This is a genomic window from Streptomyces sp. NPDC008137 (genome assembly GCF_042957035.1).
Taxonomy (GTDB): domain Bacteria; phylum Actinomycetota; class Actinomycetes; order Streptomycetales; family Streptomycetaceae; genus Streptomyces.
Window position 1 is genome coordinate 113,059 of record NZ_JBIBHN010000018.1, and the last position, 54,242, is coordinate 167,300.

At 71.1% G+C, this 54,242-nt stretch carries 54 protein-coding genes, 4 pseudogenes and 1 riboswitch (2 of these 59 only partly in view); of the genes and pseudogenes, 26 read left to right on the forward strand and 32 right to left on the reverse strand.

Annotation, left to right across the window (positions count from 1 at the left end; translation table 11 throughout):
• On the reverse strand, positions 1 to 332 hold the 5' portion of the coding sequence (locus ACFZBT_RS25885) for a DUF4442 domain-containing protein (protein WP_391107723.1). It extends 121 nt beyond the left edge of the window; 332 of the gene's 453 nt are visible here — the first part of the coding sequence; its start codon is at positions 330 to 332; its stop codon lies off the left edge, out of view.
• A 163-nt stretch (positions 333 to 495) separates the two neighbouring features.
• Between ACFZBT_RS25885 and ACFZBT_RS25890 the strand changes: the two genes are divergently transcribed.
• Entirely contained in the window at positions 496 to 1,503 is a 1,008-nt protein-coding gene (locus ACFZBT_RS25890; protein ID WP_391107726.1) for a hypothetical protein, read from the forward strand.
• Positions 1,504 to 1,527: 24 nt separating this feature from the next.
• Entirely contained in the window at positions 1,528 to 2,850 is a 1,323-nt protein-coding gene (locus ACFZBT_RS25895) for an MFS transporter (RefSeq protein ID WP_391107729.1), read from the forward strand.
• On the opposite strand, the gene ACFZBT_RS25900 is transcribed toward ACFZBT_RS25895, so the two are convergent.
• Positions 2,812 to 3,657, reverse strand: coding sequence for a fused MFS/spermidine synthase (locus ACFZBT_RS25900; protein WP_391107732.1), 846 nt, complete (start codon positions 3,655 to 3,657; stop codon positions 2,812 to 2,814). The genes ACFZBT_RS25895 and ACFZBT_RS25900 overlap by 39 nt on opposite strands.
• An 85-nt stretch (positions 3,658 to 3,742) precedes the next feature.
• A complete protein-coding gene (gene tuf / locus ACFZBT_RS25905) occupies positions 3,743 to 4,912 on the reverse strand; it encodes an elongation factor Tu (protein WP_391107735.1) in 1,170 nt (389 codons plus the stop codon).
• Positions 4,913 to 5,245: 333 nt separating this feature from the next.
• On the opposite strand from tuf, the gene ACFZBT_RS25910 reads away from it, so the two are divergent.
• A complete protein-coding gene (locus ACFZBT_RS25910; protein ID WP_391107738.1) occupies positions 5,246 to 6,037 on the forward strand; it encodes a VTT domain-containing protein in 792 nt (263 codons plus the stop codon).
• Positions 6,038 to 6,076: 39 nt separating this feature from the next.
• On the opposite strand, the gene ACFZBT_RS25915 is transcribed toward ACFZBT_RS25910, so the two are convergent.
• A complete protein-coding gene (locus tag ACFZBT_RS25915; RefSeq protein WP_391107741.1) occupies positions 6,077 to 7,246 on the reverse strand; it encodes an acetyl-CoA C-acyltransferase in 1,170 nt (389 codons plus the stop codon).
• Between the two features lie 113 nt (positions 7,247 to 7,359).
• Between ACFZBT_RS25915 and ACFZBT_RS25920 the strand changes: the two genes are divergently transcribed.
• The 5 genes from ACFZBT_RS25920 (at position 7,360) to lnt (ending at position 11,330) form a co-directional block, all read left to right on the forward strand.
• Positions 7,360 to 7,830, forward strand: a complete 471-nt coding sequence (locus ACFZBT_RS25920) for a winged helix-turn-helix transcriptional regulator (protein ID WP_391107744.1) — start codon at positions 7,360 to 7,362, stop codon at positions 7,828 to 7,830.
• A 159-nt stretch (positions 7,831 to 7,989) separates the two neighbouring features.
• Positions 7,990 to 8,865: an undecaprenyl-diphosphate phosphatase gene (locus ACFZBT_RS25925; RefSeq protein WP_391107747.1), complete on the forward strand. Its 876-nt coding sequence runs from the start codon at positions 7,990 to 7,992 to the stop codon at positions 8,863 to 8,865.
• Positions 8,866 to 8,962: 97 nt separating this feature from the next.
• Complete coding sequence (locus tag ACFZBT_RS25930; RefSeq protein WP_184599516.1) at positions 8,963 to 9,142, forward strand: hypothetical protein; 180 nt, start codon at positions 8,963 to 8,965, stop codon at positions 9,140 to 9,142.
• A gap of 73 nt (positions 9,143 to 9,215) precedes the next feature.
• On the forward strand, positions 9,216 to 9,686 hold the full coding sequence (locus tag ACFZBT_RS25935; protein WP_391107751.1) for a nuclear transport factor 2 family protein: 471 nt from the start codon (positions 9,216 to 9,218) through the stop codon (positions 9,684 to 9,686).
• Between the two features lie 69 nt (positions 9,687 to 9,755).
• Positions 9,756 to 11,330, forward strand: coding sequence for an apolipoprotein N-acyltransferase (gene lnt / locus ACFZBT_RS25940; protein ID WP_391107754.1), 1,575 nt, complete (start codon positions 9,756 to 9,758; stop codon positions 11,328 to 11,330).
• Here the strand turns inward: lnt and ACFZBT_RS25945 are convergent.
• The gene (locus tag ACFZBT_RS25945; RefSeq protein WP_391107757.1) at positions 11,254 to 12,159 is read right to left on the reverse strand and encodes a Gfo/Idh/MocA family oxidoreductase; all 906 of its coding nucleotides are present in this window, start codon (positions 12,157 to 12,159) and stop codon (positions 11,254 to 11,256) included. The genes lnt and ACFZBT_RS25945 overlap by 77 nt on opposite strands.
• Entirely contained in the window at positions 12,156 to 13,355 is a 1,200-nt protein-coding gene (locus ACFZBT_RS25950; protein ID WP_391107760.1) for an FAD-dependent oxidoreductase, read from the reverse strand. The genes ACFZBT_RS25945 and ACFZBT_RS25950 overlap by 4 nt, the downstream gene beginning before the upstream one ends.
• 84 nt (positions 13,356 to 13,439) lie before the next feature.
• Here ACFZBT_RS25950 and ACFZBT_RS25955 point away from each other — a divergent pair, with 84 nt between their 5' ends.
• The 3 genes from ACFZBT_RS25955 to ACFZBT_RS25965 all read left to right on the forward strand — a co-directional run bounded on the left by ACFZBT_RS25955 (position 13,440) and on the right by ACFZBT_RS25965 (position 15,204).
• Entirely contained in the window at positions 13,440 to 14,030 is a 591-nt protein-coding gene (locus ACFZBT_RS25955; protein ID WP_391107763.1) for a TetR family transcriptional regulator C-terminal domain-containing protein, read from the forward strand.
• A gap of 42 nt (positions 14,031 to 14,072) precedes the next feature.
• Positions 14,073 to 14,585, forward strand: coding sequence for a DUF664 domain-containing protein (locus tag ACFZBT_RS25960; RefSeq protein ID WP_391107765.1), 513 nt, complete (start codon positions 14,073 to 14,075; stop codon positions 14,583 to 14,585).
• A 112-nt stretch (positions 14,586 to 14,697) separates the two neighbouring features.
• The gene (locus ACFZBT_RS25965) at positions 14,698 to 15,204 is read left to right on the forward strand and encodes a hypothetical protein (protein WP_391107768.1); all 507 of its coding nucleotides are present in this window, start codon (positions 14,698 to 14,700) and stop codon (positions 15,202 to 15,204) included.
• A 9-nt stretch (positions 15,205 to 15,213) separates the two neighbouring features.
• Here the strand turns inward: ACFZBT_RS25965 and ACFZBT_RS25970 are convergent, their stop codons facing one another.
• The 5 genes from ACFZBT_RS25970 to fabG form a co-directional block, all read right to left on the reverse strand.
• Positions 15,214 to 15,714, reverse strand: coding sequence for a hypothetical protein (locus tag ACFZBT_RS25970; RefSeq protein WP_391107771.1), 501 nt, complete (start codon positions 15,712 to 15,714; stop codon positions 15,214 to 15,216).
• Positions 15,715 to 15,842: 128 nt separating this feature from the next.
• The gene (locus tag ACFZBT_RS25975; protein WP_391107773.1) at positions 15,843 to 16,526 is read right to left on the reverse strand and encodes a uracil-DNA glycosylase; all 684 of its coding nucleotides are present in this window, start codon (positions 16,524 to 16,526) and stop codon (positions 15,843 to 15,845) included.
• Positions 16,527 to 16,619: 93 nt separating this feature from the next.
• A complete protein-coding gene (locus ACFZBT_RS25980) occupies positions 16,620 to 18,206 on the reverse strand; it encodes an ABC transporter substrate-binding protein (RefSeq protein ID WP_391107776.1) in 1,587 nt (528 codons plus the stop codon).
• Positions 18,207 to 18,404: 198 nt separating this feature from the next.
• Positions 18,405 to 19,163: an SDR family oxidoreductase gene (locus ACFZBT_RS25985; RefSeq protein WP_193482095.1), complete on the reverse strand. Its 759-nt coding sequence runs from the start codon at positions 19,161 to 19,163 to the stop codon at positions 18,405 to 18,407.
• Between the two features lie 12 nt (positions 19,164 to 19,175).
• Positions 19,176 to 19,937, reverse strand: a complete 762-nt coding sequence (gene fabG / locus ACFZBT_RS25990; protein ID WP_189724524.1) for a 3-oxoacyl-ACP reductase FabG — start codon at positions 19,935 to 19,937, stop codon at positions 19,176 to 19,178.
• Between the two features lie 229 nt (positions 19,938 to 20,166).
• On the opposite strand from fabG, the gene ACFZBT_RS25995 reads away from it, so the two are divergent.
• Positions 20,167 to 20,604, forward strand: a complete 438-nt coding sequence (locus tag ACFZBT_RS25995) for an excalibur calcium-binding protein (protein WP_391107781.1) — start codon at positions 20,167 to 20,169, stop codon at positions 20,602 to 20,604.
• 8 nt (positions 20,605 to 20,612) lie between these two features.
• On the opposite strand, the gene ACFZBT_RS26000 is transcribed toward ACFZBT_RS25995, so the two are convergent.
• Together ACFZBT_RS26000 and ACFZBT_RS26005 are read right to left on the reverse strand one after the other, a co-directional pair.
• Positions 20,613 to 21,026 (reverse strand): DUF3037 domain-containing protein, encoded by a 414-nt coding sequence (locus tag ACFZBT_RS26000; protein ID WP_391107784.1) that lies wholly within the window; start codon positions 21,024 to 21,026, stop codon positions 20,613 to 20,615.
• A complete protein-coding gene (locus ACFZBT_RS26005) occupies positions 21,023 to 21,778 on the reverse strand; it encodes a HipA family kinase (RefSeq protein ID WP_391107787.1) in 756 nt (251 codons plus the stop codon). Before ACFZBT_RS26005 ends, ACFZBT_RS26000 begins: the two co-directional genes overlap by 4 nt.
• A 196-nt stretch (positions 21,779 to 21,974) precedes the next feature.
• Between ACFZBT_RS26005 and ACFZBT_RS26010 the strand changes: the two genes are divergently transcribed.
• Positions 21,975 to 22,412, forward strand: a complete 438-nt coding sequence (locus tag ACFZBT_RS26010; protein ID WP_391107790.1) for a Rieske 2Fe-2S domain-containing protein — start codon at positions 21,975 to 21,977, stop codon at positions 22,410 to 22,412.
• Here the strand turns inward: ACFZBT_RS26010 and ACFZBT_RS26015 are convergent.
• Positions 22,399 to 23,049 carry an isochorismatase family protein gene (locus ACFZBT_RS26015; RefSeq protein ID WP_391107793.1) on the reverse strand — a complete coding sequence of 217 codons (651 nt, stop codon included), beginning with the start codon at positions 23,047 to 23,049 and terminating at the stop codon, positions 22,399 to 22,401. The genes ACFZBT_RS26010 and ACFZBT_RS26015 overlap by 14 nt on opposite strands.
• Before the next feature lie 137 nt (positions 23,050 to 23,186).
• On the opposite strand from ACFZBT_RS26015, the gene ACFZBT_RS26020 reads away from it, so the two are divergent.
• On the forward strand, positions 23,187 to 23,657 hold the full coding sequence (locus ACFZBT_RS26020) for a pyridoxamine 5'-phosphate oxidase family protein (protein WP_391107795.1): 471 nt from the start codon (positions 23,187 to 23,189) through the stop codon (positions 23,655 to 23,657).
• A 26-nt stretch (positions 23,658 to 23,683) separates the two neighbouring features.
• On the opposite strand, the gene ACFZBT_RS26025 is transcribed toward ACFZBT_RS26020, so the two are convergent.
• Positions 23,684 to 24,586, reverse strand: coding sequence for a LysR substrate-binding domain-containing protein (locus tag ACFZBT_RS26025; protein WP_391107798.1), 903 nt, complete (start codon positions 24,584 to 24,586; stop codon positions 23,684 to 23,686).
• A gap of 74 nt (positions 24,587 to 24,660) precedes the next feature.
• On the opposite strand from ACFZBT_RS26025, the gene ACFZBT_RS26030 reads away from it, so the two are divergent.
• Positions 24,661 to 25,620, forward strand: a complete 960-nt coding sequence (locus ACFZBT_RS26030; protein WP_391107801.1) for an EamA family transporter — start codon at positions 24,661 to 24,663, stop codon at positions 25,618 to 25,620.
• Here the strand turns inward: ACFZBT_RS26030 and ACFZBT_RS26035 are convergent.
• Positions 25,611 to 26,972, reverse strand: a complete 1,362-nt coding sequence (locus ACFZBT_RS26035) for an aminotransferase class I/II-fold pyridoxal phosphate-dependent enzyme (RefSeq protein WP_391107804.1) — start codon at positions 26,970 to 26,972, stop codon at positions 25,611 to 25,613. The two genes, ACFZBT_RS26030 and ACFZBT_RS26035, sit on opposite strands and share 10 nt — an antisense overlap.
• 36 nt (positions 26,973 to 27,008) lie before the next feature.
• On the opposite strand from ACFZBT_RS26035, the gene ACFZBT_RS26040 reads away from it, so the two are divergent.
• Positions 27,009 to 27,689, forward strand: coding sequence for a pyridoxamine 5'-phosphate oxidase family protein (locus tag ACFZBT_RS26040; RefSeq protein WP_391107807.1), 681 nt, complete (start codon positions 27,009 to 27,011; stop codon positions 27,687 to 27,689).
• Positions 27,690 to 27,843: 154 nt separating this feature from the next.
• Here the strand turns inward: ACFZBT_RS26040 and ACFZBT_RS26045 are convergent, their stop codons facing one another.
• Positions 27,844 to 28,863, reverse strand: coding sequence for an EamA family transporter (locus ACFZBT_RS26045; protein ID WP_391107809.1), 1,020 nt, complete (start codon positions 28,861 to 28,863; stop codon positions 27,844 to 27,846).
• 69 nt (positions 28,864 to 28,932) lie between these two features.
• The gene (locus tag ACFZBT_RS26050) at positions 28,933 to 29,481 is read right to left on the reverse strand and encodes a Clp protease N-terminal domain-containing protein (protein ID WP_391107812.1); all 549 of its coding nucleotides are present in this window, start codon (positions 29,479 to 29,481) and stop codon (positions 28,933 to 28,935) included.
• A gap of 218 nt (positions 29,482 to 29,699) precedes the next feature.
• On the opposite strand from ACFZBT_RS26050, the gene ACFZBT_RS26055 reads away from it, so the two are divergent.
• Complete coding sequence (locus ACFZBT_RS26055) at positions 29,700 to 30,128, forward strand: SRPBCC family protein (protein ID WP_391107815.1); 429 nt, start codon at positions 29,700 to 29,702, stop codon at positions 30,126 to 30,128.
• 67 nt (positions 30,129 to 30,195) lie between these two features.
• On the opposite strand, the gene ACFZBT_RS26060 is transcribed toward ACFZBT_RS26055, so the two are convergent.
• The 3 genes from ACFZBT_RS26060 to ACFZBT_RS26070 form a co-directional block, all read right to left on the reverse strand.
• On the reverse strand, positions 30,196 to 30,831 hold the full coding sequence (locus tag ACFZBT_RS26060; RefSeq protein ID WP_391107818.1) for a helix-turn-helix transcriptional regulator: 636 nt from the start codon (positions 30,829 to 30,831) through the stop codon (positions 30,196 to 30,198).
• A 110-nt stretch (positions 30,832 to 30,941) separates the two neighbouring features.
• Positions 30,942 to 31,946 carry a HEAT repeat domain-containing protein gene (locus tag ACFZBT_RS26065; RefSeq protein WP_391107820.1) on the reverse strand — a complete coding sequence of 335 codons (1,005 nt, stop codon included), beginning with the start codon at positions 31,944 to 31,946 and terminating at the stop codon, positions 30,942 to 30,944.
• Positions 31,947 to 31,952: 6 nt separating this feature from the next.
• Positions 31,953 to 32,621 carry a HEAT repeat domain-containing protein gene (locus tag ACFZBT_RS26070; protein ID WP_391107822.1) on the reverse strand — a complete coding sequence of 223 codons (669 nt, stop codon included), beginning with the start codon at positions 32,619 to 32,621 and terminating at the stop codon, positions 31,953 to 31,955.
• 116 nt (positions 32,622 to 32,737) lie between these two features.
• On the opposite strand from ACFZBT_RS26070, the gene ACFZBT_RS26075 reads away from it, so the two are divergent.
• Positions 32,738 to 33,556: a PhzF family phenazine biosynthesis isomerase gene (locus ACFZBT_RS26075; protein WP_391107824.1), complete on the forward strand. Its 819-nt coding sequence runs from the start codon at positions 32,738 to 32,740 to the stop codon at positions 33,554 to 33,556.
• An 83-nt stretch (positions 33,557 to 33,639) separates the two neighbouring features.
• Here the strand turns inward: ACFZBT_RS26075 and ACFZBT_RS26080 are convergent, their stop codons facing one another.
• Together ACFZBT_RS26080 and ACFZBT_RS26085 are read right to left on the reverse strand one after the other, a co-directional pair.
• Positions 33,640 to 34,443: a type II CAAX prenyl endopeptidase Rce1 family protein gene (locus ACFZBT_RS26080; protein WP_391107827.1), complete on the reverse strand. Its 804-nt coding sequence runs from the start codon at positions 34,441 to 34,443 to the stop codon at positions 33,640 to 33,642.
• Positions 34,444 to 34,566: 123 nt separating this feature from the next.
• A complete protein-coding gene (locus ACFZBT_RS26085) occupies positions 34,567 to 36,084 on the reverse strand; it encodes a glutamate-cysteine ligase family protein (RefSeq protein WP_391107830.1) in 1,518 nt (505 codons plus the stop codon).
• A 564-nt stretch (positions 36,085 to 36,648) separates the two neighbouring features.
• Between ACFZBT_RS26085 and ACFZBT_RS26090 the strand changes: the two genes are divergently transcribed.
• The 3 genes from ACFZBT_RS26090 (at position 36,649) to ACFZBT_RS26100 (ending at position 39,132) form a co-directional block, all read left to right on the forward strand.
• The gene (locus ACFZBT_RS26090) at positions 36,649 to 37,233 is read left to right on the forward strand and encodes a hypothetical protein (RefSeq protein ID WP_391107832.1); all 585 of its coding nucleotides are present in this window, start codon (positions 36,649 to 36,651) and stop codon (positions 37,231 to 37,233) included.
• 447 nt (positions 37,234 to 37,680) lie between these two features.
• Complete coding sequence (locus tag ACFZBT_RS26095; RefSeq protein WP_391107835.1) at positions 37,681 to 37,887, forward strand: DUF5999 family protein; 207 nt, start codon at positions 37,681 to 37,683, stop codon at positions 37,885 to 37,887.
• Between the two features lie 210 nt (positions 37,888 to 38,097).
• A complete protein-coding gene (locus tag ACFZBT_RS26100; protein WP_391107838.1) occupies positions 38,098 to 39,132 on the forward strand; it encodes a substrate-binding domain-containing protein in 1,035 nt (344 codons plus the stop codon).
• A gap of 14 nt (positions 39,133 to 39,146) precedes the next feature.
• Here the strand turns inward: ACFZBT_RS26100 and ACFZBT_RS26105 are convergent, their stop codons facing one another.
• The 4 genes from ACFZBT_RS26105 to ACFZBT_RS26120 form a co-directional block, all read right to left on the reverse strand.
• Positions 39,147 to 40,211, reverse strand: coding sequence for an endo-1,4-beta-xylanase (locus ACFZBT_RS26105; RefSeq protein WP_391107841.1), 1,065 nt, complete (start codon positions 40,209 to 40,211; stop codon positions 39,147 to 39,149).
• Between the two features lie 73 nt (positions 40,212 to 40,284).
• Complete coding sequence (locus ACFZBT_RS26110; protein ID WP_391107844.1) at positions 40,285 to 41,118, reverse strand: ABC transporter permease subunit; 834 nt, start codon at positions 41,116 to 41,118, stop codon at positions 40,285 to 40,287.
• Positions 41,115 to 42,113: an ABC transporter permease subunit gene (locus tag ACFZBT_RS26115; RefSeq protein WP_391107847.1), complete on the reverse strand. Its 999-nt coding sequence runs from the start codon at positions 42,111 to 42,113 to the stop codon at positions 41,115 to 41,117. The genes ACFZBT_RS26110 and ACFZBT_RS26115 overlap by 4 nt, the downstream gene beginning before the upstream one ends.
• 6 nt (positions 42,114 to 42,119) lie before the next feature.
• Positions 42,120 to 43,412, reverse strand: a complete 1,293-nt coding sequence (locus ACFZBT_RS26120; RefSeq protein WP_391107891.1) for an extracellular solute-binding protein — start codon at positions 43,410 to 43,412, stop codon at positions 42,120 to 42,122.
• Positions 43,413 to 43,857: 445 nt separating this feature from the next.
• Between ACFZBT_RS26120 and ACFZBT_RS26125 the strand changes: the two genes are divergently transcribed.
• From ACFZBT_RS26125 to ACFZBT_RS26140, 4 genes and pseudogenes are all read left to right on the forward strand, one after another.
• Entirely contained in the window at positions 43,858 to 45,837 is a 1,980-nt protein-coding gene (locus tag ACFZBT_RS26125) for an amino acid transporter (protein WP_391107849.1), read from the forward strand.
• Positions 45,838 to 46,141: 304 nt separating this feature from the next.
• A pseudogene (locus ACFZBT_RS26130) lies at positions 46,142 to 46,424 on the forward strand (MerR family DNA-binding transcriptional regulator).
• A 51-nt stretch (positions 46,425 to 46,475) separates the two neighbouring features.
• A pseudogene (locus ACFZBT_RS26135) lies at positions 46,476 to 46,644 on the forward strand (ATP-binding cassette domain-containing protein); the annotation flags it as partial.
• A 79-nt stretch (positions 46,645 to 46,723) separates the two neighbouring features.
• A pseudogene (locus tag ACFZBT_RS26140) lies at positions 46,724 to 46,897 on the forward strand (TOBE domain-containing protein); the annotation flags it as partial.
• A 12-nt stretch (positions 46,898 to 46,909) separates the two neighbouring features.
• On the opposite strand, the gene gcvP reads toward ACFZBT_RS26140, so the two are convergent.
• Positions 46,910 to 49,795, reverse strand: coding sequence for an aminomethyl-transferring glycine dehydrogenase (gene gcvP / locus ACFZBT_RS26145; RefSeq protein ID WP_391107852.1), 2,886 nt, complete (start codon positions 49,793 to 49,795; stop codon positions 46,910 to 46,912).
• Between the two features lie 176 nt (positions 49,796 to 49,971).
• Positions 49,972 to 50,067, reverse strand: a riboswitch (glycine riboswitch).
• A gap of 113 nt (positions 50,068 to 50,180) precedes the next feature.
• On the opposite strand from gcvP, the gene ACFZBT_RS26150 reads away from it, so the two are divergent.
• Positions 50,181 to 50,555, forward strand: a complete 375-nt coding sequence (locus ACFZBT_RS26150; RefSeq protein WP_189724556.1) for a PRC-barrel domain-containing protein — start codon at positions 50,181 to 50,183, stop codon at positions 50,553 to 50,555.
• Here ACFZBT_RS26150 and ACFZBT_RS26155 read toward each other — a convergent pair.
• The 4 genes and pseudogenes from ACFZBT_RS26155 to ACFZBT_RS26170 form a co-directional block, all read right to left on the reverse strand.
• Positions 50,507 to 51,975: pseudogene (locus ACFZBT_RS26155) on the reverse strand (DNA polymerase IV). The gene ACFZBT_RS26150 and the pseudogene ACFZBT_RS26155 sit on opposite strands and share 49 nt — an antisense overlap.
• A gap of 55 nt (positions 51,976 to 52,030) precedes the next feature.
• A complete protein-coding gene (locus ACFZBT_RS26160) occupies positions 52,031 to 52,714 on the reverse strand; it encodes a MerR family transcriptional regulator (RefSeq protein WP_391107855.1) in 684 nt (227 codons plus the stop codon).
• Between the two features lie 316 nt (positions 52,715 to 53,030).
• On the reverse strand, positions 53,031 to 53,504 hold the full coding sequence (locus ACFZBT_RS26165; protein WP_003988851.1) for a bifunctional nuclease family protein: 474 nt from the start codon (positions 53,502 to 53,504) through the stop codon (positions 53,031 to 53,033).
• Between the two features lie 85 nt (positions 53,505 to 53,589).
• Positions 53,590 to 54,242, reverse strand: the 3' portion of a protein-coding gene (locus tag ACFZBT_RS26170; RefSeq protein WP_391107858.1) for a MerR family transcriptional regulator. The gene runs 88 nt beyond the window's last position; 653 of the gene's 741 nt are visible here — the last part of the coding sequence; its start codon lies beyond the right edge, outside the window; the stop codon is at positions 53,590 to 53,592.

Consider the following 54,242-nt stretch of genomic DNA (forward strand, 5'->3'; position numbering starts at 1 on the left):
ACCTCGGAGGCCGGGCGGCCGAGGGTCGCGGTCGCCGTGACCGCGCCCATCGCCAGCTTCTTGTAGGCGATGTCGGCGCTGACGGCGAGCGGCACAGCACGCGAGAGCTGGTCCCCGAACGCGGCCAGCACGATCGCCCCGCTCGCGGACTCGCCGAGCGTGAACATCGCGCCCGCGTGCGGCCCGCCCACGTGGTTGTGGTAGTCGCCCTGGTCCGGCAGGGAGACCACCGCCCGCTCCGGCGTGGTCTCGAGGAACTCGAGGTTCAGGGTCCGGGCCATGGGCACCGTGGCGGCGAGCATCTCGCCGATGGACATCTGGTCTGCGCTCATGCCCGCATGTTACTCACGAGTAGAGACGGCTGAAAAGGGCGTGTGACGACCGCCGCACCAGTCCGCTGCACCCCGGTTCGCGGCGCATCGTCCCCGCGTTGCTACGGCTCCGTCCACAGGCGGTGACCGAATCGTGTCCGGAGCGCGGCTAGGGTGACTGCCCATGTGGCCAGGACAGCAGCCGCCCGGGGGCGAGCAGAACCCGCAAGCGAACAACCCGTACCAGCAGCCGGGGTACCAGCAGCCGAATCCGTACCAGCAGCCGGGCTATCAGCAACAGCCGGCCTACGGGCAGCAGCCGCAGTGGGGCGCCCCGGCGCCGGCCGGCGCGCCCCAGCCGCCGCAGGGCGGTGGCGGCGGCAACCGGACGAAGCTGGTCGCGATCATCGCGGCCACGGCCGTGGTCGTGGCGGCCGGCGTCACCGGCTTCCTGGTGCTGGGCGGCGACAAGGACGACACGGCTGACGGGAAGGACAAGAAGCCGGCCAAGGCCGCTTCCAAGGAAGCCTCCACGGAACCGAGCGCCTCCGCTTCCGAGGACAACCCGCGCGGCGGCGCGGAGGAGAAGGCGACCATCCCCGGCTGGAAGGTCGTCGTCAACACGCGCTTCGGCACCCAGTTCGACGTCCCCGCCGACTGGGAGATCGAGACTCCCGGTACGAGCGTGGGCTTCGAGTGGGAGAAGAAGGACGGTGAGATGGACCGCACCACCGTCACCGCCCCCGCCTATCTGAAGTCCAAGTGGTGCACGAGCGACGACGACAAGGACGGCCGCGAGGACGACACCGCCCTGGCCACCGTCGGCACCCGCGGTGAGGACGGCGCGAAGACCACGGACGAGGCGGCCGAGACCCGCGTGCCGTGGTGGATCTTCGGCGGCTACACCCAGCCGGACAAGAAGAGCGTGAAGATCACCAAGCCCAAGCCGTACACCACCAAGTCGGGCATCAAGGGCAGCGTCGCCACGGCGCACTCGGAGAACACCCCCCAGAACGGCAAGTGCGACAGCGACGGCAAGGCGATCACCTTCGCCTTCAAGAACAGCGCGGGCGACTTCGTCACCTGGAACCTGTACGGCGCCAAGGGCGTCAAGGGCGAGCTGTCCGAGGCGATCGTCCAGAAGATCCTCGGCACCGTGCGGCTCACCAAGGACGGGCCCCAGGGGGCGTGACCGGCCGGGGCCGCGACAATTCGTTTGGCAGGGCGGCCGGGCCCCCGCGATAGTCACGGGGTGCCGACCACCAAGCGTCGCCCCGCCTGGGCGGGCCGCAACTACTCCCTGCTGACCGCCGCCGCGGTCGTCACCAATCTGGGCAGCCACGGCGCCCTGGTCGCGGCGGCGTTCGCCGTTCTCGCAACGGGGGGTGACAGCGGTGACGTCGGCCTGGTAGCGGCGGCCCGGACGCTTCCGCTGGTGCTGTTCCTGCTGATCGGCGGCGCCGTCGCGGACCGGCTGCCGCGGCACCATGTGATGGTCGCGGCCAACGCCCTGAACTGCCTTTCCCAGGCCGCCTTCGCCGCCCTCGTGCTGGCCGGGGAGCCCCTGCTGTGGCAGATGATGCTGCTCGCCGCCCTGGGCGGGACCGGCCAGGCCTTCTTCGGCCCGGCCGCCGAGGGCATGCTGATGTCCTCGGTCGAGGGTGAGCAGGCGGGCCGCGCGTTCGCGGTGTTCCGGATGGCGATGCAGGGCGCGGCCCTGGGCGGTGCCGCGCTCGGCGGGGCCATGGTCGCCGCGATCGGGCCCGGCTGGGTGCTCGCGGCTGACGCCGCGGCCTTTGCCCTTGCCGGGGCGCTCCGCGCCTTCCTCGACGTCGGCCACATCGCGCCGCGGGCACCGGGCGACGGGATGCTCGCCGATCTGCGGGAGGGCTGGCGGGAGTTCGCCGGCCGGCCGTGGCTGTGGGCGATCGTCCTCCAGTTCTCGATCGCCAACGCCGTGGTCGCCGCCGCCGAAGCGGTGTACGGCCCGCTCGTCGCCCGCGACCACCTCGGCGGCGCGGGCCCCTGGGGCCTCGCCCTGGCCGCGTTCGGGGCGGGTACGGTCGCCGGCGCCCTGCTGATGACCCGCTGGAAACCCCGCCGCCTGCTCCTCGCGGGCACCCTGTGCGTGTTCCCCCTGGCCCTGCCGGCGGCCGCTCTCGCCGTCCCGGTCCCCATCGGGGTCCTGTTCGTGGTGATGTTCGTCGCGGGGGCGACGGTCGAGGTGTTCGGCGTCTCCTGGATGACGGCCCTGCACCAGGAGATCCCCGAGGACAAGCTCTCCCGCGTCTCGGCCTACGACTGGTTGGGCTCCGTCGCGCTGTCGCCGCTCGCCACGGCCGGGGCGGGCCCGGCGGAGGAGGCGTTCGGCCGTACGGCGGCACTGTGGGGCTGCGCGGGTCTGGTCGTCCTGGTCACGGCGGGCGCGCTGTGCGTACCGGATGTACGCAACCTCCGGCGCCGGACCACCGAGGTGGCCCAGGGCGGCGTCGAGCGCGCCTCAGCCGATACCGAACGCCCCGTCGGGGGGCTCGGGTGACGGCACGGCGTCCTCGTCCCGCACCGCCATCGCGTCCCCGATGAACTGCCGCAGAGAAGCGCCGTGTCCGACCCGGGCCGGGAAGGCGTCGGCGGCCGTGCGTCGCGCCAGAGCGGTCAGGTCGATCTCGTGGTGTCCCGCCACGAGCACCGCGTTCCCGAACCGACGCCCCCGCAGCATCCCCGGCTCGGCGATCAGCACGAGTTCCCCGAACGCCGTCGCCAGGGTGGCGAGCTGGGACCGCAGAAAGGCGAACGGCGCCGCGTCGGGGAGATTGGCGAGATAGACCCCGCCGTCCCGCAGCACCCGCGCCGCCTCGCGGACATAGGGAACGGACGTGAGGTGCGCCGGCACCCGCGAACCACCGAACACATCGGCGACGATCACATCGGCCGAGTCCACCGCGGCCTTCTCCAGCCAGTCCCGCGCGTCCGCCGGGTGCGACGCGACCCGGGCGCCCTCCGGCAACGGCAGATGCTCGGCCACCAGCTCCAGCAGCCCCCTGTCCGCCTCGACGACGTCCTGCCGTGATCCCGGCCGGGTGGCGGCCACATACCGGGGCAGTGTGAGCGCCCCACCACCGAGGTGCACCACGTCCAGCACCCGCCCCGGCTCCGCCACGACATCCAGCACATGCCCGAGCCGCCGCGTGTACTCGAACTCCAGATGCGTCGGATCGTCCAGATCGACATACGACTGAGGCGCCCCGTCGACGGTCAGCAACCAGGCCCGCGCCCGATCGACGTCGGGCATCAGCTTGGCGAACCCGTGATCGACGGACCGGGCGACGGGAATGGCTTCCTTCACCCCTCCATTGTGCCGTCGGGCAACGGCCCTCAGGGGCGCGGGGAACTGCGCGACCAGCCACAACGGTCCGCAGTCCCCCACCACCTCAGCCCACCACGGTCACGGTCCCGGCCCCCACAGTCCTGCCACCCTCACGAATGGCAAACCCGAGCCCCGCCTCCAACGGCACCTCCCGCCCCAACTCCACGGTCATGACAACCGTGTCACCGGGCCGCGCGACGGCGACCTCACCGAGGTCGACGTCCCCCACGACATCCGCCGTGCGGATATAGAACTGCGGCCGATACCCGCTGGCTACCGCGGTCGTACGCCCGCCCTCCCGCGCGGACAGCACATACACCTGCGCGGTGAACCGGCGACTGGGCACCACACTCCCCGGCGCGGCCACCACATGCCCCCGCCGGACGACGTCCCGCGCCACCCCCCGCAGCAGCAACGCCACGCTGTCCCCGGCCTGCGCCTCCTCCATCGGCCTGCCGAAGGTCTCAAGACCCGTGACCACCGTCTCGACCAAGGCCCCGAGCACCTCGACCCGGTCCCCGACCCGCACCGTGCCGCGCTCCACCGCGCCGGTCACGACGGTCCCCCGCCCGGTGATGGTCAGCACGTTCTCCACGGACAGCAGGAACGGCGCGTCCAGATACCGCTCCGGCATCGGCACATACGTGTCGACCGCGTCGAGCAGCGCCTCGACGGACGCCGTCCAGCGCGGGTCGCCCTGCAGCGCCTTCAGGCCCGAGACCCGTACGACGGGTACGGAGTCACCGCCGTAGCCGTGCGCGGTGAGCAGGTCGCGTACCTCCAGCTCGACCAGGTCGGTCAGCTCCTCGTCACCGGCGTCGGCTTTGTTGAGGGCGACGACGATGTGGTCGACGCCCACCTGCCGGGCGAGCAGCACGTGTTCGACGGTCTGCGGCATGATCCCGTCGAGCGCGGAGACGACGAGGATCGCCCCGTCCAGCTGCGCGGCGCCGGTGACCATGTTCTTGACGTAGTCGGCATGGCCCGGCATGTCCACGTGCGCGTAGTGCCGTGTGTCGGTCTCGTACTCCACGTGCGCGATGTTGATGGTGATGCCGCGCGCCGCCTCCTCGGGCGCCCGGTCGATCCGGTCGAACGGCACGAACGCGCCGTTGCCGCGCTCGGCGAGGACCTTGGTGATGGCGGCGGTCAGGGTGGTCTTGCCGTGGTCGACATGACCCATCGTGCCGATGTTGAGATGCGGTTTCGTACGGACGTAGGCCGTCTTGGACATGGCTGTACCTCGAAGCGTCTAGTCATGAAGTGGGACCCCGAGGACCTGCCCGACCCTCCCCTTGCGGGGTCCGACCGGACGAACCGGAGAGGGTCAGCTTCGGGCGCCGTCTGCAACGGCGGTGAGAGCTACGACGGCAGCCTTCGGGGCATCCGTGACCACGGATGCCGCGAGGGTGAAGGCCTGCCGGAACATGACGTCGATCCTTGCCGACGCTTTACCGCACGTCGAATGGTTTTCGGGGGCTGCACGCAAGCGAACGTTCAACTGCCTGTGACGCCGGTGAGACGAACCATACGGCGATCACACACATTTGTCGGTTAGTGTCGCCGGATGCTCGATGCCACCACCCGCTCTGGGGGCACCGCCACGGCCTCTCCCCGGGCCAGCACCGCGGAGCTCGCCGTCGCCGCTTCCCCGGCAACGACCGCCTCGCCCGTCGCACCGACCCGTTTCGCCGCTCGCTGCACGAGAGTGCTGCTCTCCCCGTGGTCGCGGCTGTCCCTGCTCGTCGCCCTGCTCGCCGGGGGCGCGAGCGCGGTGCTGCTGTTCGAGCCGCAGCGGCTGCTCACGGAGGGCTGGCCGCCGCAGCTCGGCGGAGCCGCGGCGGCGGTCGTGTTCGCGTTGGCGTACGGCGTGTGCACCGTGGCGTTCGTGCCGAGGCCGCTGCTGAACCTCGCGGCGGGCGCGCTGTTCGGTTCCCAGCTGGGCACCGGCACGGCTCTGGCGGGCACGGTGCTCGGTGCCGGCATCGCCTTCTGCCTGGGCCGGGCGCTGGGCCAGGACGCCCTGCGGCCGTTGCTGCGCGGGCGCTGGCTGAAGGCCGCGGACGGCCAGCTCAGCCGGCACGGCTTCCGCTCGATGCTGGCGGTGCGGCTGTTCCCCGGCGTGCCGTTCTGGGCCGCGAACTACTGCGCCTCCTTCTCCCGTATGGGCCTGCTGCCGTTCCTGCTGGCGACGGGCCTCGGCTCGATCCCGAACACCGCCGCCTACGTCGTCGCCGGGGCCCGCGCCTCCACGCCGACGTCCCCCGCCTTCCTGATCGCCCTGGCGTGCATCGCCGTGCCCGCGCTGGTGGGCGTGGTGGTGGCGTGGCGCAAGCGGCACCAGCTGCGCCGCCTCTGACGAATCGTTACACCTGACCGGGGCGCGACCCTGGTCAGGTCACACCCGTTCCAGCACCATGGCGTTGGCGAGCCCGCCCGCCTCGCACATCGTCTGGAGTCCGTACCGGGCGCCCCGTTCCCGCATCGCGTGCACCAGCGTCGTCGTCAGCCGGGTCCCGCTCGCACCGAGGGGATGACCGAGCGCGATGGCGCCGCCGTGCACGTTGACCCGGGCGAGGTCGGCGCCGGTCTCCTGCTGCCAGGCCAGTACGACACTGGAGAACGCCTCGTTGACCTCGAACAGGTCGATGTCGTCCAGGGTCAGCGACGCCCTGCGCAGCACCTTCTCGGTCGCCGGTACGACGCCGGTCAGCATCAGCAGCGGGTCGGAGCCGGTGACGGCGAAGCTGTGCAGCCGGGCGAGCGGGCGCAGTCCGAGCCGGGCGGCCGTCTCGCTCGACGTGATGAGCACCGCCGAGGCGCCGTCGTTGACCGGGCTGGCGTTGCCCGCCGTGACGTTCCACTCGATCTGCGGGAAGCGTTCGGCGAAACCGGGGTCGTAGTAGGCGGGCTTGAGCCCGGCGAGTATCTCGGTGGTGCTGCCGGGCCGTACGCACTCGTCGCGGGTGACGCCCTCCAGCGGCGCGGTCTCGGCGTCGAAGAGCCCGTCCTCCCACGCCGCGGCGGCCTTCCGGTGGGAGGAGACCGCGAAGGCGTCCATCCGCTCGCGGCCGACCGACCACTTGGCGGCGATCAGCTCGGCGCTGACGCCCTGCGGGACGAGCCCCTCGGGGTAGCGCTCGGCGACACCGGGGCCGAAGGGATCTTTGCCCGCGGGCACGTTGGACCACATCGGCACCCGGCTCATCGACTCGACCCCGCAGGCCACGACGAGGTCGTACGCGCCCGAGAGCACGCCCTGCGCCGCGAAGTGCACGGCCTGCTGCGAGGAGCCGCACTGGCGGTCCACGGTGGTCGCGGGCACCGACTCCGGGAAGCCCGCCGAGAGGACGGCGTAGCGGGTGGTGTTCATGGCCTGCTCGCCGACCTGGTCGACGGTGCCGCCGATGACGTCGTCGATCAGCGCCGGGTCGACGCCGGAGCGCTCGACGAGGGCGCGCAGGGTGTGGGCGAGCAGTTCCACGGGGTGGACGTGCGCGAGGGCGCCGTTCTCCTTGCCCTTGCCCATCGGCGTGCGTACGGCTTCGACGATGACTGCGTCACGCATGGTGCGGGCCTCCATGACTACCCCGGACTACCCGGGCTACCAGTGAGTAGGAACTCCGAACTCACCGTAGCCCGATGGGTTGGAAAATCCAACCCTCTCCTAGACTGAGGTCCATGGCCGCCAGCAAAGACCCGCGCCCCTGTTCCATCGCCGACACCCTCGCGCTCGTGGGCGAGAAGTACTCCCTGCTCGTGCTGCGGGAGGTGTGCCTCGGCAACGGCCGGTTCGATCAGCTGGTGCGCAACATCGGCGCCCCGCGCGACATCCTCGCCACACGGCTGCGCCGGCTCGTCGACGCCGGGATCCTGACCAAGCAGCTCTACAGCGAGCGCCCGCAGCGCTTCGAGTACCGGCCCTCGCAGGCGGGACTGGAGCTGGAGCCCGTACTGATGACTCTCATGGCGTGGGGCGACCGCCATCTGCGGACGGACGGCGACCGCCCCATGGTCCTCGAGCACTCCTGCGGCCGGGCGCTCGCTCCGGCCGTCACCTGCCGGGCCTGCGGAGACGAGGTGCGCCACGAGGACCTCACGGCCCGCCCACAGGCGCCCGGCTGGACGGTGACGGGCCCGGCGGCGGTCTGATCCGGCCCACGCGGACCGCCTTCCAAACCCCTGCGTCCCAGGGGTTCATCCGGGGACGCTACGCTTCCCCCTCGGCGCACCTGATCGCACCGTCATCTCATACGGCGGCTTGGTGTGCCCGTCGCCCGTCCCGCACCGGCACTTGGACTCCGCTACCTCATGTCTTGGTTCGAATCACTCATCCTCGGACTCGTCCAGGGGCTGACCGAGTTCCTCCCCGTCTCCTCCAGCGCGCACCTGCGGCTGACGGCGGCCTTCCTGGACTGGAAGGACCCGGGTGCGGCCTTCACGGCGATCACCCAGATCGGCACCGAGGCCGCCGTGCTGATCTACTTCCGCAAGGACATCGGACGGATCCTGTCCGCGTGGACGCGCTCGCTCACCGACAAGGCGCTGCGCAGCGACCCGGACGCACGGATGGGCTGGCTCGTGATCGTCGGCTCGATCCCGATCGGTGTGCTCGGCGTGACGCTGAAGGACCAGATCGAGGGACCCTTCCGCGACCTGCGGCTCACGGCGACGATGCTGATCGGCATGGGCATCGTCCTGGGCGTCGCCGACCGGCTTGCCGCCCGGGACGAACAGGGCGGCAAGCACCGCGCGCCCAAGCAGCGCAAGGCCCTGGCGGACCTGGGCGTCCGGGACGGACTGATCTACGGCGCCTGCCAGGCCATGGCCCTGATCCCGGGCGTCTCCCGCTCCGGCGCCACCATCAGCGGCGGCCTGTTCATGGGCTACACGCGCGAGGCCGCGGCCCGCTACTCCTTCCTGCTCGCCATCCCCGCCGTACTCGCCTCCGGCCTGTTCGAGCTCAAGGACGCGACCGAGGGCGGCCATGTGTCGTGGGGGCCGACGATCTTCGCGACGATCGTCGCGTTCCTGGTCGGATATGCCGTGATCGCGTGGTTCATGAAGTTCATCACGACCAAGAGCTTCATGCCGTTCGTCTACTACCGCATCGCCCTCGGCATCCTCATCATCGTCCTGGTGTCGATGGGCGCGCTGAGCCCGCACGCGGCCGAGTCCGCGGGCTGAGCCGCCGCCCTGTGACCCGCGTCTCGTGACCAACCGCATAGGGCTTCCGTAGCCGTCCGGTAGCGGGCTGTCAGTGGGTGCCCCTAGGCTTGCCCGCATGTCCCCCGATTTCTCGACCCCTGGTTCCGTGCGATCCGCCGCCGAGGTCAACGAGGAGATCCGTGCGCTGTGGCGGCGCACGGGCGGCAAGCTGTCCGCCGAGGAGCGGGCGGAGTACGAGTTCCTGGTCGTCGAGTGGGCGGCCGCGATCCGCGGCGAGGTCGTCGAGGCGGCCTGAGCACCCCCCCACTCAACTGCCCTTTTTCGTCACACCCCTTGGCTCCACCCCCTCCATGCCCAACACTGAGCCGATGACGCAGCGCGTGGAGCTCGCTACCGTGAGGGACCGGCTGGCGGTCGACGAACTGATCACCGACTACGCGGTGGCGGTCGACGACGGCGACTGGGAGGCGTACCGGGGCCTGTTCGCCCCGGACGGGCGGGCGGACTACCGCTCGGCCGGCGGCATCGAGGGAGAGGCCACGGCGGTCGCGTCCTGGCTGGCCGAGAGCATGCGGCTGTTCACCGTGCGGCAGCACCTGATCGTCAACCGGCGGGTGCGCTTCGGAATCCGGGAACAGGACACCGGCGACACGGCCGAGGTCCAGGCCGACTACGTCAACCCCATGGCCACCGCGGGCCCCGCACCCGACTTCGTGTGCGGCGGCCGGTACGCCTTCGCGCTGCTGCGCACGGACGACGGCTGGCGGCTGAGCACGGTGGTCGTCCAGGAGAAGTGGCGGCGCCTTCCCGAGCGGCGGAAGACACCTGTGATCAACTGACCCGGCGTCCGCTGTCCTAGATCGTCCGCAGGGCGCACACTGGAGGCACCCGCGGGGTAGGAGGCGCCTATGAAGACGCTCGGCCACTGGCTCGCCTCCCCGTGGCGGCGCTCGGCCGCCTCCGTGATCGCGGGCGCCCTTCCCGTACTGGCCTATCCCGCCCCCTCCCTGTGGTGGTTCGCCTACGTCGCACTGGTCCCCTGGCTCCTGCTGCTGCGCACCGCGCCCACCGGCAAGCGGGCGGCGTACGACGGCTGGTGCGGGGGCTTCGGCTTCATGCTGGCGATGCACCACTGGCTGCTGCCCTTCCTGCACGTCTTCACGTTCGTCATCGCCGCGCTGCTCGGCGCCCTGTGGGCCCTGTGGGGATGGCTCGCACACCGGCTGCTGGCAGGTGAGCCCACGCGGCTGCGGATCGCGGCCGCGCTCCTCGTCCTGCCGTCCGGCTGGCTGGCCGTCGAGCTGGTCCGCTCCTGGCAGGGCCTCGGCGGCCCCTGGGGCATGCTCGGCTCCAGCCAGTGGCAGGTGGAACCGGCACTGCGGCTCGCCTCGGTCGGCGGGGTGTGGCTGCTGAGCTTTCTGGTCGTCGCGGTCAATGTCGCCGTCGCCGTCCTGGTGGCGGTGCGCCGGGCCCGGGTGCCCGCCGTGGCCTCTCTCGTCGCCACGGCCGCCGCCACCTCGGCGGCCTGGGCCTTCTCCCCTCGCCCGGACGTCGAAGGCGAGGTCAGGATCGCCGTGGTCCAGCCGGGCGTCATCGACGGCGGCAGGAGCGCGGACCGCCGCTTCGACCGGGAGGAACAGCTCACCCGCCGACTCGCCGGGCAGGACGTCGACCTGATCGTCTGGGGCGAGAGCAGCGTCGGCTTCGATCTCGGTGACCGGCCCGACCTCGCCCGGCGGCTCGCGGCGCTGTCCCGCGCGACGGACGCCGGCATCCTGGTCAACGTGGACGCCCGGCGCTCCGACAAGCCCGGCATCTACAAGAGCTCGATCCTGGTCGGCCCGGACGGCCTGACCGGCGAGCGCTACGACAAGATGCGTCTCGTGCCGTTCGGCGAGTACATCCCGGCCCGCTCCCTGCTCGGCTGGGCCACCTCGGTCGGCAAGGCGGCGGGCGAGGACCGCAGGCGCGGTTCCCAGCCGGTCGTGATGAACGTGGGAAACGAGCTGCGCGCCGGCCCGATGGTGTGCTTCGAGACCGCCTTCCCCGATATGACCCGCCACCTCACCCGGGAAGGCGCCGACGTACTGATCGGCCAGTCGTCGACGTCCACGTTCCAGCAGAGCTGGGCGCCCGAGCAGCACGCCTCACTGGCCGCGCTGCGGGCCGCCGAGACCGGCCGTCCGATGGTCCACGCGACGCTGACCGGTGTCTCGGCCGTCTACGGCCCGAGCGGACAGCGGATCGGACCGTGGCTCGGGACGGACGCGTCCGTCGCGCAGGTCTACGAGGTCCCCCTCGCCCACGGCACGACGCCCTACGTCCGCCTCGGCGACTGGACGGTGTACGCGGCGATGCTGATCCTCGCGGCCTGGGCCGCCGGCGAGGGCGTACGGACCCTGCGGCTCAGGCGGTCGGCTCCTGAACCGCGCGTACGACCCGCTCGCACAGTTCATGGGTCTCCAGCGCGTCCCGGGCGCTGAGCACCTTCCCCGCCCGGACCGCGTCCAGGAACGCCAGCACCGCCTGCTCGATCCCGCGCTGCCGGGCCACCGGCACCCAGTCCCCCCGCCGCCGGACGGTCGGCTGCCCCTTGTGGTCGACCACCTCGGCGAGGTTGATCACCTGCCGCTTGGTGTCCTGCCCGGACACCTCGAGGACCTCCTCGGCCGAACCGCTGAGCCGGTTCATCACGCCCAGCGCCGTGAAGCCGTCCCCGGCGAGCTGGAGCACCAGGTGGTGCAGCAGGCCGTCCCGGACACGGGCGCGCACGGTCACGTCGTCGACCTCGCCGGGCGCCAGGAACCGCAGGGTGTCGACGACGTGGATGAAGTCGTCGAGGATCATCGTGCGCGGCTCCTCCGGCAGCCCGACGCGGTTCTTCTGCATCAGGATCAGCTCGCGCGGATGGTCGGCGCACTGCGCGTAGCAGGGGGCGTAGCGCCGGTTGAAGCCGACGGCGAGGCTTACGCCCCGCTCCTCGGCGAGCGCCACCAGGCGTGCGGAGTCGTCGAGTTCGTAGGCGAGCGGCTTGTCGACGTACGTCGGTACGCCCGCTTCCAGCAGCCGCGTCACGATCTCCGGGTGCACGAGCGTCGGGGCGTGCACGAAGGCGGCGTCGATGCCCTGGGCGAGGAGGGAGTCGAGGGTGGTGTGCCGCCGCTCCCGCGGGACGTGGAGGCCGTCGGCGACCCGGTCGAGCGTGGCGGGCGTACGGGTCTGCAGGTGCAGTTCGACCTCTGGCTGGAAGGCGAGGACCGGCAGGTAGGCCTTCTGCGCGATGTCGCCGAGTCCGATGCAGCCGACCTTCACGGGGTGCTCCTCCAACGGTTGCCTTCCGGGGTCTGCTCGGAAGCATACGGCCGCTGCGGCGGGCGCCAGTCGGCGATGCCGTCGAAGCCGCGCAGGAACAGGGCGGGCCCGGCCTTCGACAGCGCGGCCACGGCCGTGTCGCGTACGGCGATCCCGGCGCGGCTCGTCATGAGGTTGAGCCGGGCGACCCGCACGGCCTTCCGTGCGACGGTGGTCGTACGGGGCAGCCGGGCGGCGGTGTAGGCGGGGAGGTCGTCGCAGTGGTGGGCGAGGACGACCGCGTCCTCGATCGCCTGATTGCCACCCTGGCCGAGGGTCGGAGGCATGGCGTGCGCCGCGTCGCCGACGAGGGCGACCCGGCCGTGGTCGTAGGCGGGCAGGGGTTCGGCGATGTGGCGGACGTCGTGGCGCAGGACGTCCTCGGGGCGGGCGGCGGCGAGCACGGCGGGGATCGGGTCGTGCCAGTCGCCGAAGCGGCGCAGCAGCTCGGCCCGCTCGCTGTCGGGCGCGCGTCCGCCGAGGGGTGTCACGGCGGCGGCGTAGGCGTATACGCGGCCGTCCTTGAGTGGGTGCGTGCCCCAGATGCGGCCCCTCCCCCAGGTCTCGTGCGAGGCGAACTCGGCACCGGGGACGGGGATCACGACCCGCCAGGTGGTGAACCCCGAGTACACCGTCCCCGGGTGGCCGGGGAAGAGCGCCCGGCGTACGGCGGACCGGACTCCGTCGGCGCCCACCACCAGGTCGGCCTCCAGCTCGCCGTCCGCGGTGGTGACCCGGGCGGGCCGGCCGGTGTCGCCGCTGTCCGCGAGGGTCGCGGCGGCGTCCGTCCGGACGGCGCCCGTCGGGAGCAGTGCGGCCAGGCGCTCGACGAGGGTGGCGCGGTGCAGCAGCACGAGCGGGCCGCCGAAGCGCTCGGCGGCGGCGTCGGCGGAGGAGCGCGAGAGCCACCGCCCGGACGGGGTGCGCAGGCCGCCGTCCCCCGCCCAGGCGGCGAGTCCGCGGATCTCGTCGCCGAGGCCGATGACGTCCAGGGCGCGCAGGGAGTTGGGAGCGAGGGAGATGGCCGCACCGACCGGCTCCAGCGAGCGGGCGCGCTCCAGCACGGTGACCTGCCAGCCGCGCCGGTGCAGAGCGGCCGCCGCGGTCAGACCTCCGATCCCTCCGCCGATCACGACGGCCCGCCTCGACTGCGCCATGGCTCCTCCTCGAACCGCGTCGACTACATCTGTAGTGAGCCTCAACTCTACTACAGGTGTAGTGAGACGGGTAGCGTGAGCCCCATGTCCGTACGCACCACCGGCCCCTCCCGCGCCGACCTCGTCGCCGACACCGCCCTCACCCTGCTCGCCGAGCGCGGGATGCGGGGCCTCACACACCGGGCGGTCGACGAGACGGCCGGACTCCCTCAGGGGTCCACGTCCAACCTCGCGCGGACCCGGCAGGCCCTGCTGGAGCTGGCGGTGCGGCGCCTGGCCGACCGAGAGGCCCGGGTGCTGGCCCTGCACGAGATGCCGGACCCGCGGTCCGGGACCGACTCCCTCGCGAATGCCCTGGCCCTGGCGACCCACCGCGCCCTGACGAACAACCGCGCCCTCACACTCGCCCGCTACGAACTGGCCCTGGAGGCGACCCGCCGCCCCGAACTGCGTGCCTACTTCGACGCGACAGGCGCCCGCTTCCGCGACCAGCTCACCGCCCTGGTCAAGGGAATGGGCTCGACGGACCCGGCCCGGCACACGCTGTCCCTGATCGCCTGGGCGGACGGGCTGATGTTCAGCTGCGTCGCGGGGTCGTTCGGTTCCGGGACGCCGAGCCTGGAGGAGGTGCGGGCCGGGCTGCGGGAGCTGCTCGAGGGAATGCTCGGCGGCTGAAAACCCCTGGGCCGTCCGGGCGAGTTGGGAAAGGATGCGGGCATGACCACAGAGCGCACCGAACCCGCCACCGACGCCGCCGAACGCGCCATGCTGGAAGGCTGGCTCGAGTACCACCGGCAGACCCTCGCGTGGAAGTGCGAGGGCCTGAGCGACAAGCAGCTCAGGACGGCATCCGTCGAGCCCTCCGAACTGTCCCTGATGGGGCTGGTGCGGCACATGGCGGAGGTGGAGCGGGGCTGGTTCCGCAAGGTGCTGACGAACGAGGACGCGCCGCCGATCTACTTCAGCGACGAGGACCCGGACGGCGAGTTCCGTCTGACCGAGGCGGACACGTACCAGGAGGCGTACGCCACCTGGCAGGCCGAGATCGAGACCGCCCGGCGCAACGCCGCCCGCTTCGCCCTGGACGACCTCTCCGAGGGCAAGCACCGCCGCACCGGCGAGCGGTTCAATCTGCGCTGGCTCTACACCCACATGATCGAGGAGTACGCGCGGCACAACGGCCACGCCGATCTGATCCGCGAGCGCCTCGACGGCTCGACCGGCGACTGACGTCACCCACGACCCACCGGCGCCCTCCGTACGGGGCGGGACATCACCCGTGCGGGGCATCCTCAGGCTGTCCGCTGTCCTACCAGGGGCCGGACGCACCAGAGTTGCGCGGGTGCATCGAACGACGACCACAGCGACGCTCCTGGTGACCGTGGCGGTCTCGGCCCTCTCCGGCTGTGTGACGGTCCAGGATCCTCCCGTCCCCGGGCCCCCGGCGACACCGTCCCGGCCGTCGGCGCCCCGGCCGGAGGAGCAGGTCGTGCAGGCACCGGCCCGGGAGGCCCTGGAACTCATCGAGGGGTCCCGCCGCCCGGAGCCGACCGTGTCCGCGTCCCGGCCGGTCACGCCCCCGGCGGCCGCACCGGAGCGACGGCAGCCGCCGTCCGGCCCCCACGACGCCCGCCCGCGCCCCGCCCGCCCGGAACGCCGGGCACCGTCCCCGCGCACCCCCCAGCGGCCACCCGCCGCCGATCTGCCCGACGTGCCGGAGTCGGTACGTCAGGACGTCCGCAAGAACGTCCCGAAGAACGCGGACGTGTGCGCGCTGGGCACGCGCTACGGGGGGTGGCGGGCGGACAGCCCCGAGGCGACCATCTGCCGCGACACGTACCGGCGTTGACCGGCCGCCTCAGGGCCGCTGCCGGAACGGCGTCCAGGTCGCTCCGCCGCCTTCTCCCAGCCGGGACTCCAGCCGTTCGATGGCGGCCCAAACGCCGTCGCCGTAACGGTCGTGGGCGAGGGCGGCGGCGGTTCTCCTGGCCCGTCGCAGATGCGTGCGGGCCGCGTCGTACCGGCCGAGCCTGAGGTAGTCGTCGGCGAGGTTCAGGTGCAGGGAGGGGTAGAACGCGCGCACAGCCTCGCCGGAGGGGAGCCCGTCCGCGGAGATCTCCTCCGCCGCGGTCAACGCGCGCAGGTCCCAGGCCAGTTCGTCGCCGGGGTCGTCCTGCGTGTCGGCCAGGTAGTGCGCGAGGGTGCAGCGGTGCAGCGGGTCGCCGTGCTCCCCGATCTCCGCCCACAGTTCCAGGAACCGGTGCCGGGCCTCCTCCCGGTCCCCGGCGTGGTGCAGCATGACGACCTGCCCGATCCGGGTCAGCACGGTGTCCGGCGCCGTCTGCTCCTGCCGCTCCATCGCCACGCCCTCCGCGCACTCGCCGGCTGCTCCTCCGACGCTAACCGGAGACGGAGACGATCCGGCTCAGGCCGGTCCGTACGCACGGGGCCTTCCGGGAGGAACGCCCCGCCGTGCGCCGGCCGGCCTCAGCCCAGGTTCGGGATCGTCCAGTCGATCGGCTCGTGCCCCTGGGCCGCGACCGCCGCGTCGATCTGGGTGAACGGACGCGAGCCGAAGAACTTCTTCGCCGACAGCGGCGACGGGTGCGCGCCCTTGACCACCACATGCCGCGACTCGTCGATCAGCGGGAGCTTCTTCTGCGCGTAGTTCCCCCACAGCACGAACACCGCCGGGTCGGGCCGGTCGGCGACCGCGCGGATCACGGCGTCGGTGAACCTCTCCCAGCCCCGGCCCTTGTGCGAGTTGGCCTCCCCGCCCCGGACCGTGAGCACCGCGTTGAGCAGCAGGACGCCCTGCTCGGCCCACGGCATCAGATAGCCGTTGTCCGGGATCGGCGCGCCGAGCTCCTCGTGCATCTCCTTGTAGATGTTCCGCAGGGACGGCGGGATCCGCACACCGGGCCGGACCGAGAAGCACAGCCCGTGCCCCTGGCCCTCGCCGTGGTAGGGGTCCTGCCCGAGGATCAGGACCTTCACCTTCTCGTAGGGCGTGGCGTCCAGCGCGGCGAAGACCTCCTCGCGCGGCGGATGCACGGGACCCTTCGCCCGCTCCTCCTCGACGAACTCCGTCAGCTCCTTGAAGTAGGGCTGCTGCAGCTCGTCGCCCAGAACCCCGCGCCAGGACTCGGGCAGCATGGCGGTGTCGGTCACGTCAACGTCCTCACGATGTGCGGTCACTTCCAGGCCTCAGAACCTACAGGCGACCACTGACAACGTGCCCGGGAAAGCCCGGTGCCGACCCGCCTACCAGGCGGTCTTTCGGTGCAGCTCCCACAGCATCATGATCGTCGACGGGTCAAGGGCCCGCTCCGCGCCCGAGACGTCCCGGCTGGCGGCCACGTACTGCCTGCCCTGCCACAGCGGCAGCAGTCGCGCGTCGTCCACCAGGATCCGCTGGGCCTCCTCGAACTCCTTCTCCACGTTCGCGCGATCGCTCTCGCGGCGCGACCGGGGCAGCAGGTCGCCGGTGATCTCGGGGGCCGGGTAGGGCGTGCCGAGGGCGTTCTGCTCGCCGACGAACGGCGCGATGAAGTTCTCGGCGTCCGGGAAGTCGGGGAACCAGCCACGCCCGAACACCGGGTACTCGCCCTTCTGGTAGCCCTCGACGTACGTCTTCCAGGGCCGGCTCTTCAGGTTGATCGTGAAGAGGCCGGAGTCCTCTAGCTGGCGCTTCAGCTCCTTGAACTCCTCGGCGGTCTCGGAGCCGTAACGGTCGCTCGTGTACCAGAAGGTGAGCGGGACCCGCTGGTTGATGCCCGCGTCGCTGAGGATCTCGCGGGCCTTGTCGACGTCGGGGTCGCCGTAGTCGTCGAAGAAGCCCGTGGTGTGGCCCGTGAGGCCCTTGGGGACCATGGAGTACAGCGGGTCGACGGTGTCCTTGTAGACCTTGTGGGTGATCGCCGCCCGGTCGATGACCTGCGCGATGGCCTGACGCACGGGCTTGCGCTTGGCCCAGGAGTCCTTCGGGTTGAACACCAGGTAGTTGATGTCCGTGCCCGAGCCCTCGACGAGCTGGATCTCCTCCTCGTTGGAGGTCTTGCTCTGGAGGTCGACGACGTCGCCGGCGGCCAGACCGCGGTAGGTCACGTCGATCTGCTCGTCGCGCAGGGCCTTGACCATGGCGCCGGAGTCCTGGAAGTAGCGGATGGTCACCGCGTCGTTCCGGCGCTCCGCGTAGCCCTTGTAGCCGTCGTTGCGGACGAGGGCGGCTTCCTTGCCCTCCTCGTACGAGTCGAGCGTGTAGGGCCCGGAGCCGACAGCGTCGTTCTCCTTGCGCAGGGAGTTCTCCGGGTAGGCCCCCGGGGAGACGATCGACATGGCGGGGGTGGCGAGCACGAACGGGAAGGTGGCGTCTGGCTTGTTGAGGTGGAAGATCACCTCACGCTCGTTCGGCGCCTGGACCCGTTCGAGGCTGCCCAGCAGACCGGCGGGGCCGCCGTTGACGTTGATCTTGCGGATCCGGTCGAAGGAGTACTTGACCGCCTGGGCGTCGAGCGCGTCGCCGTTGGAGAACTTCAGGCCCTCGCGCAGCTCGCAGCGGTACACCTGGTTCGAGGAGTCGCTGAAGCCGCACTGCTCGGCGGCGTCCGGCTGGGGCTCGCTCGCGCCCGTCGGATAGCTCAGCAGCGTCTGGTAGATGTTGCGGAACAGCTCCCAGGAGCTGTCCCACGAGGCCGCGGGATCGAGCGTGCTGGGCGAACTGGTGGTGCCCACGACGATCGGCCCCTCGTCCTCCGGGGTGTCGGACGACAACACGCCACACCCGGTGAGAAGGGACGATATGGACGCGATGGCCGCCGCCTGCCGCAGGCGTCGGTTCCGGTTGAACACGCGCACGCTCCTCGATCTGCCATACCAAGGGTCGGCAGACCATACCGCAGTGCCCGGCCCGCTGCCCCTCCCCGGTGCATGACTCCTTGATCGATAAACCCTTGACGACGTTGTCATCGCCCTTTGCGAGGGCTTTACGTCGGACGGGCGCCCCTGGATGTCCAGGGGCGCCCGTGCCGAGCCGCGTACGCGTTCGCGTCAGCCCGTGCCGGCGTTGAGGAAGATGCCGCCGTCCACGACGAGCGTCTGGCCGGTGACCCAGTCGGACTGCCCGGAGGTGAGGAACGCGGCGGCACCGCCGATGTCGGAGGGCACGCCGAGCCGGCCGAGCGGGTAGGCCGCGGCGGCCTCCTCCTCCCGGCCCTCGTACAGGGCCTGGGCGAACTTGGTCTTCACGACGGCCGGGGCGATCGCGTTGACCCGGACCTTGGGCGCGTACTCGTGCGCGAGCTGCACCGTCAGGTTGATCATCGCCGCCTTGCTGATGCCGTAGGCGCCGATGAACGGCGAGGGTGAGAGGCCGGCGACCGAGGCGATGTTGACGATGGCGCCGCCGTTGTCCTTCTGCCAGGCGTGCCAGGTCTTCTGGGCGAAGCCGAGCGCGGAGACCACGTTGGTCTCGAAGACCTTGCGCGCGACGTTCAGGTCGAGGTCGGCGATCGGCCCGAACACCGGGTTCGTACCTGCGTTGTTGACCAGGAAGTCGACGCGGCCGAAGGCCTCCATCGTGCGCTCGACGGCGACGGCCTGGTGAGCCTCGTCGTGCGCCTTGCCCGCGACGTAGATCGCGCGGTCGGCGCCGAGCTGCTCGACGGCCTCCTTGAGGGAGTCCTCGTTACGGCCGGTGACGCACACGCGGTCGCCGCGCGCGACGAGCGCCTCGGCGACGCCGTAGCCGATGCCGCGGCTGCCGCCCGTGACGAGGGCGACCTTGCCGGAGAGTTCCACGGAAGTCATGTCTTTCGTCCTCTAGTCGAGCGGTCCGCCGGCCACGTACAGCACCTGGCCGGAGACGAATCCGGCCGCCTCGCCCGTGAAGAAGGCGATGGCGTTGGCGATGTCGTCCGGCTCACCGACCCGGGCGACCGGGATCTGGGTGGCGGCGGCGGCCTTGAAGTCCTCGAAGCCCATGCCGACGCGGTCGGCGGTGGCCTTGGTCATCTCGGTGGCGATGAAGCCGGGGGCGACGGCGTTGGCGGTCACACCGAACTTGCCGAGCTCCTTGGCGAGTGTCTTGGTGAACCCCTGCAGACCCGCCTTGGCCGCGGAGTAGTTCACCTGGCCGCGGTTGCCCAGTGCCGAGGACGACGAGAGGTTGACGATGCGCCCGAATCCCGCGTCCACCATGTGCTTCTGACAGGCCTTGGACATCAGGAAGGCGCCGCGCAGGTGCACGTTCATGACGGTGTCCCAGTCGGAGACGCTCATCTTGAACAGCAGGTTGTCGCGCAGCACGCCCGCGTTGTTGACCAGAATCGTCGGCGCGCCGAGCTCCTCGGCGACACGGGCGATCGCGGCCTCGACCTGGGCCTCGTCGGAGACGTCGGCACCGACCGCGATGGCCTTGCCGCCCGCCGCGGTGATCTTCTCGACGGTGTCCTTGCAGGCGGCCTCGTCGAGGTCGATCACGGCGACCGCACGACCCTCGGCGGCCAGCCGTACGGCGGTGGCGGCACCGATACCGCGCGCGGCGCCGGTGACTACGGCGACCCGCTGCTCAGTGGTGGACATGGCTGCTTCTCCTCAGGTGAGCGACCGCTTAGTACCTTCAGTGGGTGTGACGCTAGAAGCCCTGGCACGTGGTGTCAACGGCCACGGCGTGCGTGTGATCCATTACCCGCTCCACTCGCGCCGACGGCACACCTCCGGACACCCGATCGGCCCACGGCCACGCGCCGCCGCGACACTCGGACCCTAGCGTCGAAGCCCGAGCCACTCGTGGCCGGAAGGGAGGCGCCCCATGCGCCGTCGCACCGGTGCCATGGGCACACTGTTCGCGATCGCCGCGATCGTGCCATTGGCCGAACCCGCTCACGCCCGACAAGACCTGGACTGCCGCGACTTCTCCTTCCAGGAGGACGCTCAGGCCGTCTTCGACGCGGATCCGAGCGATCCCAACAGACTCGACGAGGACCAGGGCCCGGACGACGGCATCGCGTGTGAGGTGCTGCCCCGCCGCGGTGTCATCTCCCCCACCACCTCTGCCGCCCCGTCCGCTCCCGTCACCACCACGCCCACCATTGCCCCGTCCCGAGGTGTACGAGGCGGACTCGGAGGCGCGGTGGCCACGGGGCCGAGCGACTGGGATCTGGCCATAGGCCTGACATTCGCGGCGGGCGCCGCGCTCCCGGCCGGCTACCTGGTGAAACGCCGCCGGAACCGACGCTCGGCCGGGTGAGTGATCCATCACCTCACCAGCAGGTCCAGCAACCGCTCCGTCTCCGCCGCCGGATCCGTGGTCAGCCCGGTGTGAACGGGACCGGGCTGGACGATGGTCGAACGAGGGGCGACGATCCAGCGGAAGCGGCGGCCCGCGTCGTCGCCCGCGGCCTGGCCGGCCGCGGGGCCGCCCGTGCAGATGTTCTCCACGGCGCGCAGCGCGGCCCGGACACCGGCCACGTCCGCGTGGGGGTCGAGGGCCAGCAGCCGCGCTTCGTCGAGGTGGGTGCGCGCGCCGACGTAGGACTCGGCACGGCAGTAGACGAGGACCCCGGCGTTGATGTACTCGCCGCGCTCGACGCGTGGGACGACGCGCAGGACGGTGTACTCGTAGATCTGGCGGTCCCGGGTACCGCCCCTGATGATGTGCCGGTCGCTCACTTGGCCCCCTGGACGCGGTCGTGGATGACGGCGGCCCGGGCGAGCAGCGGCCGCGTGTAGGCCTGCCTCAGATCGTCCGGCGTGTCGAAGCCGGGCTCGTCGGCCAGCCAGGCGTCCGGGATCCGCGCGGTGACCTCGGCGAGCAGTTCCTCGGTGACCAGGGGCGCCAACTCGGCCGCGGCGGCGGCGACGTCGGGCGCGAAGGGCGCGAGGGCGTGGTCGGAGGCGTCGTAGGGGCGGGCCGCCGAGGCCTGCGCGCCGGGCCAGTTGTGGTGCCAGATCATGGTCGCGCCGTGGTCGACGAGCCATACCTCGCCCCGCCACATCAGCAGGTTGGGGTTGCGCCAGGACCGGTCGACGTTGTTGACCAGCGCGTCGAACCAGACGATCCGCCCGGCTTCCTCGGGATCCACCCGGAACGCGAGCGGGTCGAAGCCGAGCGCGCCGGAGAGGAAGTCCATCCCGAGGTTGGTGCCGCCGCTGGACCTGAGCAGGCTCTGCACCTCCTGGTCGGGCTCGCCCAGCCCCAGCTCCGGATCGAGTTCGACCGTCACCAGGCGTGGCACCCGCAGCCCCAGCCGGCGGGCGAGCTCCCCGCAGACCACCTCGGCGACGAGCGTCTTGCGGCCCTGTCCCGCGCCCCTGAACTTCAGGACGTACATCCCGTGGTCGTCGCCCTCGACGAGTCCCGGCAGCGAACCGCCCTCGCGCAGCGGCGCGATGAAACGGGTCGCGATCACTTCCTTGAGCATCGCCCCAGGTTACTGACGTGGACGGAGGTACAGGCGACGGCCTCGCGGCGGTGGGCCGGAACCCGACAGCGAACCGACAGCTCCGCTTTACCCACGTCCCTCCGCGAACGAGTCAGGATCTCGACACTGTCTGAACAGCCGGTCCTCAAGGGCCGTACCTCTCCGCAGATCACGAATCCCCGGAAGGAACGTCAGCATGACCAGCGAATCAGTTCAGCCGATGTCCGGACCGAGCCGCCGTGCTGTCGTGGCGGCAGCTGGCGCGGCGGGACTCACCGTCGCGCTGACGGCGTGCGGGTCCGACGACAAGGCATCCGGCTCGTCCACCGAACAGGGCGCCGGCGGTGGAGCGGTGCTCGCGAAGACATCCGACATCCCGGAGGGCGGCGGCAAGATCTTCAAGGACGAGAAGGTCGTGGTCTCCCAGCCGACCGCGGGCGAGTACAAGGCGTTCTCGACGGTCTGCACCCACCGGGACTGTCCGATGGTCGACCTCAAGGACGACATCATCTCCTGCACCTGCCACGGCAGTCAGTTCTCCGTCCTCGACGGCAGCGTGAAGAAGGACCCCGCGGTAAAACCGCTGGAGGCGAAGCAGATCAGCGTGAACGGCGACTCCATCACGCTGGCCTGACCCCGCGCGCACGCCTCAGACACGCCGACACCTCGTCCGTGGTAGCGACCGTGGCGACCAACGCGAGGGTGTGGCGGATCATCGCGGGGGTGTAGTCGGACGGCACTCCCGCGATGGCGTCCGTCGGGACGACGGCGGTGTAGCCGCGGTTCACGGCGTCGAACACGGCGTTGGGGACGGCCACGTTGGCCGATACGCCGGTGACGATCAGGGTGCGGCAGCCGAGGTTGCGCAGCAGCGGGTCGACATCGGTGCCCTGGAGGGGCGACAGCCCGTGCAGGCGTCGTACGACGAGGTCCTCGTCGGCGACCTCGATCGGGGCGGCGACCCGCACCGCGGGCGTACCGGACAACTGCTGGACGGGCAAGCGTGCGGCGGCCCGGAAGAGGCGGGCGTTGCGGTTGGCGCCGCGGCCGTCGGGACGGCGCTCGGCGACGGCGTGGACGACCTGGACGCCGCCTTCGTGGGCGGCGGCCACCAGGCGGGCGACATTGGCGAGCACGCCACCGGAGCGGGCCTCGGCGGCGAGTTCGGGCAGTGCGCTGTGCGCTCCGACGACGCCCTCCTGGCACTCGACGGTGAGCAGCACGGTGGTCAGCGGATCGAGGAGTTCGCTGAGCTCGTCGTACGAGGGCACGGTTCCCCCTGGGCGCCGGCGGCCGTTCGGGCGAGGGTAGCCACCGTTGCGCACGGAAGGAAGAGCACTCATTCTTTTCTGACGTGATGTCAGAGGATCTCCTCTGACACGACGTGAGAAGAAGAAAGAGGGGGAGCATGACCGTCACGCAGCAGCGCCGGGGCCGGAAGATCATGATGACGCCGGGCGAGCTGGACGATTTCCTCACCACGCAGCGCACCTGCCGGGTCGCCACGATCTCGGCCGACGGCGCTCCGCACGTGAGCACGCTGTGGTTCGCCTGGGACGGCGCCTCGATGTGGCTGTACTCGGTCGTACGCAGCAAGCGCTGGACCGACCTCAGGCGCGACCCCCGGGTGGCGATCGTGGTCGACACCGGCGAGGAGTACGACGAGCTGCGCGGCGCCGAGCTGTCGGGTGCCGTCGAGTTCGTGGGCGAGATCCCGCGCACGGGCGAGCTGCGCGCCGAACTCGACGTCCCGGAGACGCTGTTCGCACGGAAGAACTTCGGCCTGGAGGAGATGCCGCACGACGGGCGGCACGCCTGGATACGCCTGACACCGGAGAAGATCGTCTCCTGGGACTTCCGCAAGCTCGGGCCCGCCTGAGAGGCTCCGGAGCCCGCGCGGGGCGCTCAGGTGACGCTCTCCCCGGCCGCCCGCAGGGCCTTGACCGCCGCCCTGATCGACGGGCGGCGGTCGGCGTCCGCGCGCCAGACGACGTAGACATGCCGCCGGACCCGCTGCCTGACCGGGACGGTCACGACCCCGTCGGGCACCGGGTGGCGGCCGAGCAGCGGGGCGATGCACACACCGAGGCCCGCGGCGACCAGCCCGAGCTGTGTATGGGTCTCGGCGGCGCGATGGCCGACGATCGGCTCGATGCCCTTCGAGCGGAGGGTGAACATCAGCCACTCGTGGCAGAACTCGCCCTCGCCCCAGGTGATCCACTCGTCGTCGGCGAACTCCGCGAGGTCCACCTCGTCACGGCCCGCGAGCCGGTGGTCCGCCGGCATGGCGACATCCGCGGGGTCGTCCAGGATCGGCGCCTTGACCAGGCCGTCCGGCAGCGCCATCGGCTTGTTGTACCAGTCGAGGACCACGGCGAGGTCGAGGTCGCCGCGCACGACTGAGGCGATGCCGCGCTCCGGTTCCAGCTCGCAGGAGCGCAGCCGAAGCGCGGGGTGCCGCTCGCGCAGCGCGGACAGCGCGTGCGGGAACAGGCCACGGGCGGCTGTCGGGAACGCCGACAGTCTGAGCTCGCCGGCGACCTCGCCGCGCTGCGCCTCCAGATCGGACCGGGCGAGTTCGACCTGGGACAGGATGCGCGCGGCGTGCTCGGCGAGCAGCCGGCCCGCGTCGGTGAGCCGCACACCCCGGCCGTTCTTGGCGAGGAGTTGCTGACCGACCTCCCGCTCCAGCTTGGACATCTGCTGGGAGACCGCGGAGGTCGTGATGTGCAGGCCCGCGGCCGCGCCGCTGACCGAGCCGTGCCGCGCGAGGGCGTCGAGGGTGCGCAGGCGCTCCAGATTCAACACCTAAGCAATGCTACGCGATACCGGGTGAGAAATCTCGATTGTGCTACGAGGTTCGCTCCACCATCGTGGCTGCCATGACCACCGCCACCACCACGCCCGGCCAGGCCACCACGGCCTCGCCCGACCGGCCGCGGCGCCGCCTCGACTGGCGTCTCCGCTTCGCCGCGCTGTCCCTGATCTGGGGCTTCAGTTTCCTGCTCATCAAGGTGGGCACGCAGGGGTACGCGCCGTTCCAGGTCACGCTGGGCCGGCTGGCGTTCGGTACGGCCGTACTGGCCGTCGCGATGGCGGTGCGCCGCGAGCGGCTGCCGCGCGGGGCCCGTACCTGGGGGCATCTGACGGTCGCCGCGTTCCTGCTCAACGCCCTGCCGTTCTCGCTGTTCGCGTACGCCGAGCTGACGATCCCGTCCACCTTGGCGGGCATCTGCAACGCCACCTCGCCGCTGTGGGGCATGGCGCTGTCCCTCGTCGCCCTCTCGGAGGACCGCCCGACCCGGGTGCGGGTCGCGGGACTCGGCCTCGGCTTCCTCGGGGTGCTCACGGTGCTGGGCGCCTGGCAGGGCTTCCACGGCCAGGACGCCACCGGCACGGCACTGGCGCTGCTGGCCTCCCTCAGCTACCCGATCGGCTGGATCCACGTCCGCCGCACCCTCGCCGGCACGAGCCACTCTCACCTGTCGATGACCGGCGCGCAGTTGCTGCTCGCCACGGTCCAGCTGGCCGTCGTCACCCCGCTGTTCACCACGCCGCCCAGCGGCCTGCCCGTCGTGCCGCTGCTGGCGATCGCCGCCCTGGGCGCCCTGGGCACGGGCCTCGCCATGCTCCTCCAGTACGGCCTGGTCGCCGAGGTCGGCCCGACGACCGCCCAGATGGTGACGTACCTCGTCCCGGTCATCGCCACGGCCGCGGGCGTCGCACTCCTCGGCGAGTCGCTCACCTGGTCGACCCCGGTCGGCGCGGTGATCGTACTGACGGGCGCGGCCCTCACACAGGTCCGGCCGAAGCCCCGTGCTCAGCCGGGGCCTCAGACGTAACTGCGCGCCGGAGCCGGGCCAAGCGCCGAGGCGATCGCGTCGGCCAGTTCCTCGATCTCACCCTCCTTCCGGCCCCCGGCCCCGCTGCCGTTCCCGGCGAGGGTCGAGACGGTGACCCGGATGCCGGGCGGTGCGCTCAGCCGGAAGCGGGCGCCCGGGGCGACCGCCCAGCCGGCGTGCTGCAGCCGGGCGACGGCTCCGGTCTCGTCCGGCACGGGCACCCACACATTCATTCCGCTGCGCCCGTGTGCCGCGACGCCGCGTCGGCCGAGCGCTTCGATCAGCGCGTCCCGGCGCCGCCCGTACGACGCCGCCACCTCGCGCGGGTCCACCGCCCCGTCGGCCCACAGCCGTACGAGGGCCCGCTGCGTCAGCCGGCTCACCCAGCCCGGCCCGAGGCGCTGCCGGCCACGGACCCGGTCGACGGTGACGGCGTCACCGGTGAACAGGGCGAGGCGCAGATCGGGGCCGTAGGCCTTGGCGGCCGAGCGAACGAAGGCCCAGTGCCGGGTGACTCCGGCGAGGGGGTGGAGGGGGAGGTCGACGATGCCGTGGCCGTGGTCGTCCTCGATCAGCAAGGTCTCCGGGTGTTCCCCGAGCGCGGACCGCAGGGCACGCGCGCGTGTGGCGCTCACCGCGGCGCCGGTCGGGTTCTGCGCCCGGTCCGTGACGATCAGGGCCCGCGCCCCGGCCTCCAGCGCCCGGCGCACGTCCTCGGCGTACGGTCCGTCGTCGTCGACGCCGACGGGGACGGTCCTGAGCCCGAGCGCCGGCACGAGGTCGAGGGTGCGGCCCCAGCCGGGGTCCTCGACAGCGACGGTGTCGCCGGGCTTGAGGTGGGCCGCCAGCACGCGTTCGACACCGTCGAGTGCCCCGGAGACCACCGCGAGCGGCCCGTCCGGCACCCCGTCGGCGTCGAGGCCGGCCCGCGCGATCCGGGCCAGCTCCGGCTCCACGGGGGCCTCTCCGTAGAGCATGGGGGCGCGGTCCGCCTCGGCGGCCGCCGCCGCGAACGCGGCCGCGAGCGGCGGGAGCAACGCCGGGTCCGGATTGCCCGCGGCCACATCACGCACGCCCTCGGGGACGTCCACCCTGATCTGGTCCCGCCCGGTCGTGGCGGGCGCCGGCCGCACCCGGCTGCCCCGCCGGCCCGCGGTCTCGATGACCCCGCGCTCACGCAGGGTCCGGTACGCGGCCGCGACGGTATTGGGATTCACTCCCAGTCGCTCCGCCAACTCCCGCATGGGCGGCAGCAGTTCACCCGGCTGCAGCTCACCGGTCCCCACCGCCCGCTCGACGCTCGCGGAAATGTCCGCTGCGCGGCGCCCGCTGATCCGATACTCTCCTAGCACAAAGCAGATTATGCACTAGTGCAATGGAGAGCGCCAATGCAGGGGACGACCCGGACGCCGTCGCAGCCCGCCACCGCCTACACCCCGACCGACCGCACCGTCCCCACGCGCTCCCCGGACCGGGCCTCGTACGACAGGGACCTGGTGCACTCGATACTCGACGAGGCCTACGTCTGCCACCTCGGGTTCGTCCGGGACGGCGCGCCGGTCGTGCTGCCCACGTTGTTCGCCCGAGTCGGCGAGCGTCTCTACGTGCACGGCTCGACGGGCTCGCGCCCGCTGCGGGCCGCCGGTCAGGCGGACCCGGGCCTCCCGGTCTGCCTGACCGTCACGCACGTCGACGGACTGGTACTGGCCCGCTCGGCCTTCCACCACTCGATCAACTACCGCTCCGTGGTGGTGCACGGCGTCGCCCACGACGTGACGGACCCCGAGGAGAAGCGGCAGGCCCTGGACGCCCTGGTCGACCAGGTCGTCTCGGGCCGCGCCGCCGACTCCCGCCCGGCCAACAAGAAGGAACTGGCCGCCACCGCCGTGCTCCGCCTGGACCTGGCCGAGGTCTCCGCCAAGCTCCGCACGGGCGGAGTGAACGACGAACCGGAGGACCTCGCCCTTCCGCACTGGGCCGGAGTGGTCCCGGTCGCGAAGACCTACGGCACGCCGATTCCCGACCCGGGCCTGGCACCGGGCACAGAGCTGCCCGAGTACCTGCTTTAGGTGCGCGGGGATCTGCGCGACGAGCCACAGATCACCCGCACCCGCCGATCACACCTGCACCTCCGGCTCCACCCGCGCACCCCTCGCCTCGCACAGAGGAGGCCACGCGGGCGGGCCGGAGGCGGAAGAACCAGCGTCGAAGGCGTGACGGTCCCTAGGCGGCCGTGCCGGGCGTGGACAACTCCCGTTCCGGGCCGCCGCCGGCCACCGGCCGTTCGGAGCCCTTCGCGGGCGTCGAGGACTGCGCGATGAACGCGCCCAGCAACACGACGGCACCACCGGCGATCTGCGGCGCCGACAGGTGCTCGCCGAGCAGGACCCAGGCCAGGACGGTCGCGATGACCGCTTCGAGACAGGCCACGACACCGGCGACCTGCGGGGAGAGCCGGCGCACGGAGACGACGCCGGTGACGTACGCGACGACCGTGGCGACCAGGACGATCCAGGCCAGCAGGACGACGGCGGCGACGGGTGTGCCGTCCATGTACGCGGTGCCCGTGAGCACGGACCGTTCCATGGTCCAGGGCCTGGCGACGACGGTCAGCACGGCCGCGCCGACGAGCAGGCCGTAGGCGATGACGCCGAGCGGGTCGGGCGCCTCGTCTCCGGCGTCGCTGCCCTGGTCGGAGAGGACGAAGTAGCCGACCTGGCAGCAGGCCGCGCCGAGCGCGAGCAGCAGCCCCAGGACGTCGAAGCCGAGGCCCGACCACACCTCGACGACACACGCGAGCCCTCCGACCGCGAGGACGACACCGACCGCGGCGGCACGTGTCACCGGCCGCCGCTGCACGAACCGCACCCAGCCGAGCACGAGCGCGGGCGCCAGGTACTCGATGAGCAGCGCCACACCGACGGGGATGCGGGAGAGCGCGGCGAAGTAGCAGGCCTGGACGCCGGCGACGGCCAGCAGCCCGAATCCGGCGAGGAGTCCGGGGCGGCGGCGCAGCAGCGCGCGGTGGCGCACGGCGAGCGGCAGCATCACCACGGCGGCCCCGGTCACCCGCAGCCACACCACGTGCAGCGGGTCGAGGCCCGCTTCGATCAGCGGCTTGGCCGCGACTCCGGATCCGCCGAAGGCGACCGCGGACAACAGCGCGAGGCCGAGCCCCATGCCCCTGCCGCGCCTGCTCGGACTGGTCTCAGAGGTACGCACCGGCACATGATGACAGGCCATGACAGGAGCGTCACCCCTCATGGCACCTGTCTCACTGCCTGGACGGGCGACCACCCGGGTCGGGGCCGGTCAGGGTGCGGCTTCGGAGCCTCCGGCCCGCTCCCCGGACCGGCCGTCGAGCCGGGCGAGCACCTCGTGCGGGTCGATCCCGGCGCGCGCGAGCACCTCGACCGCGCGTGCCTGCGAGTCCACGACGATCGCCGCGAGCAGGTCGACTCCACGGGCGGGTCCGCCGCGACGGGCGGCGAGCTCGCAGGCGTACTCCATCGATGCCGCGGCCAGCGGCGAGAAACCCGCGCACTCCGCCACCAGGGGGACGGCGCCGGAGTCCTCGACGCCGCTCTGCCACCGCAGGCCGTAGCCGATACTGCGCTGGACGAGATATCCGAGCAGTCGCGCGATGCGCGGCCCCTCACCGAAGACGGCACGCGCCTCGGGGTCGGACTCCAGCAGGGAGTGGAGCAGATGGGCGGTGTCGATCTGCCGGTCCCCGTCCCTGACCGCCCGGCGACGGGCACCGCCGATCACCGACGCCAGCTCGCCACTGAGCCTGGCATCGTTCTCCGCGCGGTGGATGCCGTGCTCAGGGGCCGACTGTCTGGGGATACGGGATTGCACATCCCCTACCCCACCAGTCCCGCGAGCCCGGGTCATCCCCGATGGGGAGCATTTTCGCGTCCCACGGGAAGTGGACTCCTCCGGCCGGAATCTCCTCCTTACGGAGGACATCAGGCTGTTGTGCCCGCCGACCCCACCACGCCTGACTGTTCGTCAGTATTGAACATTGCGACCGGCGCGGCTACGTTCCGCGACACCCGACTCGATGAGGTGGTCGCATGACCGTAGTCAGCGCGGAGGCACGTATCGGGGCGCCGGCCGAGAAAGTGTGGACCAGGCTCACGGACTGGTCCGCGTACGGCGAGTGGAACGCGACCCACACCGGCTTTCCGTCGGGCGGCCCCAAGAGTCTGGAGGTGGGCGCGACCTTCCAGGAGAACATGCGGCTGATGAACTTCCCGGCCGAGGTGGAGTGGACCGTCGAGGAACTCGAACCGGCCCGGGTGCTCGCCATCCGCGGCCAGGGCCCGATGGGCGTGACCGTCGCGACGCGCTACACCCTGACGCCCGACGGCGGCGCGACGACGGTCCGCATCGACGGCGAGTTCACGGGTGCGGCCGTGTCGTTGATGGCGGGGAAGCTCCGGGACTCGGCCACGGCGGCCCTGAACGAGTCGCTGCGCAAGCTGGCCGGGCTGGTGACCTGACACCCCGGCACGAGGAAGCGCCCCCCGGATCGCTCCAGGGGGCGCCTGCGCCGTGAAAAGCCGTCCCTCAGTCCTCGTCGGCGAGGATCAGGTAGAGCTTCTTGCGGGCTTCGTTGATGACGCCGAGCGCCTTCTCCTTCTGCTCCTTGCTGCCGGTCTTCCAGACCTGCCCGAAGGCCTCCATCAGCCCGAAGCCGGCCTGCCGGATCTCGCCGAGTGCCTCCCAGTCGACCCCGCGGGAGGCCTCCTCCCAGGGCGCCTCGGGCCCCTCCTCGGCCGCCGTGCGGCCCGCCTCGGTGAGCGAGAACAGCTTCTTGCCGCCCTCGGACTCGCTGATGATCAGGCCCTCGTCCTCCAGCAGCTGCAGGGTGGGGTACACCGAACCCGGGCTGGGCTTCCACGCCCCGCCGCTGCGCTCGGCGATCTCCTGGATCATCTCGTAGCCGTGCATGGGCCGGTCCTTCAGCAGGGCGAGGATCGAGGCCCGCACGTCACCGCGCCGCGCCCTCCCCCTGGGCCCCCCGCGCCCTCGTCCGCCCCAGGGGCCGGGGCCGAAGCCCGGACCACCGGGCCCTCCCCAGCCGGGACCGCCAGGACCGCCGGGCCCGAACGGACCGAAGGCCGCGCGCAGCCCCTCGAAGCCGCCCCGGCCGTGACGCGGTCCGCCGTGGCCATGGCCGTGCTCGTATCCGTGGGTACGCATCGCAACCACTCTCCATTCCATCGTTGATCTGTCGCGATGCCTCAACGATATATCGGTAGCGTTCTTATGGCAAGGCCCTTCCGGCCGCGCGGATTCCGAAGGAGGCGGATTCAGCGCGTGTCGCGAATCCCGAGAATGTACGTGGCGGTCAGTGCGACGACGCGGTCCTCGTCCTGGGCCAGATCCGCGAGGGCACGGGACGCCGTGCGTCCGGGGATGTCCGCGAGCGCCTGGGTCAGCCGTCGGCGCGTGGACGGTCCGACGGTGCCGTGGTCCAGGCGGTCGACGAGCCCGGTGGCGATCCGGTCCGCCGACACGGGGTCACTCGCCAGCACGCTCAGCGCATCGGCCGCGTCGACGTCGTTCGTCGCCTCGACGACCATGTCGATGAGCGTCGGGACCGCCTCGGCCACTCCCCGTGCCCCGAGTTCCAGTGCCGCGTATCCGCGGACCACGACGTCGGGATGCGCGAGAGCGTCCCGCAGCAGTGCGGTCGCGCCGCCGTCCGGCATCTCGACGAGGGACTGGACGGCACGCTTCCGGACCTCGGCCACGGGTGAGCCGAGGCCCTCCGCGAGCAGGGCCGATCCGCCGTCGCCCGATTGCGCCAGAGCCCATCGAAGGGCTCCGGCGACGTTCGGGTCCGTCTCGCTCAACGCTGCCTCGACCAGGGCTTCCACCGGCCACGGAACCTCTTCGACCGAGGACAGGGCGGCGCGTTGGCGTGTCCCGGCGCTCTTCGATCCCAACGCGTGGAGGAGACCGACGACCTGGAGGACGTCCGCCCAGCCGGCGGGTTCCGCGGCATCGATCCGACGGAGGCGTGTGAGCAGCTCCGTCTCCCGCGCGATGCGCTCGCGCGTCCGGTGGAGGAGGTCGTCGACGAGCTCCGAGGGCCGGAAGCCGGGATCGTCCAGCGCGCGCCCCACCTCACGCAGCGACAGCCCCAGTGAGCGCAGGCTCTCGATATGGAAGATTTGCCGGATGTCCTCGCCGGAGTACGCGCGATAGCCGGCGTCGGTACGGCCCGTCGGCCGCACCAGGCCGAGCGACTCGTAGTGCCTGAGCATGCGGGCGCTGACCCCGGACCGCCGTGCCACCTCACCGATCAGCACTGCCCGTCATCCCTCCTGGCCGGTCGGGCCGAGGGCCACGACACGCTTCGCCTCCTCGATGGCGAACCCGAATCCGGCATCCGGGTCGCGCCACAGCCGCTCCGTGGCGATCGCGTGCTGACGTACACGAGGGTCGGGATCCGTCATCGCGGCCCGCAGAGCCGGCACGACCGCCTCTCCGAGCGCGAGCAACGCCCGGCTGAGGCTCAGTCGCGTCTCCCGCTCGCCGCGTCCGAGCTGTGCCGCCAGCGCTCCGGCCAGCCCGGGTTCCTCCCCTTCGGGCACGAGGACGACCGCCGCCCGCCAGGCGCTCCGCGCCACCTCGTCGTCGGGGTCGGCCAGCAGCGCCCGGGTGATCGCCGGCCACGCCCGCCGGTCCCCGATCTTGGACAGCGTGTGCAGCGCCTGGCTTCGTGCCCGCGGACCCTGCGCGCGGAGTTCGTCGACGAGCCTGGGGACGGTTGCGGACGACGAGTGGCGGGTGAGCGCCCACGTGAGCATCTCGCGCACGTGGAACTCGGGCTCGGTCGCGCATCGTTCGACGAGCTTGTCGACGAACCGGGGATCCGGGGCCGTGCCGATCGCCAGCGCCGCCCGCAGGCGGAGCGACGAGTCGCCGTTCTCCAGCTCCCGGAGCGCTCTCGTCGTGCTCGTGCCCTCTGTCGGCATGGTCATCGGGACCACCTCCTCGGCCACAGTGAAGACCTTGTCACCGTGTCAAGGTCAAGGTGAGGCCAGGACTCGTGAATTGGCCTTGGTCCACGGCCTGGACGGACCTCTAGCGTCGGGGCATGCGGATTCGAATCGTCGACGCCTTCACCGACCGCCCCTTCACCGGCAACCCTGCCGGGGTCATGCTCCTGAACGACGCGGACACCTTCCCGGACGACAGCCGGCTGCAGAACATCGCCCTGGAGGTCAACCACGCCGAGACGGCCTTCGCCCATCCCCTCCCCGAGGGCGGCGAGGCCGACTGGGCGCTGCGCTGGTTCACACCGGCCGCCGAGGTCGCGATGTGCGGCCACGCGACCCTCGCCACCGCCCATGTCCTGCACACCACCGGCGTCCACGAGGGGCCGGTGCGGTTCGCGACCCGCAGCGGTGTCCTCGTCGCCGAGCCCGCCGCCGACGGCTCCATCACGCTGGACTTCCCGACGGCTCCGCTCACCCGGGTCGACCCGCCCCGCGGCCTCGCCGAGGCCCTGGGAGCCGAGCCGCTGACGGTCCTCGACACCGGACCGAACGTCGGCGATCTGCTCGTCGAGATCGCCGACGAGAAGACGGTGCACGGCCTCGGCCCCGATCACAAGGCCCTCGCCGCCCACTCCGCACGCGGCGTCATCGCCACGGCCCGCGCGGAAGACCCGGACCAGGGCTACGACTTCGTCTCGCGCTGCTTCTTCCCGAACATCGGCATCGACGAGGACCCGGTGACGGGCAGCGCCCACACCGCGCTCGCCCCGTTCTGGTCCGAGCGCCTGGGCCACCCCGTCCTCACCGGCCTCCAGGCCTCACGCCGCTCCGGCCTCATGCGCACGGAACTGCGCGGCGACCGCACCCTGCTGACGGGCAGGGCGGTCACGGTCATCGAGGGCGAGCTGCTGGCCTGAGACGACGGGGCTGTATGAAACGAGGGGCCGCGTGAACAAAACGAGGGGCGTACGACACCGCCGTACGCCCCTCCCCCGGTCTTTCACGCCGTCGGGAGCCACCCGACCTTGCCCGCCAGCAGCGCGTACCCGACGAACGCCCCGATGTCGAGCAGCGAGTGGGCCACCACGAGAGGACCGACCCGGCCCCAGCGGCGGTACAGGCAGACGAAGACGACGCCCATGGCCAGGTTCCCCACGAAGCCGCCGATGCCCTGGTAGAGGTGGTACGAGCCGCGCAGCACCGAGCTGCCGACCAGCGCGGCCGTCGGAGTCCAGCCCAGCTGCCCGAGGCGGCGCAGCAGATAGCCGACGACGATCACTTCCTCCAGCACCGCGTTCTGGATCGCGGAGAGGATCAGCACCGGATACTTCCACCACACCGCGGGCAGTGCCTCCGGCACCACGGTGAGGTTGAAGCCGAGGCCGCGGGCCGCCAGGTAGAAGGCGATCCCGGTGCTGCCGATGACCGCCGCGATCGCCGCGCCGCGGCCGAGGTCGGGCCACGGGCGGGTGCGGTCGAAGCCGATGGTGCGCAGACTCGCGCGCTCGCGCAGCAGGAAGTGCGCCACGAGCGCCACGGGCACGAGCGCCGTGGTGATCCCGAAGAGCTGCCAGGCGAGGTCGAGCCAGGGACGGCCGGGAGCGGCCGAGGCGTTCATCGTGGCCGCCTGGTCCTTGAGCCCACCGGGCTTGGTGACCGAGCCGATGAAGCTGATCAGGGCGGAGACCCCGCTCGCCCCCAGCGAGAGCGCCAGCACGAGAAGGGTCTCGTTGCGGAGCATCCGTCGCGAGAGCCCCTGCTGGGGAATGGAATCGTCGGCCACCGGGCCCGCCTCCGCCTGCACACCTGCCTCCGCTTCACCGACCAGTCGAGAACGATCTCTCGAACACGACCTGTCGGCAACGATCCGCCGACAACGATCTGTCGGATCAGTATGAAGGCAGCAGGATGTCACCCCGGCGGCGCGTCAGCCCAGCGGCACCGGCTCCGGCAGGCCCACCGGCCAGGTGTGGACCGGATCCCCCTGGTGCATCAGCTCGCGGTAGCGGCGAGTGGTGGCGGCCAGCGCGGCCTCCCGCGTGTGGCCCGCGTCCAGCGCCTTGTGGAAGGTCGCGGCCTGCCAGCTCGCCCCGTTCACCCGGCGCCGGCACCGTTCCTCGATCACGCCCAGGTACAGATCGCGGTCGGCCGGCTCGACACCCCACGCGTCCAGCCCGGCCTCGGCGAGCGGCAGCAGTTCGTCCCGTACGAGGCTCACCGCGTCGACCTGCGTGGTGCCGCCGTAGCGACCGCGCCGGGGCCAGGTGAAGCGGGCGTCGATGCCGTCCTTGCAGGCGGCGTCGAAGTTGGCGGCGGCCGCCTCGAACGGCAGCCGGGTCCACACCGGCCGGGGCTCCTCGGCGAGGGCGCGGACGACACCGTAGAAGAACGCGGCGTTGGCGACGACGTCGGTGACGGTGGGCCCGGCCGGCAGGACGCGGTTCTCCACGCGCAGGTGCGGGACGCCGTCGGCGATTCCGTAGACCGGGCGGTTCCAGCGGTAGATCGTGCCGTTGTGCAGGACGAGTTCGGCGAGCGAGGGCGTGCCCCCCTGGTCGAGCACCGCGAGCGGGTCCTCGTCGTCGCAGATCGGCAGGAGGGCCGGGTAGTAGCGGAGGTTCTCCTCGAAGAGGTCGTACGCCGAGGTGACCCAGCGCTCGCCGAACCAGGTGCGCGGCCGGACGCCCTGGGCCTGGAGTTCGGGCGGGCGGGTGTCGGTGGACTGCTGGAACAACGGGGGCCGCGACTCGCGCCACAGCTCGCGGCCGAACAGGAAGGGCGAGTTGGCGCCGACGGCGATCTGCGCGGCGGCGACCGCCTGGGCCGCGTTCCACACATCGGCGAACCGCCCCGGCGTGACCTGGAGGTGCAGTTGCACGGAGGTGCAGGCGGCTTCCGGCGCGATGGACTTCGAGGTGCAGGTGAGGTGCTCCACGCCGTCGATGTCGAGGGTGAACTCCTCACCCCGGGCGGCCACGATCTGGTCGTTGAGGAGGGTGTAGCGGTCGACGTCGGAGAGGTTCGACGACACCAGGTCGTCCCGGTCGAGGGTCGGCAGAATGCCGATCATCACGATTCCGGCGTCGACCTCTCCCGCTTTTCGGTCAGCATATGCCAGTGACGTGCGGAGTTCCTCCCCGAGGCGGTCGAATACCCGGCCACCCAGGCGGTGTGGAGGAATGTTCACTTCCAGGTTGAACATGGCGAGTTCTGTTTGGAAGTCGCGACTCGCGATACGTTCCAGGACTTGCGCATTCAACATTCTCGGCATGCCGTCGGCGCCCGCGAGATTCAATTCGATCTCCAGCCCCATGAGGTTCTTGGGGCGATCGAACCGCTTCTCCGCCAGGAGCCGCTCCAAGCCCGTCAGACACCGACGGAGCTTGTCGCGGTAGCGCTGGCGATCGGACAGGTCGAACCGCCCTGCCACGACCTTCTCCCCCATCGAAGCGTCCCTCCTCGGATGATGCGGGCCTCAAGATCCGGCCGCCGGGGTCACGGTCAGGTGGAGGATGCCCAGCGAAAGCGATCGATAACGTCCCGGAGGGGTCCGCCGACCGCTACGCTGGTCGCGTGTGACCAGTGGCACATTCAATCGGCATGGCGCACAGGACAGGTTTGGGCGTCCGCTCGATGTCCGCGAACTCGTGAAAAACGCCGACGAGAATGGGCCGACCGCTTCGCGGACATTCACCGAGGTCATCACCTCACACCCCCGCCAGGAATCGGGATAATTCTCGCGTATCGCCGACCGAATGTACCCTTGTTCTACTCACCGGAAACGGCTAGGTGAAACCCAGTCTGATCCCGTGTCGTATAAACTCCGCGAACAAGGCAGAAGGTTGGCGCCCACGGTCGATGGGTCCTGCCGTCGAGTCGATGTTCGGCGGACCCCACCCCCCTCTCGCTCATGAGACCCGGCCCTGCCTCTGCCGACCCCTCGTGAGCAGACAGCGCCGTCCGCCCCCGCCCTCGTGCCACCGTGCCTTTGAATGAGAGGCGACCCACCATGCCGCTGCATGTCCCCCCGGCTCCCGCGCCCGCACACCGTTCCGTCCTGACCGCGCTCTCCTCGCCCACCGCGGTCCGGGAAGCCCGAACCCCCTCCCTGCTCCGCGCCCAGGGACCTGTCGCAGCCGAGCTTCCGCTGCCCGTCCACGTACTCGACCGGGTCACGGCCGAGGGGGTGTCGGCCACCCGGCTGGCCGGGTGGCGCTTCCTCATCCGCTCCGGCGAGCGCGCCGTGGCCGCGGCGGAGACCATGCTGACCCCCGACGGCTGGGCCTTCTCCCACTTCTTCGAAGGCCCGTACATCACCTCCACCGAGCGCGCCCTGCGCCAGGCCGAGACGATGCCGCAGCCGTACCAGCCCCGCCTGCTGTCGGTGCCCGGCCTGTACATGCTGACGCTCTGGCTGCACGAGGACTGCACCGCGGACGGTGCCGCCGGCCACCCCGCCGCCACCGATCTGCTCGTCCCGCTGGCACCCGCGCCTCCCGGCATCGCGGCACACCGCCCGCACCGCGTCGCCGAACTCCTCCCGGTACTGACCCACCGTGCGACTCCCACACGCCTGCTCGGCTCACCCGCCTGAAACGCACCGCTTGAAGCGCACTGCCTGAAACGCCTCACCTGAAACGCCTCGCCTGATTCTCCCCGCGTGAAGCCTCCCGCACCCTGTCGCCGAATTCCCGGCGACAGGGTGCGGGCACTTTATCGCTCGTACGAGCGCCTAATAGCTCGTACGAGCCGGAAATGGCCCCCGACCCGACGTGACTAGCCCTATCCGGCCACTGCGAACCACCCGAAGTGACAGTCCAGTTGGGATGAACCGTCCGCGCGGGTGATGCGTCCTGAATCTGTGAGAAGCGGTGCCGCGAAATCCCTGCGGAATGACGCCCGTGGGGCAACACTGGGTTCCGACCACTTATCACGGGGGGGGGCGGCCATGAACGACACTTCTAGCCGCGGAACAGACACGACGACCGACTCAGCCGACTCAGCCACCTCATCCATGACGACAGAGCGAAAGATCCCACCCATGTGCCAGCACCAGACACCGTGCCCGTCAGCCGAATCCGCCGACCGGGAGTCCGCCCGTCTCGTGGCGCACCACCCGGAGCAGGGGTGGAGCCTGCTGTGCAACGGCGTGGTGCTCTTCGAGGACACCGGTGAGCTGCTGCCCGACGGCCGGATCATCGCCCCGCACCGTCCACTGGCCGGCAGCCAGGTGATGACGGCTGCCTGAGGGCCGCCGGGTGGGGTGACGCCCGCCCGCAGAGATGAGGGGCCGGCGCAGGACACCCTGCGACCCGGCCCCGACGCATGTCCGGGGGTCGTCACTCCTCGTCATCACCCGCGACTTCTCCGTCCCCGGCTCGTGCGCCTTCCCACGGCTGCCCGTTTTCCGGAAGACTCCTGGAAGTTTCGCGGTCACCCGTCGACGGAGGTGGGGCAAGTGGCAGCACGTGAGGCCGACGCCGAGGGCAAGGTCACGATCACGGAGATCGCCCGGCAGGCCGGCGTCTCCGTGCCGACCGTGTCCCGGGTCGTCAACGGCCGGTCCGACGTGTCACCCAAGACCCGGGCCCGGGTCGAGGAACTGCTGCGCCGGCACGGCTACCGCAAGCGCCCGGCGGCTCCGGGCACCCGTGCGGCCCTGCTCGACCTGGTCTTCAACGACCTCGACAGTCCCTGGGCCGTGGAGATCCTCCGCGGGGTGGAGGAGGTCGCGCACGCGGCGGGGGTCGGCACGGTGGTGTCGGCCATCCACGGGCGGTCGGGCGACGCCCGCGAGTGGATGCGCAACCTCCGGGCCCGTGCCTCCGACGGCGTCATCCTCGTCACCTCGGCGCTGGAGCCGACGCTCCACGATGAGCTGCGGATCCTCGGCGTCCCGCTGGTCGTCGTCGACCCGGCGGGCTCCCCCGCCCTGGACGCACCCACGATCGGCGCCGCGAACTGGTCGGGCGGCATGGCCGCCACCGAGCATCTGCTCTCCCTCGGCCACCGCCGGATCGGCCTGATCGCCGGCCCGCCGCGCCTGCTGTGCTCCCGGGCCCGGCTGGACGGCTACCGAGCGGCCCTCGAAGGCGCCGGTGTCGCGACGGACACGTCCCTCGTCGTCCCCGGCGACTTCCGCCCCGAGTCCGGCTTCACCGCCTGCACCACCCTGCTCGACCTGCCAGAGCCGCCGACCGCCGTGTTCGCGGCCAGCGACCAGATGGCACTCGGCGCGATCGAGGCCCTGCGGCGGCGCGGGCTGCGGGTGCCGCAGGACATGAGCGTGGTCGGTTTCGACGACCTTCCGGAAGTCCGCTGGTCGTCTCCCCCACTGACCACGATCCGCCAGCCCCTCGCCGACATGGGCAAACTCGCCGCCCGCACGGCCCTCCGCCTGACCCGCGACGAGCAACCGGACTCGCCCCGGGTGGAGCTGGGGACGGACCTGGTGGTGCGGGCGAGTACGGCTCCTCCGGCCGGGAGGGGCTGACGGCCCCGCGCCGCCTACCTCCCCCCGAGCGCCTCACGCAGCGCGAAGTACGCCGGCTTCGGCCTGAGCTGCTCGTCCCACGGAAGGGCCGCGCCCTGGCCCGGGAAGAACGCGGGGATCCACGAGTACTTGTCCGTGTAGTCCCAGAGGGTGACTCCGACGCACCGGCGTACCGCCAGGCACGCCTCGGTCAGGTCCCGGTACCACTCCGCCTGCTGGGCCAGCTTCTCCTCCGTCGCGGGCAGAATCATCCGTACGTCGACCTCGGTGAGCGAGGTGTCGAGGCCCAGCCGGGAGAAGCGCCGGAGGTTGTCCTCCAGAGTGGTGGGATAGCCGTACTGGAGGGCGAGGTGGGCCTGGAGGCCGATGCCGTGCAGGGGGACGCCCTCGGCCTTCAGCTCCTTGGCCAGCTTGTAGTACGCGTCGCTCTTCGGGCCGATCCCCTCGATGTTGTAGTCGTTGAGGTACAGCTTCACGCGCGGATCGGCCTGGTGCGCCCAGCGCAGCGCGTCGGCGATGTACCCGGGCCCGAGCGTCTTGTAGAAGACCGACTCCCGGTACGTACCGTCCTCGTTGAACGCCTCGTTGACGACGTCCCAGGCGAACACCTTGCCCCGGTAGTGCCGGACCTCCGCCTGCACATGCTTCTTCAGCACGGCCCTCAGCTCCGGCGCCGTCCATTCCCGCCCCGTGAGCCACCCGGGCAACTGGCTGTGCCAGACCAGGGTGTGGCCGCGCACCTTCTGCCGGTTGGCACGGGCGAGGTTCACGATCTCGTCGCCCTTGGAGAAGTCGAACACGCCCTGCTGCGGCTCGGTCGCGTACCACTTCATGCCGTTGCCGGGCGTGATCTGGTCGAACTCGCTGCCGAGCAGCGCCTTGTACGGCGCGTCGACGAGCTCGGGATTGTCGGTCGCGCTCCCGAAGTAGCGGCCGTGGCGCTGGGCGAGGTCCGCGAGGGTGGGTTCCTTGCCGTGCTCCTCGCCGGCCTGTGCCGCCGGGCCGGCGGCGACGCCTCCGGCCACCAGCACGGCGGCCAGCGCCCCGGCGAGTCTGAGCCGTATGGCGGTCCTGCGCATGGTCGACTCCTCACGATTCGCGATCCGTTCGGATCGGATCAGGTGGGTGGGTGAGCCGTACGTCCGCGGCGCGTCAGCCTTTCGTGGCGCCCGCGGTGAGGCCGCCGACGAGCTGACGCTCGGCGACCGAGTAGAAGGCCAGGGCCGGGACCATCGCCAGCACCAGATAGGCGAAGACCTTGGCGTACTCCGCGGAGTACTGCCCCTGGAACTGCTGCACTCCGATCGGCAGCGTCCACCACTGCGCGTCGGTGAACACCAGCAGCGGCAGGAAGAAGTTGTTCCAGCTGGTGACGACGGCCAGCACCGAGACCGTGCCGAGCGCGGGCCGCGCCATGGGCAGCAGTACCCGCCAGAAGAAGCCGAACGAGCTGCACCCGTCGAGCGTGGCCGCCTCCTCCAGCTCACCGGGGATCTGCCGGAAGAAGCCCCGCAGGATGATGATGGTCATCGGCAGCCCGAAGGCCGCCTGCGGGAGGATCACGCCGAGCGGGTTGTCCAGCAGTCCGAGGGAGCGCAGCAGCAGGAACAGCGGCAGGGCCGCCACCGCGAACGGGAACATCAGCCCCATCGTGAAGAGCGTGAACAGCGCCTCCCGGCCGCGGAAGGCGAACCGCGCGAAGGAGAAGGCCGACAGGGCCGAGACCGCGACGACCAGGACGGTCGTGCCGACCGCGATCAGCGTGCTGTTGGCGATGAGCCGCCAGAAGTCACCCGAACCGAGGATCTGCGTGTAGTTGGAGGTCACCCACGACTCGGGCATACCGACCGGGTTGCGGGACAGCTCGTCGGTGGACTTGAAGCCGGAGAGCGCGGCGTAGACCAGGGGGACGGCCATGACCGCGCCGACGGCGACCAGGACGAGGTGCAGCGGAAGGTTCCGGCCGCTCTTCTGACGGGATGTCATTTTCCGTCCCCCCGCATGGTCGTGGTGGCCCCTTCCAGATCGCGCCGGAGCACGAACCGCTGGTAGGCGAGGGCGAAGACGAGGCTGATGCCGAACATGACCACGCTGATCGCGCTGGCGTAGCCGACCTGGTACCGCTTGAAGCCGTACTGGAACATGGTCACGGCCATGGTCTCGGAGTGGTGGTCGGGACCGCCCGCGGTGGTCACCCACACCAGGTCGAAGAGCTGGATGGACCCGATGACCGACAGGAAGACGCTGATGCGCAGAGTGGGCGCGAGCAGCGGCAGCGTCACGTTGCGGAAGCGCTGCCAGGGACCGGCCCCGTCGATGAGCGCCGCCTCGGTCAGCTCCCTGGGGACGGCCTGGAGTCCGGCCAGGTACAGCATCATGTGGAAGCCGAAGTACTTCCAGGTCATGACCAGGAACAGGGTCGCCATGACCATGGACGGGTCGGCGAACCACTCCCCGCCGACCCCCTCCAGCCCGATCCTGCCGAGGAGCTGGTCGGCGAAGCCGTCGTCCGGGGCGAAGATCATGCCGAACAGGATTCCGGTGATCGCCTCGGACAGGACGTACGGCGCGAAGAACAGCATCCGGTACACCGCCCGGCCGCGCATGCGCTGGTTGAGCAGGACGGCCATGGCGAGCGCGAACGGCAGCTGAAGGACGAGCGACAGCACCACGAGAACCAGACAGCGCCACAGGTCGCCCAGGAAAACCTCGTCCTGGAAGAGCCGGGTGAAGTTCTCGCCGCCGACGTAGTCGGAGGGCATGCCGAAGCCGCCCCAGCGGAAGAACGCGGCGTACAGGGCGAAGAGCATCGGCAGCAGCACGAGCCCCATGAACAGCACCAGGGCGGGCAGCTGGAAGCCGGTCGCGGTCAGCCAGTTCAGCGCGCGTCGCCTGGCCCGGCTCCGGGGCCGGTCCGCGGCCGGTGGCGGAGGGCCGGCGTCGGGGCCGGTCCGTCGGTCCGGCAGGAACGTGGAGGTCATCGCCGGCTACTGCTCTTCCTTCGCGGTCCTGGTGATCGACTGGGCGACCTGACCGGGGGACTTGGAACCCGCGATGAGTGCGGCGACGCTGTCGTTGACCTCCTGGCCGACGGCGGGCGCGTAGGCCTGGTCGAGGTAGAGCTGGAAGCCGGTGGCCTTCTTCAGCTGCTCCTGTACGGCCTTGATGTTGGGGTCGGCGATGGCGCTCTCGGCCGCCGGGACCACGGGGAGGACACCGGTCTTCTTGACCAGTTCCAGGTCGGTGGCCTCGGAGGCGAAGAACTTCAGGAAGTCGACGGCCGCCTGCGGGGCGCCCCTGCGCACGGCGTGCCCGCCGCCTCCGCCGAACACCTCGGTGCGGGCGCCCTTGCCGCCCTCGACCGCGGGGAACGGGAAGAAGCCGAGGTCCTTGCCGAGCCCCTTGCCCGCGTCGGCCTGCACCACGGGGGCCCACTGGCCCATCAGCTCCATGGCGGCCTTGCCGTTGCCGACGGTGGCGGCCTGGCCGGTGGGCGAGGAGTAGGCGGCGCCGAGATAGCCCTTCTGGAACGGCCGCAGGCTGACGAGTTCGTCGAGGTGCCCGCCCGCCTCGACGAAGGGGGCGCCGGTGAAGTCCTTGGCGTCGTAGGCCTTCTGCAGCGCGTCGGCGCCGGCGGTGCGCATCGCGAGGTAGGCCCAGTAGTACATGCCGGGCCACTTCTCCTTGCCGGCCAGGGCGAGCGGCGTGACCTCGGCGGACTTCAGCTTCCGCACGGCGTCGAGGAAGCCGCTCCACGTGGTCGGGGGCGCACTGATGCCGGCCTTCTCGAAGAGCGCCCTGTTGTACCAGAAGCCGATCATGCCGATGTCGAACGGGATGCCGTAGACCCGCTCGTCGAGCAGGTACGGCTCCCTGGCGACCGGGAGCAGGGCGTCGCCCCACGGCTTGGTGCTGTCCGTGAGGTCCTCGACGAGTCCGGCGTCGACCTGCTGCTTCAGGACTCCGCCGCCCCAGGTGTGGAAGACGTCGGGCAGCTTCCCTGAGGAGGTCAGGGCCGTCATCTTCGACTTGTAGGCGTCGTTCTCCAGCTGAACGATCTTTATCTTGACCTTGGGGTTCTGCGCCTCGAACTTGCGGGCGAGCGCGGCCCAGACGCTCTTGGTCGGCTCGGTGGTGGAGATGTTCCACCATTCGATCGTGGTCGTCCCGGACGACCCTCCGTCCGAGTCTCCGCCGCATGCGGTCAGTGCCGTCATCCCCAGACCGGCCGCGGCGGAGGCCGCCAGGAAGCCGCGGCGGGACAGTGCCGGGTCGCCCATCATGCTCCTCGAAAGTTTCGGATGAACTTCAGAAAGATGCGTCGTTGCCGCACCCTAGAGACAGCCCCCAAAGGGTGACAACCCCTCGTGCACGGTGAATCACTCCGCAAGACGAGCGCATGAGGCGGGGACGAAACATTCGAGCTACCTAACGAACCTTACGGAGTTCATCCGACCGGCGATCACACAGGGTGTTCAGCTGCGGGCCCGCCTCGGACACCCGCCGTCGCACGGATGGACCGCTCGACAGCCGTCCCACCCGCCCTCAGCTCACGTTTCACACCCCTGGCACCCCGGCTGGAGGCGTCCGAAGCCGAGTCTTAACGGAAGCTTGACGCGCTCAGCCCGCTCATCCACGGGCCACGACGTCACGCTCCGCTTACGCTGAGCGGGCCGTCCAGTGATGGCCGGAAATACCCTGCGCCGCCTCTCGGGAGCACCCTGCATGGCCACCACTGAGCATCTGCCGGCGAGCCGTACGGAGCCCACCCCACCCAGTCGCCTGCGTGCCTGGATGCTGGAGGGCCTGTCCGACATGGGCAAGGGCGGCGGCCACACCGGACCCCACGCCGAACCGGAGCCCCCGCACAAGGGCCAGCCCTGGTGGCGGGTCATGTGTCTGACCGGCGTCGACTACTTCTCCACCCTCGGCTACCAGCCGGGCATCGCGGCCCTCGCCGCCGGACTGCTCTCCCCGGTCGCGACGATCGTGCTGGTGATCGTCACGCTGGCGGGGGCCCTGCCGGTCTACCGCCGGGTGGCCGAGGAGAGCCCCCACGGCGAGGGCTCGATCGCGATGCTGGAGCGGCTGCTCTCCTTCTGGCAGGGCAAGCTGTTCGTGCTGACCCTGCTGGGCTTCGCCGCCACCGACTTCCTGATCACCATCACCCTGTCGGCCGCCGACGCCTCCACCCACCTGGTGGAGAACCCGCACCTGAACAGCGCCCTGCACGACAAGCAGTTGCTCATCACCCTGATCCTGGTCGCGCTGCTCGGCGCGGTGTTCCTCAAGGGCTTCCTGGAGGCCATCGGGGTCGCGGTCGCCCTGGTGGGCGCCTACCTCGCGCTGAACGCGGTCGTGGTGGTCGTCGGCCTCTACCACGTGGCCACCGCCGGGCACGTGGTCACCGACTGGTCCAGCGCCCTCACCACCCAGCACAGCAACATATTCGTCATGATCGGCGTCGCCCTGCTCGTCTTCCCGAAGCTGGCCCTCGGCCTGTCCGGGTTCGAGACCGGCGTCGCCGTGATGCCGCACGTCAAGGGCGACGAAGGCGACACGGAAGAGCACCCGAAGGGTCGCATCCGGGACACGAAGAAGCTGCTCACCACGGCCGCTCTCATCATGAGCGTCTTCCTGATCACCACCAGCTTCATCACCACACTCCTCATCCCCGAGAAGGAGTTCGAGCCGGGCGGTCAGGCCAACGGACGCGCACTGGCCTATCTGGCCCACGATTACCTGGGCAACGCCTTCGGCACCGTCTACGACGTCTCGACGATCGCCATCCTGTGGTTCGCCGGGGCCTCCGCGATGGCCGGCCTGCTCAACCTGATGCCGCGCTACCTCCCCCGCTACGGGATGGCCCCGCACTGGGCCCGCGCCGTGCGCCCGATGGTCATCGTCTTCACCCTGATCGCCTTCCTGGTCACCTGGATCTTCGACGCCGATGTCGACGCGCAGGGCGGCGCCTACGCCACCGGTGTACTGGTCCTCATCAGCTCCGCCGCGATCGCGGTGACCATCGCCGCCCGCAAGGCCCGGCAGCGGAACTGGACCATCGGCTTCGCGGTCATCTCAGCGGTGTTCCTCTACACGACCGTGCTCAACGTCATCGAGCGCCCGGACGGCGTGAAGATCGGTGCCTGCTTCATCGCCGGGATCATCCTGGTCTCCCTGCTGTCGCGGCTGGCCCGGGCGTTCGAGCTGCGCGTGACCAGCGTGTCGCTGGACAGCATGGCGGAACGTTTCGTCCGTGACATGGCCAGCCGCAGGATGCGGTTCATCGCCAACGAGCCCGACCGGCGCGACATCGCGGAGTACCGGGACAAGATCGAACAGATCCGGCAGGACAACGACGTGCCCGGGCAGGAGGATTTCGTCTTCGTCGAGGTGACGGTCACGGACCCGTCGGAGTTCGAGGCCGGCCTGACCGTACGCGGCGAGGTGCTGCACGGCCGCTACCGCGTGCTGACCCTGGAGTCCTCCTCCGTCCCCAACGCGCTGGCCGCCCTGCTGCTGCACGCCCGCGACCTGACCGGCTGCACGCCGCACATCTACTTCGAGTGGACCGAGGGCGGACCCTTCACCAACCTCCTGCGGTTCTTCCTGTTCGGCCAGGGCGAGGTCGCCCCGGTGACCCGCGAGATCCTCCGCGAGGCGGAACGCGACCGGAGGCGGCGGCCGCGGGTGCACGTCGGCTGACCGGCCGACAGGCGCGTCGGCTCCAGCTCCCGGCCGGGTCACCGGCTTCAGGGCACCGCCGCCCGTCTCCAGGTCGACGTGCAGGGTGTCCTGGGTGATCACCGCTTCGGTGAAGTCGAGCGTCACCTCACCGAACGACGAGCGGATCTCCAGGCGCCGAGGCACCACCCAGGCGTAGCGCGCCGGGTCGAGGCCCCCTGCTGCTCGATCCGGACGAGCTCTTCGCCCACGACGGGGCACCCGCCCACGACCTCGGGCGATCCCCCGGTTCGCGAGAACTCTCCCGCCCCCTTTCGTGACCGGCATGCAGTCCTACACGATCGGCCCGGCAGCACGACTGCTCGGCGTGAGCCCGGGCACCGCCCGGCGCTGGGCGGACGCGGGCCGCGTCACCACCCACCGCGACGAGGCCGGTCGACGGCTCGTCGACGGACGGGACCTGCCGCCTTCTCGGTCGAACTCGCCGGGTCCGGCACCGCCGAAAGGGACGCCCCCTATACCTCGGCCCGCAACAACTGGGCCTGGAGGTGGGCATGGAGGCGACGGCCCGCGTGAAATCGACGAACGTCCACATCGACCACGTCTGATCCCCCTACGAACGCACATCACACCCGTCAGTCCGGTCACCGCCGCCCCTCCCTGGCGACGTCATCGCACTGCTCGCCCCCAAACGGCGCGGGCAAGACCACCGCCCTGCGCGCGCTCGCGGACCTCGCGCCGCTCACGTCGGGCCGTCCGGCACTGGACGGCACGCGGCTGGACCGTCCCCCGCCCGAGTCCCGTCCGGTGGGCGTCGTCTTCCAGGACAGACACACGGCGACCAGATTCGCGCCGACCTCACCACGGTCTCCGCGTCCGAACTCGATCTGCACCCCGGATCACCGTGGAGGGCAGCGAACTGGCGGCGGCGATCACCAAGGACGCCGCAGAGGACCTCCGCCCGTCGCCCGGAACCCAGGTCGTCGCCCTGATCAAGTCGACCGAGGTGTCACTCGCCCCCGCACGACGGAGAGCCCCCGCACGACGGAGGGGCCCCGCGTGGCGGAGCCCCTCCCTCTGACCTGCCGGTCGATCAGTCCTCGTACGCGTCCAGCGGCGGGCAGGAGCAGACCAGGTTCCGGTCACCGAAGGCCTGGTCGATGCGCCGCACCGGCGGCCAGTACTTGTCGGAGGCCGCGACTCCGGCCGGGAAGACGGCCTCCTCACGGCTGTAGGCGTGCTCCCACTCCCCGGCGAGCGCGCCGGCGGTGTGCGGGGCGCCCCGCAGCGGGTTGTCGTCCGCGGGCCACTCACCGGAGCCGACCTTCTCGATCTCCGCGCGGATGGCGATCATCGCCTCGCAGAACCGGTCCAGCTCGGCCAGGTCCTCCGACTCGGTCGGCTCGATCATCAGCGTCCCGGCCACCGGGAACGACATCGTCGGCGCGTGGAAGCCGTAGTCGATCAGCCGCTTGGCCACGTCGTCGACGCTCACGCCGGTCGCCTTGGTCAGCGGCCGCAGGTCGATGATGCACTCGTGCGCGACGAGCCCGCCCGGGCCGGTGTAGAGCACCGGGTAGTGCGGCTCAAGCCGCTTGGCGATGTAGTTGGCGCTGAGCACCGCCACCTGCGTGGCCCGCTTCAGCCCCTCGCCGCCCATCAGCCGGACGTACGCCCACGAGATCGGCAGGATGCCGGCCGAGCCCCACGGCGCCGCGGAGATGGGGCCGACCCCGGTCTCCGGGCCCGCCTCGGGCTGCAGCGGATGGTTCGGCAGATACGGCGCGAGGTGCTCGCGCACCGCCACCGGACCTACGCCGGGCCCGCCACCGCCGTGCGGGATGCAGAAGGTCTTGTGCAGGTTCAGATGCGACACGTCCCCGCCGAAGTGCCCCGGCTTGGCGAGCCCCACGAGCGCGTTGAGGTTGGCCCCGTCGACGTAGACCTGCCCGCCCGCCTCGTGCACCTGCGCGCAGATCTCGGAGACGTGCTCCTCGAACACGCCGTGCGTGGACGGGTAGGTGATCATCAGCACGGCCAGCTCGTCACGGTGCTGCTCGATCTTCGCCCGCAGGTCCTCGACGTCGATCTCGCCGTCCTCGGCGGTCCTGACGACGACGACCTTCATACCCGCCATCACCGCGCTCGCGGCGTTGGTGCCGTGCGCGGACGAGGGGATCAGGCACACGGTCCGCTGCTCGTCCCCGTTGGCCCGGTGGTACCCACGGACAGCGAGCAGACCGGCGAGCTCACCCTGCGACCCGGCGTTCGGCTGGAGGGACACCTTGTCGTACCCGGTGACCTCGGCGAGGCGTTCCTCCAGCTCGTGGATGAGCGTGAGGTAGCCCTCCGCCTGCGCCGCGGGCGCGAAGGGGTGCAGCTGCCCGAACTCGGGCCAGGTGACCGGCTCCATCTCCGTGGTCGCGTTGAGCTTCATGGTGCAGGAGCCCAGCGGGATCATGCCGCGGTCGAGCGCATAGTCACGGTCGGCCAGCCGGCGCAGGTAGCGCAGCATGGCGGTCTCGGAGCGGTACTGGTGGAAGACCGGGTGGGTCATGTACTCGTCGGACCTCAGCAGGGCACCCGGAAGCCCGTCCTCCGTGGCGGCGTCCAGCGCCTCGACGACGCCCTCGACCCCGAACGCGGCCCAGACGGCACGCAGCTGGGCCCGCGTCGTGGTCTCGTCGCAGGAGATCGAGACGTGGTCGGCGTCGACGAGACGGAGGTTGACCCCGTTCCGCTCCGCGGCGGCCACGACCTCGGCGGCCCGGCCCTCGACGCGCGCGGTCAGGGTGTCGAAGTAGGCCCCGTGCACGACCTCGACACCACCGTTCACGAGCCCGGCGGCGAGGACCGTGGCATACCGGTGGGTGCGCCGCGCGATGCTCTTCAGGCCCTCCGGCCCGTGGTAGACGGCGTACATACCGGCCATCACGGCGAGCAGCACCTGAGCCGTACAGATGTTACTGGTGGCCTTCTCACGACGGATGTGCTGCTCACGCGTCTGCAGCGCCAGCCGGTAGGCCTTGTTCCCGTCGGCGTCCACGGACACGCCGACGAGCCGCCCGGGCAGGCTGCGCGCCATCTTCTCCCCGACGGCCATGTAACCGGCGTGCGGTCCGCCGAAGCCCATCGGCACGCCGAACCGCTGCGTCGTCCCGACCGCGATGTCCGCGCCGAGCTCACCGGGCGACTTCAGCAGGGTGAGCGCGAGCAGATCGGCGGCGACGGTGACCAGTGCCCCGAGTCCGTGCGCCTGGTCGATGACCGGCTTGATGTCCCGTACGGCTCCGGAGGCGCCCGGGTACTGGATCAGCACGCCGTTGATCTCGCGCTCGGCGACCTCGGCGGGGATGCCGTCACTCAGGTCGGCGACGACGACCTCGACTCCGGTCGGCTCGGCCCGGGTCTCGATCACGGCGATGGTCTGCGGCAGCGCGTCCGCGTCGACCAGGAACAGGCCCTTCTTGTTCTTGCCCAGCCGCCGCGACAGCGCCATGGCCTCGGCCGCCGCGGTGCCCTCGTCGAGCAGGGAGGCGCCGGAGGTCGGCAGTCCGGTCAGGTCGGCGACCATGGTCTGGAAGTTGAGCAGCGCCTCGAGCCGGCCCTGCGAGATCTCCGGCTGGTACGGCGTGTAGGCCGTGTACCAGGACGGGTTCTCCATGACGTTGCGCATGACGACCGGCGGCGTGAACGTGCCGTAGTAGCCGAGCCCGATCATGGAGCCGAGGACCTGGTTCCGGTCGGCGAGGGAGCGCAGCTCGGCGATCACCTCGGCCTCGCTGCGTGCGCCCGGCAGGTCCAGCGCCTCGGCGCTCTTGATCACGGCCGGGACGGCGGCGACCGTGAGCTCGTCCAGCGAGCCGTAGCCGACGTGCGCGAGCATCTTGGCGCACGCCTCGTGGTCGGGGCCGATGTGGCGCTGCTCGAAGGGGACTGCCTCTTCGAGTTCGGAGAGCGGAATGCGATGGGCGGTCATATGCGGAGGCCTCCTGGTCTGACACGACCTTCGAGGGGCACCACGACACGGGTACCCGGACGGCCTCCCCCTCTGTCATGTCAACCTGAGAGCTTCACCGGATCGCCCGAAGGCCTCCGGCTTTCACCGTCGGTGAGGGCGGAAGCCGTGACATCCGCCCTGCTTTCCAGAGTGACCTCGTCCGTGCGGTACGTGGGCCTGAGAGATTCCGGGGAGGATTTGCTCCTTCGGCGCCTCCGATGGTGTCTGGAGGACTCTCCCGCACGGGGTCAGCAGCCGTTGTCAGCCTACCAGCGCGGTCAACGCACGAACCTTCGAGTGGCCGCCTCCTCGATTGTGCCGTTTTGTAGTGGTTACGGATGAGTTGCGACCATGTGGAGGGCCCGTGCGAACCGATATCGATCCGCGCAACCTGATCGGCCGCAAGGCGTTCGACCGCAACGGGACCAGGATCGGCACGATCGACGAGGTCTACCTCGACGACGCCACCGGCGTCCCGGAGTGGGCGGCCATACGGACCGGCCTGTTCAGCCGGGACGCGTTCGTCCCCCTCGAACCCAGCGAGCTGATCGACGGCGCCCTCCACGTGCCCTTCGACCGCGCCCTGATCAAGGACGCCCCCGACTTCGGCGTGGGCCGCCACCTCTCCCCGGAGCAGGAACTCCAGCTCTACCACCACTACGGCCTAGACGTCGCCGCCCCTCCCCCGCTTCAGGACCACCAGTTCGGCAAGCTGGCGGGCACGGACGAGACGGCCTGAAGCCCCGGCAAACCTTCTAAGGAGCTGCGGAGCGCAGCCCCACACCCCCGGAGTCACCATCCGGCCCATCGCCCCCCTCAGACTCTCGTAACACCAAAGGCAGCGGATCCGCCGGCTCCAGCTCCGGATCGTCGACCCGGAAGGTCCGCACCCGCCCGGGCTCCGAGTCGGGCGTCTCGAACCGTACGGTGACCCGCCCCAGGCCACTGCCCTGCACCCACCCGTGCCCGAATCCGGCGTGCCGCACATCGTGCCCGGCGGGCCAACGCCGCTCGGCCGGCGCGGGCTGCACCTCCACTGGCGCAGCCGCGTGTTCCTCGACCGGGCCCTCCGCGACCGCCCGCTCCCCGGCCGCCTGCGCGAACAGGTCCTCCTGCGTGTAGTCGGCGAGCCCGCTCACCCCCACGCCGAGCAGCCGCACCCCGCCCGTCGTGTCGACCGAGTCCAGCAGTCTGGCCGCCGCCTCACGGATCACCCCGGGATCGTCCGTCGGCCCGCGCAGCGTCTCGGACCGGGTGCGTGTCGAGAAGTCGTACCGCCGCACCTTCAGCACGATGGTCCGCCCGGACAGCCCGGCCCCGCGCAGCCGCCGCACACAGCGGTCGGCGAGCCGCTGCACCTCCAGCCCGACCCGAAGCCGGTCGTGGATGTCCACGTCGTAGGTGTCCTCGACCGACACAGACTTCGCTTCCCGCTCCGCCACCACGGGCCGGTCGTCCCGGGCAAGAGCCATGGCGTAGAGCCCGTGCCCGTGCGCCTTCCCCAGCAGCCGGACCAGTTCGTCCTCACCGGCCTCGGCAATCTCCTCGACCGTGGTGATCCCGGCCCGCCGAAGGTGGTCGCCGGTGGCCGGTCCGACTCCCGGCAGGGTCCGCACCGACATCGGCCCCAGCATGGCCCGCTCCGTCCCCGGCTCGATCATCACCAGCCCGTCGGGCTTGGCCTGCTCCGAGGCGATCTTCGCGAGCATCTTGGACGCGGCCAGCCCCACCGAGCCCGTGAGCCCTGTGACGGCTCGGATGTCCGCACGCAGCTTCACCCCGGCCAGCCGCGCCGACCGCTCGTCCCAGGCCGCCCCACCGGCCTCCAGGTCCACGAACGCCTCGTCCAGGCTCAGCGGCTCCACCAGCGGAGACAGCGCCCGCAGCAGCTCCATCACCCGCTCGCTGATCGCCCGGTAGAACCCGAACCGCGGCGCGAGATACGCGGCGTTGGGCGCGAGCCGCCGGGCCTGCGCCATGGGCAACGCCGAGTGCACCCCGAAGACCCTGGCCTCGTACGAGGCGGTCGCGACCACACCCCGCGGCCCCAGCCCGCCCACGACCACGGCCTTCCCGCGCAGGCTCGGCTTGGACGCCTGCTCCACCGAGGCGAAGAAGGCATCCATGTCGAGATGCAGGATCGTGGGCGCGGTTCTCACAAGTCCGATGCTGCCCTACGCCACTGACAACGCCGTGCCGAACCGTCCCGAAAGGTCAGACGGCCCGGTTCCGCCGCCGCGCAAGCTCGTCCGCCGGGTTGGGCCCGACGAGGGTCTCACCGGTGTCGATCCGCTCCCCGTGCAGCTGGGACAGCGCGCTCTCGACGTCCCGCCACACCACACCCACGGCGATCCCGAAGACGCCCTGGCCCCCTTGGAGCAAGGCATGGACCTCATCCGGCGAGGTGCACTCATAGACCGTCGCACCGTCGCTCATCAGCGTCATCCGCTCCAGGTCGCGGAAACCGCGCTCCCGGAGGTGCTGGACCGCCGTGCGGATGTTCTGCAGCGACACGCCGGTGTCGAGGAACCGCTTGACGATCTTCAGGACGACGACGTCCCGGAAGCTGTACAGCCGCTGAGTCCCGGACCCGTGGGCGGGGCGCACACTCGGCTCGACGAGACCGGTGCGGGCCCAGTAGTCCAGCTGCCGGTAGGTGATACCGGCGGCCGCGCAGGCCGTGGGGCCGCGATAGCCGATCTGCTCGGACGCCATGGACGTCGTCCCTCCGCTGCTCGGCACCGCCGACGGTCGCTGCGGAGCGAGATCGGCCGCACCATCGGGCTGGGGACAGCCTCCGCCCGAGAGGAGCCGAGAGCCGGGGGGAGCGTACGGACCGCTCGCCCTGAGACTGCGCTCGGGGCCGCCCCCAGCCGTACCGTCGCCGCTGCTTCTCACGCCGACCTCCGTCCTTGACCTGCCTTCTCGACGGTAGGCAGTCACCCGGGGTGCGTCAACGATCGCCACACTCGCCACGCCGAGTGATAATCACCCTAAGAGTGGTTTCCCGTGCCCCACCGCGGGGAAAGGCTAGCCGAATGCCTTCGGCGCGGGCCGTGTGACGCTCTCACTCGCCACGGGCACATGCGGGCAATTCACCCGTCCCGTATACGGCGGCGGCCCTGCCGCTGACTCATAGTCCGCCGGGCCGCCCAGGTGTCTCACGACCGCTTCCGCTCCCCGTCAGGCCGGCATTCACCGGCCCCCCGGGGGCTCACTGGCTGCTGCTCCCGAAGTCCTCCGGGGAGATCTGGTCGAGGAACTCGCGGAACTTCTCCACCTCGTCCTCCTGCTCGTCCGGGATCGCGATACCGGCGTCGTCGAGCACCGTGTCACTCCCGTAGATCGGCGTCCCGGTGCGCAGGGCCAGCGCTATGGCGTCGGACGGGCGGGCGCTCACCTCGACGCCGCTGGCGAAGACCAGCTCCGCGTAGAAGACGCCCTCACGCAGGTCCGTGATACGCACTTCCGTGAGCTCCTGGCCGACGGCCTCCAGCACGTCCTTGAACAGGTCGTGGGTCAGCGGCCGCGCGGGAGCCATGCCCTGCTGGGCGAAGGCGATCGCCGTCGCCTCACCCGGCCCGATCCAGATGGGAAGGTAACGGTCGCCTCCCACTTCACGCAGCAGCACGATCGGTTGGTTGGAGGGCATTTCGACCCGGACACCTACGACATCGAGCTCGTTCACACAGCAACCCTAGGCCGTGCTCGGGACGTTTGGGTAGTCGGGCCGGGATCAGGCGCCTGATCCGGCCCCCACACGTCCGGCCGCCTCACGGCAACCGCACCCCGAGCGCCGTCTGCACCAGCGCGGCGTGCAGCTTCACCGTGAGCCCCGCCAGCTCCTTGGTGCGGTCCTCCGCATGAGCCCTGGTCTGCGGGTTCCGGTGTCGCTTCAGCGGGGCCACCACCTGGTCCACGAGCCCGGCCTCGCGGTCGGCGGCGGCCTTCATCACCCGCAGATGCCGCGGCTCGATCCCGAACCGCCCCAGCTCGGCGACGAGCGCCGCCACCGTGACCGCCTCCGCCTCGTACGCCCCGTCCTCCAGTGGAGTGACCAGCCCGTACGACTCCCACTCCGTGAGCTCCTCCTCGTCCACCCCGGCGGCCGCGAGCAGCTCCGCACGCCCGACTCTGGCAGCCGTGGGCGGCCCCTCGTAGGCCTCGGGCGCGGTATCGCCGTCACGCTGACGGCCCACGGTCGGCAGCGGAACGGCCTCACCGCGCTCCATGGCCTCCAGGTGCTCGCGAATCACCTTCAGGGGCAGATAGTGGTCCCGCTGCATCCTCAGGACGTGCCCCAGGCGCTCGACGTCACGGGCGCTGAACTTGCGATACCCCGAGGGGGTCCGCTGTGGCTCGATGAGCCCCTCCGACTCCAGGAAGCGGATCTTGGAGATGGTGACTTCGGGGAACTCGTCGCGCA

What these genes read in the sequence shown, in the direction of transcription:
- ACFZBT_RS25955 (WP_391107763.1), top strand. Translation starts at nt 13,440, where the DNA reads ATGTCCGTACGCACCACCGGCCCCTCCCGCGCCGACCTCGTCGCCGAC.
- ACFZBT_RS26110 (WP_391107844.1), bottom strand. Translation starts at nt 41,118, where the DNA reads ATGACATCCCGTCAGAAGAGCGGCCGGAACCTTCCGCTGCACCTCGTC.
- ACFZBT_RS26010 (WP_391107790.1), top strand. Translation starts at nt 21,975, where the DNA reads ATGACCAGCGAATCAGTTCAGCCGATGTCCGGACCGAGCCGCCGTGCT.
- ACFZBT_RS26045 (WP_391107809.1), bottom strand. Translation starts at nt 28,863, where the DNA reads ATGGCCTGTCATCATGTGCCGGTGCGTACCTCTGAGACCAGTCCGAGC.
- ACFZBT_RS25910 (WP_391107738.1), top strand. Translation starts at nt 5,246, where the DNA reads ATGCTCGATGCCACCACCCGCTCTGGGGGCACCGCCACGGCCTCTCCC.
- ACFZBT_RS25925 (WP_391107747.1), top strand. Translation starts at nt 7,990, where the DNA reads ATGTCTTGGTTCGAATCACTCATCCTCGGACTCGTCCAGGGGCTGACC.
- ACFZBT_RS26020 (WP_391107795.1), top strand. Translation starts at nt 23,187, where the DNA reads ATGACCGTCACGCAGCAGCGCCGGGGCCGGAAGATCATGATGACGCCG.
- tuf (WP_391107735.1), bottom strand. Translation starts at nt 4,912, where the DNA reads ATGTCCAAGACGGCCTACGTCCGTACGAAACCGCATCTCAACATCGGC.
- ACFZBT_RS26120 (WP_391107891.1), bottom strand. Translation starts at nt 43,412, where the DNA reads ATGGGCGACCCGGCACTGTCCCGCCGCGGCTTCCTGGCGGCCTCCGCC.
- ACFZBT_RS26040 (WP_391107807.1), top strand. Translation starts at nt 27,009, where the DNA reads ATGCAGGGGACGACCCGGACGCCGTCGCAGCCCGCCACCGCCTACACC.
- ACFZBT_RS25920 (WP_391107744.1), top strand. Translation starts at nt 7,360, where the DNA reads ATGGCCGCCAGCAAAGACCCGCGCCCCTGTTCCATCGCCGACACCCTC.
- gcvP (WP_391107852.1), bottom strand. Translation starts at nt 49,795, where the DNA reads ATGACCGCCCATCGCATTCCGCTCTCCGAACTCGAAGAGGCAGTCCCC.
- lnt (WP_391107754.1), top strand. Translation starts at nt 9,756, where the DNA reads ATGAAGACGCTCGGCCACTGGCTCGCCTCCCCGTGGCGGCGCTCGGCC.
- ACFZBT_RS26085 (WP_391107830.1), bottom strand. Translation starts at nt 36,084, where the DNA reads ATGGGGGAGAAGGTCGTGGCAGGGCGGTTCGACCTGTCCGATCGCCAG.
- ACFZBT_RS25890 (WP_391107726.1), top strand. Translation starts at nt 496, where the DNA reads ATGTGGCCAGGACAGCAGCCGCCCGGGGGCGAGCAGAACCCGCAAGCG.
- ACFZBT_RS26115 (WP_391107847.1), bottom strand. Translation starts at nt 42,113, where the DNA reads ATGACCTCCACGTTCCTGCCGGACCGACGGACCGGCCCCGACGCCGGC.
- ACFZBT_RS25935 (WP_391107751.1), top strand. Translation starts at nt 9,216, where the DNA reads ATGACGCAGCGCGTGGAGCTCGCTACCGTGAGGGACCGGCTGGCGGTC.
- ACFZBT_RS26030 (WP_391107801.1), top strand. Translation starts at nt 24,661, where the DNA reads ATGACCACCGCCACCACCACGCCCGGCCAGGCCACCACGGCCTCGCCC.
- ACFZBT_RS26005 (WP_391107787.1), bottom strand. Translation starts at nt 21,778, where the DNA reads ATGCTCAAGGAAGTGATCGCGACCCGTTTCATCGCGCCGCTGCGCGAG.
- ACFZBT_RS25950 (WP_391107760.1), bottom strand. Translation starts at nt 13,355, where the DNA reads ATGGCGCAGTCGAGGCGGGCCGTCGTGATCGGCGGAGGGATCGGAGGT.
- ACFZBT_RS26055 (WP_391107815.1), top strand. Translation starts at nt 29,700, where the DNA reads ATGACCGTAGTCAGCGCGGAGGCACGTATCGGGGCGCCGGCCGAGAAA.
- ACFZBT_RS26095 (WP_391107835.1), top strand. Translation starts at nt 37,681, where the DNA reads ATGTGCCAGCACCAGACACCGTGCCCGTCAGCCGAATCCGCCGACCGG.
- ACFZBT_RS26075 (WP_391107824.1), top strand. Translation starts at nt 32,738, where the DNA reads ATGCGGATTCGAATCGTCGACGCCTTCACCGACCGCCCCTTCACCGGC.
- ACFZBT_RS25930 (WP_184599516.1), top strand. Translation starts at nt 8,963, where the DNA reads ATGTCCCCCGATTTCTCGACCCCTGGTTCCGTGCGATCCGCCGCCGAG.
- ACFZBT_RS26125 (WP_391107849.1), top strand. Translation starts at nt 43,858, where the DNA reads ATGGCCACCACTGAGCATCTGCCGGCGAGCCGTACGGAGCCCACCCCA.
- ACFZBT_RS26070 (WP_391107822.1), bottom strand. Translation starts at nt 32,621, where the DNA reads ATGACCATGCCGACAGAGGGCACGAGCACGACGAGAGCGCTCCGGGAG.
- ACFZBT_RS25995 (WP_391107781.1), top strand. Translation starts at nt 20,167, where the DNA reads ATGCGCCGTCGCACCGGTGCCATGGGCACACTGTTCGCGATCGCCGCG.
- ACFZBT_RS25960 (WP_391107765.1), top strand. Translation starts at nt 14,073, where the DNA reads ATGACCACAGAGCGCACCGAACCCGCCACCGACGCCGCCGAACGCGCC.
- ACFZBT_RS26090 (WP_391107832.1), top strand. Translation starts at nt 36,649, where the DNA reads ATGCCGCTGCATGTCCCCCCGGCTCCCGCGCCCGCACACCGTTCCGTC.
- ACFZBT_RS25970 (WP_391107771.1), bottom strand. Translation starts at nt 15,714, where the DNA reads ATGGAGCGGCAGGAGCAGACGGCGCCGGACACCGTGCTGACCCGGATC.
- fabG (WP_189724524.1), bottom strand. Translation starts at nt 19,937, where the DNA reads ATGTCCACCACTGAGCAGCGGGTCGCCGTAGTCACCGGCGCCGCGCGC.
- ACFZBT_RS26105 (WP_391107841.1), bottom strand. Translation starts at nt 40,211, where the DNA reads ATGCGCAGGACCGCCATACGGCTCAGACTCGCCGGGGCGCTGGCCGCC.
- ACFZBT_RS26060 (WP_391107818.1), bottom strand. Translation starts at nt 30,831, where the DNA reads ATGCGTACCCACGGATACGAGCACGGCCATGGCCACGGCGGACCGCGT.
- ACFZBT_RS25985 (WP_193482095.1), bottom strand. Translation starts at nt 19,163, where the DNA reads ATGACTTCCGTGGAACTCTCCGGCAAGGTCGCCCTCGTCACGGGCGGC.
- ACFZBT_RS25915 (WP_391107741.1), bottom strand. Translation starts at nt 7,246, where the DNA reads ATGCGTGACGCAGTCATCGTCGAAGCCGTACGCACGCCGATGGGCAAG.